The organism is Kitasatospora sp. NPDC057940 (assembly GCF_042887425.1).
GTDB lineage: Bacteria > Actinomycetota > Actinomycetes > Streptomycetales > Streptomycetaceae > Kitasatospora.
The window spans coordinates 1-56,257 of record NZ_JBHVPH010000013.1 but is presented as its reverse complement, the minus strand read 5'-3'; the positions used below and the strand labels follow the sequence as shown (position 1 = coordinate 56,257).

General features: G+C 75.1%; 49 protein-coding genes. 21 read left to right on the top strand and 28 right to left on the bottom strand.

Annotated elements, in window-relative coordinates:
• The first annotated feature begins 142 nt into the window (after positions 1-142).
• Positions 143-1,630, top strand: coding sequence for an MFS transporter (locus tag ACFVTF_RS20685; protein WP_387815317.1), 1,488 nt, complete (start codon positions 143-145; stop codon positions 1,628-1,630).
• Between the two features lie 163 nt (positions 1,631-1,793).
• The gene (locus ACFVTF_RS20680) at positions 1,794-2,117 is read left to right on the top strand and encodes a DUF1330 domain-containing protein (protein ID WP_387815315.1); all 324 of its coding nucleotides are present in this window, start codon (positions 1,794-1,796) and stop codon (positions 2,115-2,117) included.
• A 13-nt stretch (positions 2,118-2,130) separates the two neighbouring features.
• Here ACFVTF_RS20680 and ACFVTF_RS20675 read toward each other — a convergent pair whose 3' ends face one another.
• Positions 2,131-3,084: an NAD-dependent epimerase/dehydratase family protein gene (locus ACFVTF_RS20675; protein ID WP_387815313.1), complete on the bottom strand. Its 954-nt coding sequence runs from the start codon at positions 3,082-3,084 to the stop codon at positions 2,131-2,133.
• 160 nt (positions 3,085-3,244) lie between these two features.
• Here ACFVTF_RS20675 and ACFVTF_RS20670 point away from each other — a divergent pair, with 160 nt between their 5' ends.
• Positions 3,245-4,879 (top strand): ALF repeat-containing protein, encoded by a 1,635-nt coding sequence (locus ACFVTF_RS20670; RefSeq protein ID WP_387815311.1) that lies wholly within the window; start codon positions 3,245-3,247, stop codon positions 4,877-4,879.
• Positions 4,880-4,951: 72 nt separating this feature from the next.
• Here the strand turns inward: ACFVTF_RS20670 and ACFVTF_RS20665 are convergent, their stop codons facing one another.
• Both ACFVTF_RS20665 and ACFVTF_RS20660 read right to left on the bottom strand, forming a co-directional pair.
• On the bottom strand, positions 4,952-5,236 hold the full coding sequence (locus tag ACFVTF_RS20665) for a hypothetical protein (protein WP_387815309.1): 285 nt from the start codon (positions 5,234-5,236) through the stop codon (positions 4,952-4,954).
• On the bottom strand, positions 5,229-5,459 hold the full coding sequence (locus ACFVTF_RS20660) for a hypothetical protein (RefSeq protein ID WP_387815308.1): 231 nt from the start codon (positions 5,457-5,459) through the stop codon (positions 5,229-5,231). Before ACFVTF_RS20660 ends, ACFVTF_RS20665 begins: the two co-directional genes overlap by 8 nt.
• Positions 5,460-5,730: 271 nt before the next feature.
• Here ACFVTF_RS20660 and ACFVTF_RS20655 point away from each other — a divergent pair, with 271 nt between their 5' ends.
• Both ACFVTF_RS20655 and ACFVTF_RS20650 read left to right on the top strand, forming a co-directional pair.
• A complete protein-coding gene (locus tag ACFVTF_RS20655) occupies positions 5,731-6,555 on the top strand; it encodes a hypothetical protein (RefSeq protein WP_387815306.1) in 825 nt (274 codons plus the stop codon).
• 23 nt (positions 6,556-6,578) lie between these two features.
• The gene (locus tag ACFVTF_RS20650; protein ID WP_371515225.1) at positions 6,579-7,100 is read left to right on the top strand and encodes a peptidylprolyl isomerase; all 522 of its coding nucleotides are present in this window, start codon (positions 6,579-6,581) and stop codon (positions 7,098-7,100) included.
• Positions 7,101-7,149: 49 nt separating this feature from the next.
• Here the strand turns inward: ACFVTF_RS20650 and ACFVTF_RS20645 are convergent, their stop codons facing one another.
• The 5 genes from ACFVTF_RS20645 to ACFVTF_RS20625 all read right to left on the bottom strand — a co-directional run bounded on the left by ACFVTF_RS20645 (position 7,150) and on the right by ACFVTF_RS20625 (position 11,909).
• Positions 7,150-7,758, bottom strand: a complete 609-nt coding sequence (locus ACFVTF_RS20645; protein WP_371515224.1) for a response regulator — start codon at positions 7,756-7,758, stop codon at positions 7,150-7,152.
• Positions 7,755-8,993: a sensor histidine kinase gene (locus ACFVTF_RS20640; protein WP_387815303.1), complete on the bottom strand. Its 1,239-nt coding sequence runs from the start codon at positions 8,991-8,993 to the stop codon at positions 7,755-7,757. Before ACFVTF_RS20640 ends, ACFVTF_RS20645 begins: the two co-directional genes overlap by 4 nt.
• 11 nt (positions 8,994-9,004) lie before the next feature.
• Complete coding sequence (locus ACFVTF_RS20635; RefSeq protein ID WP_387815301.1) at positions 9,005-9,427, bottom strand: hypothetical protein; 423 nt, start codon at positions 9,425-9,427, stop codon at positions 9,005-9,007.
• A 186-nt stretch (positions 9,428-9,613) separates the two neighbouring features.
• The gene (locus ACFVTF_RS20630) at positions 9,614-10,717 is read right to left on the bottom strand and encodes an RICIN domain-containing protein (protein WP_387815299.1); all 1,104 of its coding nucleotides are present in this window, start codon (positions 10,715-10,717) and stop codon (positions 9,614-9,616) included.
• Positions 10,718-10,793: 76 nt separating this feature from the next.
• Positions 10,794-11,909 (bottom strand): alpha/beta hydrolase, encoded by a 1,116-nt coding sequence (locus tag ACFVTF_RS20625; RefSeq protein WP_387815297.1) that lies wholly within the window; start codon positions 11,907-11,909, stop codon positions 10,794-10,796.
• 316 nt (positions 11,910-12,225) lie between these two features.
• Between ACFVTF_RS20625 and ACFVTF_RS20620 the strand changes: the two genes are divergently transcribed.
• Complete coding sequence (locus ACFVTF_RS20620; protein WP_387815295.1) at positions 12,226-13,275, top strand: LuxR C-terminal-related transcriptional regulator; 1,050 nt, start codon at positions 12,226-12,228, stop codon at positions 13,273-13,275.
• A 51-nt stretch (positions 13,276-13,326) separates the two neighbouring features.
• On the opposite strand, the gene ACFVTF_RS20615 is transcribed toward ACFVTF_RS20620, so the two are convergent.
• Positions 13,327-16,074 (bottom strand): M4 family metallopeptidase, encoded by a 2,748-nt coding sequence (locus tag ACFVTF_RS20615; RefSeq protein WP_387815293.1) that lies wholly within the window; start codon positions 16,072-16,074, stop codon positions 13,327-13,329.
• Between the two features lie 225 nt (positions 16,075-16,299).
• Here ACFVTF_RS20615 and ACFVTF_RS20610 point away from each other — a divergent pair, with 225 nt between their 5' ends.
• Positions 16,300-16,953, top strand: a complete 654-nt coding sequence (locus ACFVTF_RS20610; RefSeq protein WP_371515217.1) for a class I SAM-dependent methyltransferase — start codon at positions 16,300-16,302, stop codon at positions 16,951-16,953.
• Here ACFVTF_RS20610 and ACFVTF_RS20605 read toward each other — a convergent pair.
• Together ACFVTF_RS20605 and ACFVTF_RS20600 are read right to left on the bottom strand one after the other, a co-directional pair.
• Entirely contained in the window at positions 16,932-17,723 is a 792-nt protein-coding gene (locus ACFVTF_RS20605) for a helix-turn-helix domain-containing protein (RefSeq protein ID WP_387815290.1), read from the bottom strand. The two genes, ACFVTF_RS20610 and ACFVTF_RS20605, sit on opposite strands and share 22 nt — an antisense overlap.
• A 52-nt stretch (positions 17,724-17,775) precedes the next feature.
• Positions 17,776-18,363: a hypothetical protein gene (locus ACFVTF_RS20600; protein ID WP_387815288.1), complete on the bottom strand. Its 588-nt coding sequence runs from the start codon at positions 18,361-18,363 to the stop codon at positions 17,776-17,778.
• A gap of 272 nt (positions 18,364-18,635) precedes the next feature.
• On the opposite strand from ACFVTF_RS20600, the gene ACFVTF_RS20595 reads away from it, so the two are divergent.
• A complete protein-coding gene (locus ACFVTF_RS20595; protein WP_387815286.1) occupies positions 18,636-19,634 on the top strand; it encodes an NAD(P)H-dependent glycerol-3-phosphate dehydrogenase in 999 nt (332 codons plus the stop codon).
• Between the two features lie 127 nt (positions 19,635-19,761).
• Positions 19,762-20,223 carry an SRPBCC family protein gene (locus ACFVTF_RS20590; RefSeq protein ID WP_387815284.1) on the top strand — a complete coding sequence of 154 codons (462 nt, stop codon included), beginning with the start codon at positions 19,762-19,764 and terminating at the stop codon, positions 20,221-20,223.
• Positions 20,224-20,271: 48 nt separating this feature from the next.
• Here ACFVTF_RS20590 and ACFVTF_RS20585 read toward each other — a convergent pair whose 3' ends face one another.
• The 4 genes from ACFVTF_RS20585 to ACFVTF_RS20570 all read right to left on the bottom strand — a co-directional run bounded on the left by ACFVTF_RS20585 (position 20,272) and on the right by ACFVTF_RS20570 (position 24,297).
• On the bottom strand, positions 20,272-20,949 hold the full coding sequence (locus tag ACFVTF_RS20585) for a response regulator (RefSeq protein WP_387815282.1): 678 nt from the start codon (positions 20,947-20,949) through the stop codon (positions 20,272-20,274).
• Positions 20,946-22,322, bottom strand: a complete 1,377-nt coding sequence (locus tag ACFVTF_RS20580) for a sensor histidine kinase (RefSeq protein WP_387815280.1) — start codon at positions 22,320-22,322, stop codon at positions 20,946-20,948. Before ACFVTF_RS20580 ends, ACFVTF_RS20585 begins: the two co-directional genes overlap by 4 nt.
• Before the next feature lie 158 nt (positions 22,323-22,480).
• Positions 22,481-23,332, bottom strand: a complete 852-nt coding sequence (locus ACFVTF_RS20575; RefSeq protein ID WP_371515206.1) for an ABC transporter permease — start codon at positions 23,330-23,332, stop codon at positions 22,481-22,483.
• Positions 23,329-24,297 carry an ATP-binding cassette domain-containing protein gene (locus ACFVTF_RS20570; RefSeq protein ID WP_387815278.1) on the bottom strand — a complete coding sequence of 323 codons (969 nt, stop codon included), beginning with the start codon at positions 24,295-24,297 and terminating at the stop codon, positions 23,329-23,331. Before ACFVTF_RS20570 ends, ACFVTF_RS20575 begins: the two co-directional genes overlap by 4 nt.
• A 335-nt stretch (positions 24,298-24,632) precedes the next feature.
• Here ACFVTF_RS20570 and ACFVTF_RS20565 point away from each other — a divergent pair, with 335 nt between their 5' ends.
• From ACFVTF_RS20565 to ACFVTF_RS20550, 4 genes are all read left to right on the top strand, one after another.
• Positions 24,633-25,559 (top strand): hypothetical protein, encoded by a 927-nt coding sequence (locus tag ACFVTF_RS20565; RefSeq protein ID WP_387815276.1) that lies wholly within the window; start codon positions 24,633-24,635, stop codon positions 25,557-25,559.
• A gap of 77 nt (positions 25,560-25,636) precedes the next feature.
• Positions 25,637-26,551, top strand: coding sequence for a hypothetical protein (locus ACFVTF_RS20560; RefSeq protein ID WP_387815274.1), 915 nt, complete (start codon positions 25,637-25,639; stop codon positions 26,549-26,551).
• Positions 26,548-27,438, top strand: coding sequence for a hypothetical protein (locus tag ACFVTF_RS20555; protein WP_387815272.1), 891 nt, complete (start codon positions 26,548-26,550; stop codon positions 27,436-27,438). The genes ACFVTF_RS20560 and ACFVTF_RS20555 overlap by 4 nt, the downstream gene beginning before the upstream one ends.
• Complete coding sequence (locus ACFVTF_RS20550; protein WP_387815270.1) at positions 27,435-28,451, top strand: hypothetical protein; 1,017 nt, start codon at positions 27,435-27,437, stop codon at positions 28,449-28,451. The genes ACFVTF_RS20555 and ACFVTF_RS20550 overlap by 4 nt, the downstream gene beginning before the upstream one ends.
• Before the next feature lie 51 nt (positions 28,452-28,502).
• Here the strand turns inward: ACFVTF_RS20550 and ACFVTF_RS20545 are convergent, their stop codons facing one another.
• Positions 28,503-29,426, bottom strand: a complete 924-nt coding sequence (locus tag ACFVTF_RS20545) for an endonuclease/exonuclease/phosphatase family protein (protein ID WP_387815268.1) — start codon at positions 29,424-29,426, stop codon at positions 28,503-28,505.
• 211 nt (positions 29,427-29,637) lie between these two features.
• Positions 29,638-30,288 (bottom strand): M15 family metallopeptidase, encoded by a 651-nt coding sequence (locus tag ACFVTF_RS20540; RefSeq protein WP_387815266.1) that lies wholly within the window; start codon positions 30,286-30,288, stop codon positions 29,638-29,640.
• A 188-nt stretch (positions 30,289-30,476) separates the two neighbouring features.
• On the opposite strand from ACFVTF_RS20540, the gene ACFVTF_RS20535 reads away from it, so the two are divergent.
• Positions 30,477-31,148: a response regulator transcription factor gene (locus ACFVTF_RS20535; protein ID WP_063353004.1), complete on the top strand. Its 672-nt coding sequence runs from the start codon at positions 30,477-30,479 to the stop codon at positions 31,146-31,148.
• Positions 31,145-32,278, top strand: a complete 1,134-nt coding sequence (locus tag ACFVTF_RS20530; protein WP_387815264.1) for a sensor histidine kinase — start codon at positions 31,145-31,147, stop codon at positions 32,276-32,278. The genes ACFVTF_RS20535 and ACFVTF_RS20530 overlap by 4 nt, the downstream gene beginning before the upstream one ends.
• Positions 32,279-32,323: 45 nt before the next feature.
• Here the strand turns inward: ACFVTF_RS20530 and ACFVTF_RS20525 are convergent, their stop codons facing one another.
• The 3 genes from ACFVTF_RS20525 to ACFVTF_RS20515 all read right to left on the bottom strand — a co-directional run bounded on the left by ACFVTF_RS20525 (position 32,324) and on the right by ACFVTF_RS20515 (position 35,009).
• A complete protein-coding gene (locus ACFVTF_RS20525) occupies positions 32,324-32,998 on the bottom strand; it encodes a hypothetical protein (RefSeq protein ID WP_387815262.1) in 675 nt (224 codons plus the stop codon).
• A gap of 165 nt (positions 32,999-33,163) precedes the next feature.
• Entirely contained in the window at positions 33,164-33,769 is a 606-nt protein-coding gene (locus tag ACFVTF_RS20520; RefSeq protein WP_387815260.1) for an SGNH/GDSL hydrolase family protein, read from the bottom strand.
• A gap of 136 nt (positions 33,770-33,905) precedes the next feature.
• Positions 33,906-35,009, bottom strand: coding sequence for an NADH:flavin oxidoreductase/NADH oxidase (locus tag ACFVTF_RS20515; RefSeq protein ID WP_387815258.1), 1,104 nt, complete (start codon positions 35,007-35,009; stop codon positions 33,906-33,908).
• A 335-nt stretch (positions 35,010-35,344) separates the two neighbouring features.
• On the opposite strand from ACFVTF_RS20515, the gene ACFVTF_RS20510 reads away from it, so the two are divergent.
• The gene (locus ACFVTF_RS20510) at positions 35,345-36,670 is read left to right on the top strand and encodes a cytochrome P450 (protein WP_387815256.1); all 1,326 of its coding nucleotides are present in this window, start codon (positions 35,345-35,347) and stop codon (positions 36,668-36,670) included.
• Positions 36,671-36,772: 102 nt separating this feature from the next.
• Here ACFVTF_RS20510 and ACFVTF_RS20505 read toward each other — a convergent pair whose 3' ends face one another.
• Entirely contained in the window at positions 36,773-37,048 is a 276-nt protein-coding gene (locus tag ACFVTF_RS20505) for a hypothetical protein (protein WP_387815254.1), read from the bottom strand.
• Between the two features lie 257 nt (positions 37,049-37,305).
• On the opposite strand from ACFVTF_RS20505, the gene ACFVTF_RS20500 reads away from it, so the two are divergent.
• Complete coding sequence (locus ACFVTF_RS20500) at positions 37,306-40,674, top strand: BTAD domain-containing putative transcriptional regulator (RefSeq protein ID WP_387815252.1); 3,369 nt, start codon at positions 37,306-37,308, stop codon at positions 40,672-40,674.
• Here the strand turns inward: ACFVTF_RS20500 and ACFVTF_RS20495 are convergent.
• From ACFVTF_RS20495 to ACFVTF_RS20470, 6 genes are all read right to left on the bottom strand, one after another.
• Complete coding sequence (locus ACFVTF_RS20495) at positions 40,661-41,923, bottom strand: serine hydrolase domain-containing protein (protein ID WP_387815250.1); 1,263 nt, start codon at positions 41,921-41,923, stop codon at positions 40,661-40,663. The two genes, ACFVTF_RS20500 and ACFVTF_RS20495, sit on opposite strands and share 14 nt — an antisense overlap.
• Before the next feature lie 312 nt (positions 41,924-42,235).
• Positions 42,236-44,992, bottom strand: a complete 2,757-nt coding sequence (locus tag ACFVTF_RS20490) for a M4 family metallopeptidase (RefSeq protein ID WP_387815248.1) — start codon at positions 44,990-44,992, stop codon at positions 42,236-42,238.
• Positions 44,993-45,308: 316 nt separating this feature from the next.
• Positions 45,309-46,031: a MarR family transcriptional regulator gene (locus tag ACFVTF_RS20485; protein ID WP_371515188.1), complete on the bottom strand. Its 723-nt coding sequence runs from the start codon at positions 46,029-46,031 to the stop codon at positions 45,309-45,311.
• A 272-nt stretch (positions 46,032-46,303) separates the two neighbouring features.
• Positions 46,304-47,608 (bottom strand): RNA polymerase sigma factor, encoded by a 1,305-nt coding sequence (locus ACFVTF_RS20480; RefSeq protein WP_387815246.1) that lies wholly within the window; start codon positions 47,606-47,608, stop codon positions 46,304-46,306.
• Positions 47,608-48,027 carry a YciI family protein gene (locus tag ACFVTF_RS20475; protein ID WP_387815244.1) on the bottom strand — a complete coding sequence of 140 codons (420 nt, stop codon included), beginning with the start codon at positions 48,025-48,027 and terminating at the stop codon, positions 47,608-47,610. The genes ACFVTF_RS20480 and ACFVTF_RS20475 overlap by 1 nt, the downstream gene beginning before the upstream one ends.
• A 199-nt stretch (positions 48,028-48,226) precedes the next feature.
• Positions 48,227-49,081, bottom strand: a complete 855-nt coding sequence (locus ACFVTF_RS20470) for a LysR family transcriptional regulator (protein ID WP_387815242.1) — start codon at positions 49,079-49,081, stop codon at positions 48,227-48,229.
• A gap of 80 nt (positions 49,082-49,161) precedes the next feature.
• Between ACFVTF_RS20470 and ACFVTF_RS20465 the strand changes: the two genes are divergently transcribed.
• The 4 genes from ACFVTF_RS20465 (at position 49,162) to ACFVTF_RS20450 (ending at position 51,568) form a co-directional block, all read left to right on the top strand.
• Positions 49,162-49,671: a cupin domain-containing protein gene (locus ACFVTF_RS20465; RefSeq protein ID WP_387815240.1), complete on the top strand. Its 510-nt coding sequence runs from the start codon at positions 49,162-49,164 to the stop codon at positions 49,669-49,671.
• The gene (locus ACFVTF_RS20460) at positions 49,668-50,030 is read left to right on the top strand and encodes a DoxX family protein (protein ID WP_387815238.1); all 363 of its coding nucleotides are present in this window, start codon (positions 49,668-49,670) and stop codon (positions 50,028-50,030) included. The genes ACFVTF_RS20465 and ACFVTF_RS20460 overlap by 4 nt, the downstream gene beginning before the upstream one ends.
• 226 nt (positions 50,031-50,256) lie before the next feature.
• Positions 50,257-50,559 carry a hypothetical protein gene (locus ACFVTF_RS20455; RefSeq protein ID WP_387815236.1) on the top strand — a complete coding sequence of 101 codons (303 nt, stop codon included), beginning with the start codon at positions 50,257-50,259 and terminating at the stop codon, positions 50,557-50,559.
• Between the two features lie 103 nt (positions 50,560-50,662).
• The gene (locus tag ACFVTF_RS20450; RefSeq protein ID WP_387815234.1) at positions 50,663-51,568 is read left to right on the top strand and encodes an aegerolysin family protein; all 906 of its coding nucleotides are present in this window, start codon (positions 50,663-50,665) and stop codon (positions 51,566-51,568) included.
• 184 nt (positions 51,569-51,752) lie between these two features.
• Here ACFVTF_RS20450 and ACFVTF_RS20445 read toward each other — a convergent pair whose 3' ends face one another.
• Positions 51,753-54,443: a LuxR C-terminal-related transcriptional regulator gene (locus ACFVTF_RS20445; RefSeq protein ID WP_387815232.1), complete on the bottom strand. Its 2,691-nt coding sequence runs from the start codon at positions 54,441-54,443 to the stop codon at positions 51,753-51,755.
• Between the last annotated feature and the right edge of the window lie 1,814 nt (positions 54,444-56,257).

Below are 56,257 nucleotides of genomic sequence, written 5' to 3'. Positions count from 1 at the left end.
CCCTCATCGCCGCACCGCTGACCTGCGGGTTTCGCGGGCCTTGTCCAGTATGGCAAAGGGGTGTGACGGCGGGACCCGGCCATGTAGTGTGCTCGATGCACATAATATGCACGATACACATTCCGTTTCCGAGGAGCCCGCCATGGACGGCCCCCAGCCCGGCGGCACGACCGCCCCCACCGCCCCGGTCGCCGGTACCACCCCCACCACCGGCATCGTCGCCACCCTCGCCTTCACCGGCACCGTGGCCGCGATCATGCAGACCCTGGTCACCCCGCTGATCGGCGAACTGCCCCGACTGCTGCACACCACGCCGTCCAACGCCTCCTGGGCGATCACCGCGACCCTGCTCGCCGGCGCCGTCTTCGTCCCGATCAGCGGACGCCTGGGCGACCTGCTGGGCAAACGCCGCATGCTCCTGGCCTGCTGCGTGCCGCTGTTCATCGGATCGGTCCTGTGCGCCCTCGCCTCCGCGGCCGTTCCGATGATCATCGGCCGCGGCCTCCAGGGCATGGGCATGGGCGTCGTCCCGCTCGGCATCAGCCTGCTGCGCGAAGTCCTGCCGCCCGAACGGCTCGGCTCCGCCATCGCCCTGGTCAGCGCCTCGATGGGGATCGGCGGTGGCCTCGGCCTGCCGATCGCCGCCGCCGTCGCCCAGTACGCCAGCTGGCGGGCCCTGTTCTGGGGCGCCGCCGCCCTCACCCTCGTCGTCGCCGCGATGATCCGCTTCCTCGTCCCCGCCCCCGCGCGGCGCCCAGCCGGCGGCCGCTTCGACCCCGTCGGCGCGGCCGGCCTGGGCGCCGGACTGGTCTGCCTCCTGCTGCCCGTCTCCAAGGGCGCCGACTGGGGCTGGACCGACCCCCTCACCCTCGGCCTGTTCGCCGCCGCCGTCGTCCTGCTCCTCGCCTGGGGCCGGTGGGAACTGCGCTGCCCCGAACCGCTGGTGGACCTGCGGGTCACGGCCCGCCCCCGGGTCCTGCTGACCAACGCCGCATCCGTCCTGGTCGGCTTCGGCATGTACGCGCAGGCGCTGATCATCCCGCAGCTGCTCCAGCTCCCCGAGGCCACCGGCTACGGCCTGGGCCGCTCGATGCTGGCGATGGGCCTGTGGATGGCGCCCTCCGGCCTGATGATGATGGCCGTCTCACCCCTGGGCGCACGCCTGTCGGCCGCGCGCGGCCCCAAGTTCACCCTGGTCGCCGGCTCCCTCGCGATCGCCGCCGGATACGGACTCTCGATGGTGCTCATCGGCTCCACCTGGGGCGTCCTGGTCGTCACACTGGTGTGCAACAGCGGCGTCGGCCTGGCCTACGGCGCGATGCCCGCACTGATCATGAGCGCCGTGCCGCTGTCCGAGACGGCGTCCGCGAACAGCTTCAACACCCTGATGCGCTCGCTCGGCACCTCCGTCTCCGCCGCCGTGGTCGGCGTGGTCCTCGCCCAGCTGACCACCAACCTCGGCGGCCACACCCTGCCCTCGGAGAGCGGCTTCAGGGTCGGCCTGCTGATCGGCTGCGGCGTGGCCCTGGCCGCCGCCGCGGTCGCCGCCACCATCCCCGCCCCGCCCACCGGGACGGCACCCGCCACCGCCCGCCCGGCACCCGCCGCCAAGGACACCGCCACGACCTGACCACTGCCACGACCTGATGACCCGCCAGACCCGCCCCCGGCACCCGCCGGGGGCGGCCGCGCTACGTACCCCCTACCGATCCGCGACGGATTCGCCCCCGCCGCCCCCACCCGTACCGTCGGAGACCACGCACACCGGACCAACCCCCCCCAGGAGCACAGCGATGACCGCCTACGCGATAGCCCAGGTCCACTCGGTCGAGTTCGGCCCCGACATCGTCGAGTACCTCCAGCGCATCGACGCCACCCTGGACCCCTTCGACGGCCGCTTCCTCATCCACGGCGACCGGATCGAGACCGTCGAAGGCACCTGGGGACAGGACCTCATCCTCATCGAGTTCCCCGACCACCAGCGCCTGCGCGCCTGGTACGACTCGCCCGCCTACCAGGAGATCCTCCCGCTGCGCACCCGCCACATGACCGCCGACGTGGTCTTCGCCCGGGGCGTGCCCGCCGGCTACCGCGGCGCCGACGCGCTCAAGCACTGACCGGCCCGGAGGCTCAACGCCCCTGCGCCCGCTCGCGCCACCACCGCACCGTCGCCTCCACCTGATCCTCCAGCGCGGTCGCGCGCACCGCGAACGCGGCCTCGTAGGCGGAGGAGTCCACCACGAACGGGCGGTCGAACTGGTAGCGGACCTCCCGCAGTTCACGCAGCAGCGGGGAGAACAGCCCCGCCGCGCCCAGCAGCGCCTGCGGGAGCCGGCGCACCGCGACCGGTCCGACGCCCGCCTGCGCCGCCAGCCGCTCCACCATCGCGCGCACCGGCAGCGCGGGGGCCGTCGGCACGTGCCAGGCCCGGCCCCAGGCCCGCTCCTCGCCCGCGACCTCGGCCAACGCCCGCGCCACGTCCGGCAGGTACGTCCAGCTGTGCGGCGCGTCCGGGTCGCCGAGCGCCGCGATGTTCCGGCCCTTCAGCAGGCCCGGCATCACCCGCGAGGCCAGGTGCCCGCCGTCCGTCACCCCGGGGCCGAAGAAGTCCGAGGCCCGCACTTCGACCGCCCGGATCCGCCCGGCCCCGTGCAGAGCCCGCGCCTGCTCCCACGCCGCCGCCCGCACCCGTCCCTTGGGGCCGGCCGCGGCCAGCGGCAGGTCCTCGGTCATCGGAGCCCGCACCGGCCCGTAGCCGTAGAGGTTGCCGAGCATGACCAGCACCGCCCCGGTGGCCTCGGCCGCCGCGCACAGCGAGGAGGCCAGCGCCGGCCACCGCGCCGCCCACTGCGGCAGCGGCGGCGCCGCGCAGCCGTAGATCGCCGCCGCGCCGCGTGCGGCCTCCGCCAGCCGCGCGCGATCGCCCGCGTCCAGCGCCACGTGCTCGATGCCGGGCACCGGGGCCCCGCCCCGCGCGGGGCTCCCCGACCTGGTGACGACCCGTACGGTGTGCCCCTGCCCGGCCAGCAGGCGGGCGGTGGCGGCCCCGGCGGGCCCGTATCCGACAACCACGTGGAAGCTCATCCGCCCCACCCTAGGGTCTGGGGCCGCGCGGGCGCTGCGGGGTGCTGTGAGTGCTGCTGGGGTGCGGTGCGGGCGTTAGCAAATACTTGGTATGGCAACCGTAAAAGACGATCTATGCTGGCGGACGTTCACAATCTCTCCGCACAACGCAAGGTACTGAATGAAGCTGCCCCGGGTGTCCGCCGTCGTCGCGGCCGCCGTCCTGGCCCCCACCGTCCTCTTCCCGTCGATGGCCTCCGCCGCCGACAACCCCCAGCCGGCCGGCGTCTCCGGCCCTGACACCGCGTCCAAGGGCGCCGAGGACCAGGCAACGGGCCAGGAGGAGCACGACCGCGCCGAGGTGCGGCGCGTCCTCGCCGACAAGGAGAGCGGCCCGGGCGTGCGCGAGGCGGCCCAGAAGGCGCTGAACGGCACCGCCGCCGACCTGCGGCACTTCCTGGACGTCGAGCTCCACGACCAGCGCGTGATCGACAACCGGGTGAGGGCCTACCAGGTCCTCGCCGTCGGCGGGCCGGCCGTCAAGAAGGCCGCCACGGCCGCCCTGCGGGGCGGCACCGCCGAGGACGTCGCGAAGTTCCTCAAGGAGGGCCAGTTCATCGCCCGCGCCGAGGACGAGGCCCGCGCCAAGGTCCAGAGCATCCTCGACGACAAGGAGACCGGCCCGGGCGTGCGCGCGGCGGGGGAGAAGGCCCTCGCGGGCACCGTCGCCGACGTGCGGCACTTCCTGGACGTCGAGCTCGGCGAGTGGCGTCAGACCGACAACCGGCTGAAGGTCGTCCGGATCTCCGACGGCGCCGGTCCGGCACTGAGCAAGGCGGCCGACAAGGCGCTGCGGGGCAGCTACCAGGACATCCTGGACTTCCTGAAGGAAGGCCAGTTCACGGCCCGTGCCGAGGACGAGGACCGTGCCAAGGTGCAGAGCATCCTCGACGACAAGGAGACCGGCCCGGCTGTGCACGAGGCCGCCCAGAAGGCCCTCGCGGGCACGGCCGCCGACGTGCGGCACTTCCTGGACGTCGAACTCGACGAGCGGCGTCAGACCGACAACCGGGTGATGGTCGCCCGGATCTTCGACGGCGCCGGGCCGGCGGTGAAGGCGGCCGCGCGGAAGGCGATATCCGGCAGCAACCAGGAAGTCCTGGCCTTTCTGAAGGAGGGCCAGTTCATCGCCCGCGCCGAGGACGAGGCCCGCGCCAAGGTGCAGGGCATCCTCGACGACAAGGAGACCGGTCCGGGCGTGCGCGAGGCGGGGGAGAAGGCCCTCGCGGGCACCGTCGCCGACGTGCGGCACTTCCTGGACGTCGAGCTCCCCAAGCAGCGGGCCGACGACAACCGGGTGAAGCTCGCCCAGATCATGTCGGCCGGCGGGCGGGCCGTGCGCGAGGCCGCCAGCCGGGCGCTGGACGGCACCGACGAGGACGTCGTGAAGTTCCTGAAGGAGGGCCAGTTCACGGCCCGCGCCGAGGACGAGGCCGCGAACAAGCCGGCCCCGCAGCCGGCCCGGCCCGCCGAGCAGCCGCAGACCGCCACCGGCGCCCAGCCGGCCGTCCAGCCCGCCGCCCTGACCACCACGACGGGCACCACCGCGGGCACGACCACGGGCACGACCACGACGGGCACCACCGCCGGGACGGCCACGGCCACCACGGGCGCCACCACGGTCACCACCCGCCCCGGCCAGCTCGCCGCCACCGGCACCGAGGGCCTCGGCTGGGAGGCCGGCGGCGCCGCCGCGGCCCTGGCCGCGGGTGCGGCGCTCGTCGTCGCCTCCCGCCGCCGCTCCACCGAGAGCTGACGTCCCCCGAACGTCCCCGGCCGCCCACGCGGCCGGGGACGTTCGGACGCCCGGACGTCCGGGGCCGCACGCTCAGCCGCGGGTGCGGCGCTCGGCGATCGCCCGGGCGAGGTCCGCGTGCCAGCGGGCCGCGTTGTTGCCGTCCAGCCGGCCCGCGAAGGCGCGCCGCGCGGCCTGCACCAGCTCGGTCGAAGCGTGCGGGTACGCCTCCCAGACCGCCCAGAGCGCGTTCTCGGTGTCCTCGTCCAGGCCCGTGCAGGTGAGCGGTCCGGTCCCGGACAGGGTCGCGGCCAGCACGGCCTCGAAGACCCGCCGCAACCGCTCGTCGTCGCGCCCGCGGGCGGGACGCTCAGCCACCGTCGCCGCTGCCGCCACCGTCGTCGCCGCCACTGTCGCCGCTGTTGCCGCCGCTCAGGCTCCGGCGCCGCCTGCGCGAGGAGCGCCGCAGCAGGGACCCCGAGGCGAGCGTCACGGACGCCACGGCGCGCACCCAGCGGGGGCCGCCGCGTTCGGCCCACACCACGCACACGCACCCGCCGACCACGATCACCAGGACACCGACCAGCACGGCACCGACCACGTCTCACCCCTCTCCCGTCCATCCCGTTTCCGGGCCGATCCTCTCAAGCCGAGCCCCCCGCCCGCGCCCCCGACCCCCCTAAACCGGGCCGATCCGCCACACAAGTGGACACCAGGCCCGTCCCGCAGGGAAGTTGGCGCCACGCGGGCTCCACCCGACCCGCGCCCCGTCTCACCCCCCTGACCCACCCTCCTGACCTGCGCCCCAGTGCGGCCGAGTACCCGCCGTGTGCCAGGATGCCGACACCGATCCTTTCGACCGGAGACCTTTCTTGACGATTCGCCGCACCACCGCCCTGGCCGCCGCCGCGACCGTGCTCTCCCTCACCGCGCTGACGGGCTGCAACGACGACGCCGCCCCCTCGGCGGCCCAGGCCCCCGCCGCCCCGTCGGCCACCACCCCGGCCGCGGCCCCGACGGCCCCCGACGCGGCCCCGACGTCCGCCCCGGCATCGGCATCGGCCCCGGCGTCCGCACCCGCGTCGGCCCCGGCCGAGGCGCCCGCCGGCGGGGTGATCGACCCCGAGCAGGCCCTCGCCCAGGCCGCCCGCACGCCCTACGCGGCCACCCAGGACTTCCGCACCGAGGGCGGCCCGCTGGTCGCGACCACCACCGGCCGGGTCAACCTCAACGGCAAGGTGCGCACCGGCCGCCTCACCGAGTCCCTGGGCACCGGCGGCGGTTCGGCGGGCGACCCGGTCGTCGTCACCGAGGACGCGGCGTACATCAAGTCCGGCAGCGGCTGGCGCAAGTCCCCCCTCGCCAATCGGATAGCCGACTACCACGGCTACGCGAAGGCCCTGCTGGCGCTCGGCCCCGCCGCCCGCAAGGGCATGGAGGAGCAGAACGGCGCGCCCGCCTTCCACCTCTCCGGCACGCTCGGCGTGGAGCAGCTGCGCGCCGTGGACGCCGAGCGCTACCTCAACCTCAAGCGCATGGGCGTGGGCGTGGCGTCCTTCCAGCTCGACCAGTGGATCGACGCCCAGGGCCGTACCGTGCGTTTCGACCAGCACGTCGACATCAGGGGCACCGCGACGCGCACCTACGGCACCTTCCGCGACTTCGGCCCCGTCGAGCTGGTCCCCGCCCCCAACTGACCACCCGAGCAAAGGATTCCGCCATGGCCAAGGGCCTGTTCGCGACCCTGCACACCACCCTGGGCCCGATCCGGCTGGAGCTGTTCCAGTTCCACGCGCCGAAGACGGTCCGCAACTTCGTCGAACTCGCCGAGGGCGCCCGGGAGTACACCGACCCGCGCACCGGCGAGCCGGGCAGCGGCCCGTACTACGACGGCACGCTCTTCCACCGCGTGGTGGCCGGCTTCATGGTCCAGGGCGGCGACCCGACCGGCACCGGCACCGGCGGCCCGGGCTACGCCTTCGCCGACGAGTTCCACCCCGAACTGCACTTCACCAGGCCCTACCTGCTCGCCATGGCCAATTCCGGCCCGGGCACCAACGGCTCGCAGTTCTTCATCACCGTCGGCACGCCCGCCCACCTGAACCGCCGGCACACCATCTTCGGCCAGGTCGCCGACGCCGACTCCCGGGCCGTCGTCGACGCCCTCGCGGCCGTCCCCACGGACGGCGAACGCCCCGTGGAGGACGTCGTGATCACCGAGGTCACCGTCGAGCGGCTCTGACGTCCGCCTCCCGGCATCCCGGCAGCCCTGCGCCCGTCGTGCGGCGGTGTCACAGCCAGCCGCGGTCGTCGGCGGTGCGCAGGGCCTCGGTGCGGTTGCGGCTGGAGGTCTTGGCGATGGCGGAGGAGAAGTAGTTGCGCACCGTGCCCTCCGAGAGGTAGAGCTTGCCGGCGATCTCGGCGACGCCGGCCCCGGAGCGGGAGGCGTTCAGCACGTCGCGTTCCCGGGCGGTGAGCGGGGAGGCGCCGGCCGCGAGGGTGGCCGCGGCCAGTTCCGGGTCCACCACGCGTTCGCCTGCCGCGACCCGGCGGATGGCGTCGGCGAGCACTTCGGCCGGGGCGTCCTTGACGACGAAGCCGACCGCGCCCGCCTCCATCGCCCGGCGCAGGTAGCCGGCGCGTCCGAAGGTGGTGAGGATGACGACCCGGCAGTCGGGCACCTGCTGGGCGAGGACGGCGGCGGCGGCCAGGCCGTCGAGTCCGGGCATCTCGATGTCCAGGAGGGCCACGTGGGGCCGGTGTTCGCGGGCCGCGTCGACGACCTGGTCGCCGCGTCCGACGGCGGCGACCACCTCGAAGTCGTCCTCCAGGTCGAGCAGGGCGCACAGCGCGGTGCGGACCAGTTCCTGGTCCTCGGCGAGCAGCAGGCGGATCGTCATGTCGTCCCTTTCCGGGCGGGGGCGCGCCCGTGGCGGGCGCCCGGCGGGACGGTGACCAGCAGCCGCCACCCGCGCGGGCTCAGCGGGCCGGCCTCGACGGTACCGCCGGCCGCCGCGACCCGTTCCCGCAGTCCCCTCAGGCCCTTCCCGACGCCGCCGCCGACGACCCCGCCGCCCTCGCCGCTCCCGCCGGTCCCGCCGGTCCCGCCGGTCCCGCCGTCCGCGCCCGTCCCGTCGTCGCGGATCTCGACGGAGGAGCCGGTGACGGTGACGGTGCAGCGGTCGGCCCGGGCGTGCCGGACCACGTTGGTCAGGCCCTCGCGCACCACCCAGCCGAACAGTTCCCCGTCCTGCGTGGCGACGGGGTCGGTGGACGTCGGCAGGTCGGCGACCACCCCGGCGGCGCGCAGCAGTTCGCGTCCGCGCGCGAGTTCGCCGGCCAGCGTGACGTCGCGGTAACCGGTGACCGCGGCCCGGACGTCGGCCAGCGCCTGCCGGGACAGCGACTCCACCGCGGCCATCTCCGCCAGCGACTGGTCGAGGTCCTTGGCGGCGAGGCGCTGGGCCAGGCGGGACTTGACGGTGATCGCGGTGAGCGAGTGCCCGAGCAGGTCGTGCAGGTCGCGTGCGATCCGGTTGCGTTCGGCCTCCGAGGCCAGCCGTGCCACCTCGGCGCGGGCGGCCACCAGGGCCTGGTTGGTGGTGGCGATCTCCGCGAACGCCCCCGTGGTGAGCACGGTGAACAGCAGTGCCAGCGCCTGGAAGGCGCCGGGCCCGGCGTGCCAGGCGGGCACCGCCCACGGCACCAGCAGGGCGGCCAGGGTGGCGGTGACGGTCACCAGGGTGGCGTGGCGGCGCCGCAGCACGGCGACGAAGGAGACGACGACGGTGGCGAGGTAGAACGCGTTCTCGTGGGCGAACGGCAGCGCGGCCAGGAACAGCGCGCTCATCACCGCCAGCAGCAGGAGCACCTGCCGCCGTCGGCCGTGGATCATCGCGGTGGCGGTGAGGACGAAGCAGAGGCAGAACGCGCCGACGACCGCGTACCCGGCGACCAGGGCCGCCCCGGACACGTTGCCGCCCACGGCGACGGCGGTCAGGCACGGGTAGACCAGCATCCCGGCGCCCAGCATGGTCCGCCGCCAGCCCTGCACCCACCGCTGCGGGGCGCGCTCCCCTGTGGCGCGCTCCGCGGCGGCGGGCCCGGGGAGGGCCGCCTGCGTGTCCTCGTCCACCCTCGCCTGCCTCACGTCGCGTCGGATCGCGCGAACAGGGTACGCAGGTGGCGTCCGTTGATCACGGCGGCCACCCCCGCCAGCACCAGCCCGCACAGGGCCTGCTCGGCCTTCATCCAGAACGGGAAGGTCCCCGGCACGCAGATGATCACGACGATCGCGGCGATCATGACGGCCGAGATGATCCGCAGCCGCCGGTAGGCCGCGTGCGAGCCGCGGGCGGCCCGGGTGGTGAACAGGTACGTGGCCACGGCGCTGGCCACGACGAGGGTGCCGCGGATCCACACGGCCTGGTTCACCAGGTCGGGGTGGTCGCGCAGGGCGTAGGCGGCCGCCAGGGTGACGACGCTCAGGCCCAGGTAGGCGGACACCAGTCGCCTGATGGTGCGGAAGGCCCGAACGGTGTCGGGGTGGTTCACGTCGGTGGAGGTCATGCCCCCATGCTGTCCGCGCCGCGCCTCCGCCCGGCAGTGTGCTGCCACACCGGCCGGCCGTGACAATTGTCAGCAGGTCAGGGCGGGTCAGGTCAGGGCGGGGAAGGCCGGGGAAGGGTCGGGGGAAAGCGGGGCCGCCGCCCGGCGGGGCCGGGCGGCGGCTGGCTGTCGGTCGTGCGGTGGGGCTCAGGAGCAGCTGGTGAAGGTGGGGCTGGTGTTGGCGATGTAGAGGGTGGCGCCGCCGCTGGGGTCGGAGGTGAGCGGGACGGTGACGGTGTCGTCGGCGGTCCACGGGAAGCCGCGGGCGTCGAACGTCCAGCTGCCGGTGACCTTGCGGGCGAGCTCGGCCAGCGTCACCCAGCCGTACTGCTGGGGCGGGACGTTGACGGTGACGGCGTTGTTGACGGTGGTCGAGCCCTGCCAGACGTTGCTGTAGTTGACGGCGGTCTTGACCGCGGTGGTGAAGACGCCGCCGGGGGCGCCGCCGGAGATCTCCGCCCCGATCTCGCCGCCGAGGGTGCTGGACCAGCCGGTCATGTTGGTGACCGCGAAGTTCTGCTGGGCGGCGCTGCTGGTGTTGTTGAACCAGATCGAGGAGACGCAGATCTTGGGCAGCGGCGCCGCGGGGGCCTCGCTCTTGACGGCCCAGGAGCAGGAGGAGACGTCCTTCTGGCACTGCTTGGCGGCGTGGTCGACGGCGAGGCTGCGGGCGGCCTGCGGGAAGCCGGTGGACCACTGCTGGTTGGCGGTGCCGTTGCAGGTGTACTGGTCGGTCCAGGCGTCGTCGTACTGGGCGCCGAGCAGCAGGTCCAGGCAGGTGTTGTCGCCCAGGTGGCGGATCATGAACGCGTCGGCGGCCCCGGCGACCGGCTGCAGGAACCACCGCTGGCTGGCCTGCCCGGCGCAGGTCTGCTGGCGCAGGGCCGGGGTGAGGAAGGCCAGGTCGATGCACTTGCCGGTGTCGTTGTTGACGATGGTGAAGGAGAAGTCGGAGGGGTCGACGCTCAGCCGCCAGGACTGGTGGTAGCCGGGCGCCGAGTTGGTGACGATGTAGGCGCCGTCGCCCATGGTGCCGTTCTGGACGTCGAGTTGGCGCCCGTTGCTGAGGGACTTGATGGTCAGGCACTGCTGCGGGGAGGCGCAGGCGGCGGCCGGCGCCGTGGCGGCGTGGGCCCGCGAGGTCGCGAACGGGGCGGCGGTGAAGCCCAGGGCGGCGCAACAGGCCACCAGGACGGCCGCGATCAGGCGCAGCCAGGGAGCCGGTCGGCTCGGGGTCGTGGCGGAGAGCACGGGGTCGGGTCCTTTCGTCGGGAACGGGGAGAGGGAGAGGGGGAGAGGAGTCGGAAAGAAGGGGAGGGCGGGCCGGTCAGGCGGCGGCGAAGGCCGCTTCCAGGCGCGGGACGTAGTCCACGAGGTCCTGCGCCCAGCAGCCCGCGCTGTGGCCGCCGTTGCAGGCGGTGCCCCAGCCGGCGCCGTTGCCGTAGTCGACGTAGTGGTAGCGGTAACCGAGGGCGTCCAGGCGGTCCTTGAGGCGCTTGGCGGTGCCCTCGGCCCAGAACTCCATGTCGGAGGCGCTGCCGTTGCCGTTGCCGGTGTAGACCGCGATGCCGGTGTCGGCGAGCGCGCCCGCCCGGGAGACCGGGTCCGCGGCGTTCCAGCGCCAGTCGGCGTTGAACACCGGGTACGGCGAGCCGAAGATCGCGTCGCTGGAGACGGTGGGGCCGAAGTCGAGGCCGCAGGGCTTGCCGTCGCTGGGCCCGCACAGCACGGTGCCGACGTTGGTCAGGGTGGCGACCACGGCGCCGCGGATGATCATCTCGTTCACGGAGAGGTCGTTCGCGCCGGACATGGTGAGGACCTGGCCGAACAGCTGGGGCCGGTCCTGCGCGTAGTGCAGCGCGCCGAAGCCGCCCATCGACAGGCCGCCGACGGCCCGGCTCCTGCGGCCCGTCAGGGTGCGCAGGTTGGCGTCGATGAACGGGACGACCTGGTCGAGGTGGAAGGTCTCCCAGTTCTGCGCCCCGGCGGCGGTGTTCTGGTCGAGCCAGTCGGTGTACCAGCCGCGCAGGCCGCCGTCCGGGATGACGGTGATCATCGACTGCGCGGCGGTGAGGGCGGGGTAGGCCAGGGCCGGGTCGCTCGGGTTGTCCGAGGCGCCGTGCAGGAAGTACAGGACCGGGTAGCGCTTGGCCGGGTTGGCCGCGTAGTCGGCGGGCAGCAGGATCCGGATGGTGTGCTCCCCGGCGACCTGGGGTGTGGTGACGGTGAGCACGAAGTTGGTGGCGCTGCCGGTGGCGGCGCCGACCTGGGTGAGCCCGAAGCCGTCCTTCATCGGCGGCGGGGCGGGGGCCTCGGCGTGCGCGGCGGGCACGCCCAGCAGCAGGAGGCAGGCGGTCAGGGCGGCGACGGCCGTCCTGGCGTGCCGGAGCCGGGCGCGCAGGGGCCGCGCGGGCGGGCGCCGGGCGGGCTGGGCTGGTGTCATGGGTCGTCCTTGGCCGTGAGGGTGCCGCCGTTCCCGGGGGGAACCGCCGGAGCTGTCTGAGCACCGACAACTCTTGCGAGATCACCTCGCGGTCCGCCAGAGCGCCCTGCGGCGCACCTGGGCCACTGGCGCATGTGCGCCACCGGCGTGGGTAGCCTCCGACGGCCCGTCCGGGCGACACCGGTACAACGACAAGCCGACAAACCGACGAGCGGACGGGTCGACACAACGACACAACGGCACAGCGACACAACGGCACAACGGCACAGCGCCGAGCTGACACACCGATACGCCGACACACCGATACACCGACACGATGACGGGGGACGTCGTGCACGACGTGCTGGATCCAGACTCCGAACGCGGCCGGATCTACCGCTGCCTGGTCGGCCGTCCGCAGGCGCGGGCGGCGGAGCTGGCGGCCGGGGTCGGCCTCGGCGAGGGCGCCGTCCTGGCCGTGCTCAGGGAACTCGCCGACGAGGGAGTCGTCGTGGCCTGCAACGGCGAGGGCCCGCGCGACGACGGCCGCCGCGACGACGGCCACCGCGGCGACCGTCACCGCGACGACCGCCACCGCGACCGCGCCTGGGAGGCGCTGCCGCCCGGCCGGGTGGTCGAGGCGGTGCTGCAGAGCGACGCCGTCCGGCAGGCCGCGGCGCGCCGGGCCGGGGCGGAACTGGAACGCCTCTACCGCTTCGCCCGGCGCGACGCCGGCACCTACGGCGCCCTGGAGGTGGTCGAGGACGCCGCCCAGGTACTGGCGGCCAGCCGGCGCCTCCAGCTCGCCGCCCGCCACCAGGTGCGGGTCATCGACGTGCCGCCCTACTCCGGCAGTTCGACCTACTACCTCGACCAGGAGGTGCTGCAGCGCCAGCGGATGGCCGCCGGGGTCGTCTACCGCTCGATCTACCACGGCTGCGCCTTCGACGACCCGGTCGCGGGCCCCAACATGGCGCGCATGGTGGAGGCGGGGGAGCAGGCCCGCACGCTGGACGAGCCGCCGCTCAAGCTGGCCCTGGGCGACGACGACCTGGCGATCGTCACGCTGGCGGCCGACGGGCGCCCGGGCGTCGTCTCGCTGCTGATCCGGCCCTCGGGCCTGCTGCGGGCGCTGGCCGCGGTGTTCGAGACGCTCTGGCGGCTGGCCGTCCCGGCGTCGGTGTCCGCCGTCGACCTGCAGATCGGTGAGCGGGACCGCCGCATCCTGACCCTGATGGCCAGTGGTGCCACGGACGACGCCATCGCCCGGCGGCTGGGGCTGGGGCGGCGCACGGTGGTGCGCCGGGTCTCGGCGCTGCTGGCCCAGCTGGGGGCCACCACGCGTTTCCAGGCGGGCGTGCAGGCGGCCCGGCGCGGCTGGCTGTGAGCCGTCCGCGCCGGGCCGGACCCCTGGGGGGCGGGGGTCAGGGAGAGGTGGTCAGCAGGTGCCCGCCGCGCGGTCGCGCACGACCAGGTCGGTGCGGCCGGGGGTGGAGTCCAGCCAGACCACCCGGGTGCCCTGGTCGGCGGCGGGCTGGTCCTGGCCGCCACGGTCGCAGGAGAGGCGCTGCGGGGTGCCGCCGCCGACCGGGAGCTGCCAGAGCTTGGGCAGTGCGGCGTTGGTCCAGCCGCCGGCGGGCTTGGTGCTCTCGACCTTGTAGGTGAGGGCCTGGTCGGAGGCGGTGAGGTTGCCGCCGCGCGTCGGGGCGTTCGGCGCGTCGGCGGCCAGCACCTCGGTCACGCCGGAGCCGTCCAGGGCGCCGGAGCGGACGGAGGCGCGGGCGGTCGCGCCGGCGGGGGTGTCCAGCCACAGCAGCCGTCCGCCGGCGAGCCGGGCGGAGGAGGCGCTGGTCGCGGCGGCGCCGGGGGCGGCGTGCGCGGTGTACTGGGCGGTGACCTTGCCGGCGGCGATCGAGTAGACGGTCGGCGCGGTGACGTACTGCTGTCCGTCCTGCCAGGACTCGGTCCAGGCGAGGTAGCCGTCCTTGAGGGTGAGGTCGTCCGGGTGGTGCCCGTCGGCCAGCGGCAGTTCGACCGCGGGGGCGCCGTCGTGGGACAGCCGGATGCTGGTGCGGCCGGTGGCGAAGTTGTTCACGGTGAAGGCGATGTCGCCGCCGGAGACCTGGGGGCTGCCGGGCTCCGTCCCGTCGGCGAGGAACAGGCTGCGGACCGGGCCGGCGCCGGACAGCGGTGCGGCCAGCAGTTCGCGGCTGTGGTTCTGGGCGGTGGTGCCGATGGCCTTCCACACGGCGGTGGTGCCGTCGGTGGCGGGCCAGCTGTGGTAGCGGCCGTCGTCGGGGCTGAGCCGGACGGGGGCGCCGCGTCCGGTGGTGGAGCCGGTGTACAGCGCGGTGGTGTCGGGGCGGGTGCCGCCCGTGCCCTTGACCGGGTCGGGGGCGGGGGCCATCGCCACCCAGTGCCCGCCGCCGGCGGCCGGGGGCGCCATCGAGTAGGAGAGGTTGCGGGCCAGCGTGCGGCTGTCCATGCCGATCCGGCTCTCCCAGCCGGGCTTGATCCCGTGGGCGTCGAACGCGGCTGCCACGGTGCGCAGTTGGGCGTGGCTGAGGCCGAGGTCGCGGCCGGCCGCCAGGGTCGCGTTGCGCCCGGCGACGAAGTCGTCGAGCGGGGTGAGGTAGGCGGTGAGCGCCCGGTAGACCACCCGGTCGGCGGTGAGCGGGTCGAGGGTGCGCCGGATGTCCCACAGGGCGCCGCTGAAGATGGTGGCGTTGAGGTGCTGTCCGCCGTTGTCGATCGTGCCGCCGAGGTAGTCGTTCACGGTGGTGCGGTGGTCGTCCATCCGGCGGTCCGCGCAGGCCTGCGGGGTGCCGGTGCGGCACTTGCTCTCGCCGAGCAGCGCGGCCGCCGGGTCGTTCATGGACATGCCGCGGGCGGTGACCTCGATGGCGTTGCCGAAGTAGTCGGCGAGCCCCTCGTTCATCGCGCCGGCCTGGCCCATGCCGGCCAGGTCGGCGGTGTTCGATATGACGCCGTGGGTCATCTCGTGCCCGGCGATGTCGAGGGCGGCGGAGAACGGGTAGTAGTTGGGGCCCCCGCTGCCGTAGACCATCTTCTTCCCGTCCCAGTACGCGTTGGCGTAGGGGGCGCCGTCCTGGGTCACGTTGACGACGGAGGTGATCGCGCCGCCCTTGCCGTCCAGGCCGTTGCGGCCGAACCGGTCGTGGTAGAAGTCGTACACGATACCGGCGTTGACGCTGGCGTCGGTGGCGCCGCTGGTGCCGGCGGAGGCCGGGAAGTCCGGGCCGGGGGAGTGGGCCGGGGGGAGGTCGGCGGGGATGCCGCCGCCGAAGTCCATCTCGTCCCGGCCGCCGGCGTCGTAGGTGGTGATGGTGGCGGGCCGGGTGAGGTCGGTGAGCTGGTAACTGCCGTCCGGCAGGCGGGCGATGTTCACGTTGGTGGAGTTGCCGCGGGCGTCCGGCGCGGTCCCGGTGGCGGGTTCGAGGCCGGCCGCGGCGCTCCCGGCGGGCGGCGCCGCCGCCGGGAGCGGGGCGCGGGTGTCGTAGGCGAGGGCGACCACGCCGACGGTGGCGTCCACGAAGACCTCGCGGGCCGCGGGCGCCCCGGTCGCCGGGTCGGCGGCGTGCACGGTGAAGCGCTGGGCGAGCCGGCCGGCGCCGTCCGGCAGGACGACCAGGCCGTGGTCCTCGGCGGTGGCCGCGGCCCGGGCCTTCGGGTCCTGGACGGAGCCGAGCGCCAGGTCGCGCAGGGCGGCGGCCGGGACGGTGGCGGTGGTCGGCACGGTCAGGCCGGTGAAGTACTTGCCGCCGACCGACTCGACGCGCTGCCCGGCGCCCTCGCCCGTCAGGTGCACCAGGTACTGCGCGCCGAACACGGGCACGCCGTCGTGGCGCTGTTCGAACCTGACGGTGCGCCGGCCGTCGGGGGTGCTCTCGGAGCCGACCTCGGCCAGCTCGCCCGGGTCGACGTGGTAGCGGTCGCCGTGGGCCGCGAGGTGGGCGCGGGCGGCGTCGGCGGGGCTGCCGACGGCCGGCTCGGCCAGGCCGGTGACCAGCTGCGGGGCGGCGGTGTCCTGACCGGCCACCAGGGAGGGCACCGGGTCGGGGGCGGCCGCGGGCCCGGCCAGGGCGGGCGGCGCGGCCAGGGCCAGCGCCACCACGGCGGTGGCGCTGATGCCGAGTGCTGTGGACGTGCGGGAACGACGGGGCACGGAGGTCCTCTCGCAGGGCCGAACGGTGGTCGCGGCGGGCCGGCCGCGCCGGACCACCGCGACGATCACGATAAGTCATCCACCGTCATATGTCGATAGACTTTCTATGTGCCCGGGGAGGGCCGGAACCCGACCCCGCGACAGGCCCGGAAACCCCCAACCCGCCCCGCCCGGCGAGCGATTCGTTCAAGACGCCACCACACCCCCCGGCCGACACTGACCCCCATGACCGATCGCGCCTTCACCCCCGCCGCCGGCCGCCTCGGCCCCGTACGCTTCTACGACCCCATCGTCTCCCTCACCCGCGAACGCCTGTGGCGCAGCCTGCTCGCCATGCACGTGGCCCCCCGCCCCGACGACGTGATCCTCGACGTCGGCTGCGGCACCGGCTCCCTGGCCGTCCTCCTCGGCCGCGTCGAACCCCGCGCCCGCGTCATCGGCGTCGACCCCGACCCCACCACCCTCGAAGTGGCCCGCCGCAAGGCCGCCGCCGCCGGCGTGACCCCCGAATGGCACCTCGGCATGGGCGACGCCGTCGCCGACCTCGTGGGCGCCGAAACAGCCGACACCGTCGTCTCCAGCCTCGTCCTCCACCAGTGCCCCATCCCCATGAAAGAGGCCGTCCTCGCCTCCATGCACGCGGCGCTGCGCCCCGGCGGCAAGCTCGTCATCGCCGACTTCGGGCGCCAGCGCACGGCCGCCATGCGCCTGGCGTTCCGCATCGTGCAACTGGCGGACGGCAAGGAGGACACCCAGCCCAACGCCGACGGCATCCTGCCCCGGCTGATCAGCGAGGCCGGCTTCCACGGCGTGCGCGAGACCGAGACCGTCGCCACGCTCACCGGCTCGCTGTCGTTCTACGTCGCCCGCCGCGCGTAGGCCGCGCCCGCGTCGCCCGCCGGGTCCTGGCTGCCCGCCGGGTCCTGGCCGTCAATCGCGCTGTCCGCCAGGCCGCCCGCCCGGCCCGAGGCGCGCAGCACCGGGAGCACCGCCGACGGCGTCAGCCCCGTCATCTCCCGCATCTGGCGGCTGAAGTGCGCCTGGTCCGCGAAGCCGCCCGCCAGCGCCGCCTCGGCGAGCGTGCGCTCCTCGCCCAGGGCGTCGGCGGCGCGGGCCAGCCGCCGCCAGATCCGCCAGCGCGCCAGCGGCACCCCCAACTGCCGCCGCGCCAGGGCCCGCAGGCGCTGCGGCGACAGCCCCACCCGCGCCGCCAGCCCCGGCAGCGCGACCCGGTGGTCCGTCAGCGCCTCCATCGCCGCCCACAGTCGCACGTCCACCTCGGCCGACGGCAGCACCCCGGACGGACGCAGGTCCTCCTCCGCCAGGCCCCGCCACTGGGGCGCGACGGTGACACCGTCACCGCACCCCGCCCGCAGCCGGTCCGCGAACGCGCAGTGCGGATCGACGAAGAACGCCGACACCTCCCGCACCGGCGCCATCCGGTGCCACACCATCGGCGCCACCACCACCGCCGCGCCCCGGTGCCGGACCCCGTCCCCGTCCACGATCGTCACCTCGGCGCCCGCCGACGCGACGGCGACCTGGAACGCGGCGTGCCGGTGTGACGTACTGTCCGCCAGCGGCCCCCGGTACAGCGCGTACCCCGCGCCCACGACGAAGCGCCGCCCGATCCCCTCCCACTGCCCCATCCGCCCGATGCTGCCAGAGCACCGCACCCACCACCCCGGATTCCGGCCACCCCTAGCCCCTCAGGCCCACATCGCGGGCCTTCCAGGCCAGGAACGCCGAGAACCGGACCGTGCCCGCCAGCCCGGCCAGGGCGAGCGCGATCCACAGCGGGATCCCGAGCAGGCTCGGCCGGCTCGTGATCATCCGCTCGCCGGCGAGCCACACCCTGGTCTCGTGCCCGTCCGGATACAGCTTCCCGGTGGGCCGCTCCTCGCTGAACTCCCGGTCGCCGGCGCTCCAGTGGTACGTGCAGCCGTAGACGTCGTGGCCCTGGTTCTGGTCGTCCAGCTCCCGGCCCGTCGTCCGGCAGCCCGTCACGGTGGCCGTGACGTGGGGCGGTTCGTGCAGCCTGGTCCGGACGGCGTAGGCGGCCTGCGCCGCCGCGAACACCGTGCCCAGGGCCAGTACGAGCAGCAGCACCAGCGCCACACAGGAGACGACGTAGTCGCCGACGGAAACCTGACGCAGCAGCGGCACCGAGGCACCGACGGCCGCCACCAGCGCGACCCCGCACACCACCAGCCACCACCGCCGATCGCCCGGCAGGTCCTGCGACCCCGCCCACACCACCGGCCCGGCCGCGCCCCCCAGCACCGCCACCCCCGCCACCACACCCACCGCACACCGCCGGTGCAGCGCCCCCCACTCCACAGCAGCCCCGCGCCCCACCCCGCCCCCTCTCCCCGTTCACTCTCGCCACCCCCGAGGACGCCCCCACCCGACACCACGGTTTCGGCCCGCGCCCGCATGCTGCCCACTCTGGACGGGCGCCGCGCCGTCGCGCTCACCCTGCGCCGCCGCTGACCGGCGTCTCCGCCCCAAAGCGCCAGTACGCTGCCCCTCAGCTCCCCACCAGCACGCGGAGGTAGAGGATGACCCGGGTCGCCGTACTGTCGGCAGGATCGTGGGGGACCGCCTTCGCGCTGGTTCTCGCCGACGCCGGATGCGACGTCGTCCTGCACGCGCGCCGCCCCGAGGTCGCCGACGGCATCAACACCCGGGGAGTCAACCCCGGCTACCTGCCCGGCGTCACGCTGCCCGGCACGGTGAAGGCCACCACCGGAGCCGACGTCGCCCTGGCCGGAGCCGACGTCGCCGTCCTGTCCATCCCCTCCCAGACCCTGCGGGCCAACCTGGCCGCGTGGGCGCCCCTGATCGAGCCGGACACCCTGGTCGTCAGCCTCATGAAGGGCATCGAGCTCGGCACCGGCCGGCGCATGAGCGAGGTCATCGCCCAGGGCGCGGCCCTCGACCCCGCCCGTGTCGCCGTCCTGTCCGGCCCGAACCTGGCCCGCGAGATCGCCGCCCGCCAGCCCGCCGCCAGCGTCATCGCCTGCACCGACCACGACGCCGCCCGCCGACTCCAAGTGGCCTGCCGCACGCCGTACTTCCGCCCCTACACCCACACCGACGTCATCGGCTGCGAACTCGGCGGCGCGGTCAAGAACGTCATCGCGCTCGCCGTCGGCCTGGCCGCCGGACTCGGCCTCGGCGACAACGCCGAGGCCACCCTCCTGACCCGCGGGCTCGCCGAAACCGCCCGCCTGGGAACCGCGCTCGGCGCCGACCCCGCGACCTTCGCCGGACTGGCCGGCCTCGGCGACCTCACCGCGACCTGCCTCTCCCCGCTCTCCCGCAACCGCACCTTCGGCGAACACCTCGCCCGCGGCCTGACCATCGACCAGGCCGCCACCGCCACCGGCCAGACCGCCGAAGGAGCCAAGTCCGCCTACGCGGTCCTCGACCTCGCCCGACGGCACCAGGTCGAGATGCCCATCACCGCACTCGTCGTCGCCATCCTCGACGGCACCGTCACCACCGACCGCGCCGTCGACCTGCTCATGGCCCGCACGCCCAGAGCCGAACGGTAGGCAGGCGGCGTCGCCACCCCCGAGGACGCCCCCGCCCGATGTCACGGTTTCGGGCGGCGTCCGGTCCTCATCGGTGAACAGGGCGCGGTCGACACCCGCGCCCCCCGCTGCAGGAGAGGGCCGAGCCATGGAAACCGTGACCGTGCGACGGGTCATCGCGGCGCCGATCGCCGAGGTGTTCGACTGGTGCGCCACGAGTACCAACTACACCCGCTCCCCGTTCGTGCTCAGGGCGCGCCTGGCCAGGCCCGGCGAGGGCGCGCCCTACGGGGTGGGCGCCGTGCGGCTGCACACTTGGCTGATCGGCTGGTTCAACGAGCGGATCACCGCCTACAACGCCCCGCACGGCTTCGACTACACCGTCGACCGCAGCTTCCCGCCGGCCCGGCACGAGTTCGGCCGGATGACCTTCGAGGAGGTCCCCGAGGGCACCCTGGTCGTCTGGACGACCGGCTTCGCGCTCCCCGTCCCCCTCGTCGGCGCGGCCTTCGCCCGCCGGATCGGCAAGCCCCTCATCGCCCACGTCTTCGGCGCCATCCTGGCCGCCGCCGCCACCGACCTCGACGCCGCCCCGAAGAAGCGCCCCTGACACCGCGGCGGCAGGGGCGCGGCAGGAGCGCGGCAGGAGGGGGACGGCTCAGGCCGGCGGGTTCGGCCGGTTCAGGCCGCGGTCGTAGGCGAAGATCACGGCCTGCACCCGGTCCCGGGCGCCGATCTTCGACAGCACCCGGCTGACGTGCGTCTTGACGGTCGACTCCGCGAGCACCAGGCGCTGCGCGATCTCGCCGTTGGTCCAGCCCCGGCCGACCGCGACCAGGATCTCGCGCTCGCGCTCGGTCAGGGCGTTCAGCCGCGGGTCGTCCTCGGGGGCCGCGCCGGGCGGGCGCACGGGCAGGTGGTGGGCGTAGGCGTCCAGGAGGCGCCGGGTGATGGCGGGGGCGACGACGGCGTCGCCCTCGGAGACGGCGCGGATCCCGGCCAGGAGGTCCTCCGGGTGGGCGTCCTTGAGGAGGAAGCCGCTGGCGCCGGCGCGCAGCGCGGCGTGGGCGTACTCGTCGAGGTCGAAGGTGGTCAGGACGAGGATGCGTGAGCGCCCGCCGGTGGCGACGATGCGCCGGGTGGCCTCGATGCCGTCCATGCCGGGCATCCGGATGTCCATCAGGACGACGTCGGGCCGCAGGTCGGCCGTCAGGCGTACGGCCTCGGCGCCGTGCGCGGCCTCGCCGACGACCTCCGTGCCGGGCTGGCTCTCCAGCAGCATCCGGAAGCCGTACCGCTGGAGCGGCTGGTCGTCGACGATGAGGACCGTGGTCACGTCAGGCCGCCTGTCGGGTCGGGGTCGGGATCGGGGGTGAAGGCGCCGGGGCCGCCGGGGCGACCGGGGCCGTCGGGGCCGTCGGGCCCGTCGGGGGTGAGGTCGAGGACGGCCTCCACGGTCCATCCTGCCCCGGGCCCGGGCCCGGCGGTGACGGTGCCCCCGTACAGGGCCGCACGTTCGCGCATGCCCGTCAGGCCGTGCCCCTCCTCGCCCGCCGCACCGCCGCGCACCGCCCCGCCGGGCGGACCGCCGTCCCGCACCCGCACCCGCAGCCGGCCGCCCTCGGCGGCCAGCGTCACGTGCACCCGGGTCTCGGGCCCGGCGTGCTTGAGGGTGTTGGTGAGCGCCTCCTGGACGATGCGGTACGCCATCAGCTGCACCCCGCGGTCCAGCCGCCCCACCTCGCCGCGCGCGGTGTACACGACCTGCGGCCCGGCGGCCCGGATGCGCGCGCACAGCCCGTCGAGGTCGGCGATGCCCGGCTGCGGCGTGAACTCGGGGCCCTCGCCCTGGTCGCGCAGGACACCGAGCATGCGCCGCAGCTCGCCCAGCGCCTGGCGGCTGGTCTCCCCGATCAGCAGCAGCGCCTCCCGGCCCCGCTCGGGGGAGGCCTCGGTCGCGTACGCGCCGCCGTCCGCCAGGGTGATGATCACGGACAGGTTGTGGCCGATGATGTCGTGCATCTCCCGGGCCACCCGGGTGCGCTCGGTGGCGGTGGCCAGCCGGCTGCGCTGGTCGCGCTCGACCTCCAGCCGCGCCGCCCGTTCGCGCAGCCCGGCGAGCTGGGCCCGGCGGATGCGCACCGCGATGCCGACGGCCACCGCCGCCGTCGCCGCGCTGAACAGGAAGAACAGCGCGTCCCCGACCGGCAGCCCGCCGGACAGCTCCACCGCGACCAGCGCCGACGCGCCGGTCATCGCCGCGCACGCCCACGCCAGGTGCCGCAGGCTCCCGTGCAGGGCCAGGCTGTAGAGGGCGACGAGCAGCGCGACGTCCGCGCGCAGCGCCACCCCCAGCGACCACTGCAGGACGAACACGGCCGCGACCGCCGCGAACGCCGCCGCCGGCCGCCGCCGGCGCCACAGCAGCGGCAGCAGCAGCCCCGCCTGCAAGGCCAGCATCGCCGCCAGCGGCGGGCGGGCGAAGACGATCCGGTGCTCGCGCGCCCGCTCCCCGCCGTCGTGGAAGGGCAGCAGGTCCGGCAGGCAGAACAGCAGGAAGACCGCGGCCACCACCGCGGTGTCCAGCACCCACGGGTGGTCGCGGTCCGCCTGCCGCGCCCGCTGCCCCAGCCGGGCCAGGCGCGCGAACACCGGGTGCCCCGACAGCGGGTCGCCCCCCGCCCCCGCGGCGGTGTCGTGCTCGCTCACGGCGTCACCTTCGTCCAGCTCGTCCGCAACGGGTGTCACCTTCGTCCTACTCACCCGCACCTTCGTCCCACTCACCCGCAACGGATACGAAACGGGCCCGGTGCGGCACCCGACTCGAACGGGCACCGCACCGGGACGTCCACGCAGTCTCCCAGCCCTCAGGCGTCGCTGCGCACCAGGCGCACGGCCGCGCCCGCCAGGGCGAGCACCGTCCACAGCAGGAAGACCGCCAGCCCCGCGGCGGGCGACAGCGTGGTCGCGTCGTGGTGCAGGGCGAACAACGCCTGGCCCGCGTTGCTGGGCAGGTACGGGCTGATGTGGTCCTGCCAGGACGAGGGCAGCAGCGAGATCAGGCCGGGGACCAGCATCAGCGAGGCCACCAGCACCGAGATGCCGCCCGCCACCGACCGCAGCAGCGCGCCCAGCGCGACACCGATCACGCCCACCAGGGCGAGGTAGAGCCCGGCCCCCAGCAGGCCGCGCAGGACGCCGGCGTCGGAGAACGTCATCGCCGCGCGGGTACCGGAGAGGATGCCGCTGTCGGCCGCGAAGGCGACGAACACCCCGACGGTGCCCAGCAGCAGCACCACCACCCCGTACACCGCCGCCTTGGACCACAGCACCGGCAGCCGGCGCGGCACCGCGGCCAGGGTGGAGCGGATCATGCCGGTGGAGTACTCGCCCGCGGCGACCAGCACGCCGAGGACGCCGAACGCCAGCTGCGCGAAGTTGGTGCCGAACAGCGACAGGCTCAGGGCACTGGCGTCGGCGAAGTCCCCCCGGTCCATCGGGCGCCCCGAGGTGATCCTCGACTTGAACTGGAACGCGGCGATCAGCCCGAACGCGACCAGGAACAGCAGGCCCAGGCCCAGCGTGATCCAGGTCGAGCGCAGCGACCACAGCTTGGCCCACTCCGAGCGCAGCACGCGCACGGGCGTCACCCGGTAGGCGGGGCGCGCGGGCCGCAGGCCTGCGGCCTCGGACGTCTGGCTCGGTGCGATGGTGCTCATGCCGCGCTCCTCGGGGACTCGGCGCCGGCACCCGCACTGGCGGCGGGCCCGGTCGCGGTGGTGGCGCCGTGGTACTCCACGGCGTCCCTGGTCAGCTCCATGAACGCCTCCTCCAGGGAGACCGTGCGGGTGGTGAGCTCGAACAGCGCGATGCCCTGCTCGGCGGCCCGCAGGCCGATCTCCCGCGCCGCCAGGCCGGTGACGAGGAGCTCCTCCGAACCGGAACGGCCGGTGACCTCCACACCCGGCCCGGCCAGCGCCGCGCGCAGCCGGGCCGGATCGGCGCTGGCCACCTTCACCACGTCGCCGCCGGCCTGGCGGACCAGGTCCTGCACGGTGGTGTCGGCCAGCAGCCGGCCCCGCCCGACGATGATCAGGTGGTCGGCGACCAGCGCGACCTCGCTCATCAGGTGCGAGGACACGAAGACGGTGCGGCCCTCGGCGGCCAGCGAGGTGAGGAGGTTGCGGATCCACAGCACGCCCTCCGGGTCGAGACCGTTGACCGGCTCGTCCAGCATCACCGTCGCCGGGTCGCCCAGCAGCGCCGCCGCGATCCCCAGCCGCTGGCCCATGCCCAGCGAGAACGCCCCGGCACGCTTCCTGGCCACCGACTGCAGCCCCGTCAGCTCGACGACCTCCTCCACCCGCGAGCGCGGGATGCCGTGGGTGTGAGCCTGGGCCATGAGGTGGTTGAACGCGGAGCGCCCCGGGTGGATCGACTTGGCCTCCAGCAGCGCCCCGACCTCCTGCAACGGCGCCGCGTGCGCGGCGTAACGGCGCCCGTTGACGCGCACCGAGCCGCTGGTGGGAGCGTCCAGCCCGACGATCATCCGCATGGTGGTGGACTTCCCGGCGCCGTTGGGCCCGAGGAAGCCGGTGACCGTGCCGGGCCTGACCGTGAAGTCGAGCCGGTCGACGGCGGTCTTCTCCCCGTACCGCTTCGTCAGCTGGTGCGCCTCGATCATCGCTCACCCCTACGCTCCGGGGCCGGACCGTCCCGGCCTCCCTCACACTCCACGCTAGGTGCGGCGCCGGCGCGATCCGTGGTACCCCGGACCGATCATCGGAGTGGGCACGGTACCGCGGTACCACGCCAGGACCGCCTGTTGCGGTTACATCACGACGTGTCCGATTCATCGAGTATTGGACCGGAGTGCGGCGATTAACTTTGTTGGCAGTGATGCGAACGGTCTCTCATAATTCCTGCTGAGACGCGTGATGGACGGTCCGGAGAACCGCCGGGGAAGCGGTTTGCGAGGAAGTCCGCGCGCGAGATCCCACATTTTCCCGGGGGAGTTCCTTGTCCGCGCCCGAAAACGAGACAGCCGCCGTTCCGGAGCAGCCCGACGCTGCACCGGAACCGGCCGCCGCACCGCAGCACCCCGCCGCGCCGCAGCACCCCGCCGTACCGGAGCACGCCTCCGTACCGCAGCCCGACGCCGCGCCGCAGCACGCCGTCGCACCCGAACCGGCCGCGCGCCGGCTGCCGCGCGCCGTCGGCGTCGTCCTGGCCACCGCCGGCCTGCTCGCCGTCACGGCGACCAGCGCCGCGGTGACCGTCGCCGTCGGCAAGCCGGACGCCCGCCCGGTGGCCGCCGCCGCACCCGCGCCGGCCGCCACCACCGCCTCCAGCCCGAGCCCGACGCCCTCCGCCACCCCGGTACCGGTGCCGACGCCCACCGCCGCCCCGACCACCCCCAAACCGGCCAGCACCGTCAAGGGGAGCGTCAACGGCGGCAAGCACGAGGGCGACCTGCGCTACTTCCTGCTCCCGATCCCGGACGGCGGCGAGTCGTACGGGCCCGCGGACGGGATGACCATGACCAACGACGACGTCACCGAGCTGTTCGGCAAGCAGGACGGCATCATGGACATCCTCGGCTCGTACGGCTACCAGTCGGGCGCCACCCGGATGTACCGGACGGCCGACGGCAAGGCCGAGGTCACCGTCACCCTGCTGCGCTTCGGGTCCACCTCGATGGCGCGCGAGTTCGTCCAGGGATACACCCTCAAGTCGCAGGACCCGATCGACATCGACGGAGACCCGAACGCCCACGGCTACCTGCACAAGCCCAAGCAGCAGGCGTACACCGGCTCGATGACCGGCATCTCCAGCCAGGGCGACGTCCAGTACACGATCGACGTCGAGGTGAAGGGGACACCGGACAAGGCGCTGCTGAGCGGGCTGATGAAGCGCCAGCGCGAGTGGCTCGCCTCCGGCGGCTGAACGCAGCTGAACGCGGCTGAACCCGCGCCGCCGCCCGCCCCGACGCCGTCCTCCCCATCCTCCTCTGGAGCCACCCCGTGACCACCGAACCCGCGCTGCCCCCGCCCGGCACCGCACCGGCGCCCGCCGAACCGCCGCGGCCCCACGCCGCACCCGCCGAACCGCCTGCCGCCGAGACCCCGGCCGCCGAATCACCTTTCGCCGCACCGCAGTTCACCACTGAACCGCCGTCCGACGCGCCGACCCCCGAGCTCCTGCCGCCCGCCCCCGAGCGGGCGCCCCGCGCCCCGCGCCGCCCGCGCCCGGTGCTGCTGGCGGTGTCCGGCCTGGTGCTCGGCACCCTGGTCGGCGGCGGCGTCGGCTACGCCGTCCAGGCCCAGCGCCCGCCGACGCCGCTGCCGCCGATCCAGGTCGCGCGCCCGTCCTACCCGGCCGTGGCGGTCGACCCGACCGCCTACGCCGCCCAGCAGCCCAAGCCGCTGGCCATCGACGGCGACCTGCGCAAGCTGCTGATCGGCGCCCCGGACGGCAGCACCGCCTGGGGAGAATTCCCGGACAAGCCGAGCTGGGTGTCGGTCGGCGAGCTCGCCGAGTACAGCGACAGCGCGGTCCGCGACTTCAAGGACCTGAACTCCCGGGGCTTCCGCCGCGCGGCCGAGGTGGACTGGAAGAAGGGCGACGCCAGGTACCGCGTGTCGCTGGTCCAGTACGCGCCGGACCACGCCGACGAAGCCGCCACGCACGCCGTCGGCACCACCCGCAACCTGAAGCCGTTCGCCGACGGCGCCAACGGCGCCAACGGCGCCAACGGCGGCTACCGGGTGGACGAGGAACCCAGGTACTGGGCCGACAGCGCCGATCGGTACTACTACGGCCAGGCCGTAGCCCAGCGCGGCACGGTGGCGATGGTGGTGGAGGTCTTCGACTCCAAGCCGGTGAACCCCGACGTCGTGAAGGACCTCGCCAAGCAGCAGTGGGAGCGGCTGGTATGACCGACAACAGCATGACCGGGACCCCGGCCGCCACGCCGGCGCCGACCGCCCCCGACGCGGCCCCGGCCGCCACCGAACAGCCCGTCGCCGAGCAGCAGTTCGCCGCCGATCCGGCCGCGCCGACCGCCGCCGCGCCCGCCGCCCCGCGCCCCGCCTCCCGCCGCCTGCTGCGTGCGGGCGCCGCGACGGCCGCGGCGGCGCTGGCCGGGGTGGCCATCGGCGTCGGCATCATCAAGACCCAGTACGACGACCCCGCCCCGGCCGTCGCCGCCGGGCCGTCCGCCGCGCCCGTCCCGACCGCGACCGCCACGCCGTTCGGCGCCAAGTCCAACGGCAACCACTTCGGTTCGCTGCGCGACCTGCTGCTGCCCGTCCCGGCCGGCTACGAACCCGGCCCGGACGAGGGCGGCTACGGCAACGACACCGAACTCGGCGCCGAGTTCCTGTCCGCCGAACTGGACGACGAACTCCAGCAGATCCCCAAGGACAAGCGCGACAAGCTGCGCTCCTACTGGGAGGGCCTGCACGTCAAGGCCACCGGCGTGCGCACGTACCGGACCACCGAGGACGACCTGGTGGTCGGCCTGAAGCTGCGCCAGTTCAACCAGCAGGAAGTGCAGAAGCTCAACGAGTACACCGCGGTCTTCACCGGCGACACCGGCCTGTTCCGGATCGGCCCGGAGATCCCGGGCCACCCCGAGGCGCACTGCTACCTGATGCCGGCGCCGCCGTCCGCGCCGATCGACTACCTGGAGTGCTCGGCCGCCGAGGGCGACCTCCTGGTGGTCATGAACGTCGAGGGCGTGGCACCGCTGCCCAAGGACCGGATCGTCGCCCTCTTCACCCTGCAGCTCGACCGCCTCGCCCGCCCGGGAGCGTCCGCATGACCGACCACGCCACCCCGCACGAGCCCGCCGCGGGCACCCCCGCCGAGATCCCCGCCGAGAGCCCCGCCGCTCCCGCCGCCGCTCCCGCCACGGAGACCCCTGCGGAGACCCCCGAGGAGCACGAGGCCCGCCTCGCCCGGCGCAGCGCCCGCCGCAGGGCGGCCGCGCGCTGGGCCACCGCCACCCTGGTGTTCGCCCTCGCGGGCACCGGCGCCGCGCTGGCGGTCACCGCCCCCGAACGCACCGACCTGCCCGGCCTGGCCACCCCGGGCGACGGCCGCTACACCTTCCCGCCGCTGACGCTGCCGCCGCTGCCCTCCGGCAGCAGCGCGCCGGAGCGTACGGGCGGCAAGAGCGCCCTGCACGCCGCGGACCTGCGCTACCTGCTGCTGCCCGCCCCCAAGGAGGCCGGCGGCAGCCTCACCCCGGCGCTCTACCCGGTCCCCACCGCCTCGGCCACCGGCACCCCGTCGGCGAGCGCGACCCCGAGCCCGACCGCCTCCGCCTCCGCCTCGGCGTCGGCCTCGGCGGGCGCGGGCCCGTCCACGGCCCCCGCCGGCCAGGCCCCGGCCGACTGGGTCACCTGCGACGCGATGCTCGCCGACCAGCGGGACCCGGCCGCGCTCCGCGAGCTGCTCCTGCGGGACGCCTGCCGGGCGGCCACCGTCCGGGAGTGGACGGCCTCCGACGGCACCCGCACCCAGATCCGGCTGCTGCGCTTCGGCGGCTCCTTCGAGTCCTGGAACGTCTTCTCCTCCCTGCGCGCCGACGCCAGGCCCAATGCCCTGCCCGGCGCGAAGGGCACCTCCCACAGCGCCTGGGACACCGTCGAGGGCGTCCACCTGGACGCCCAGGAGAGCACGGCGAAGGGCGCCAAGGGCACCCCGAACGCCCGCGTCGCCTACCTCTGCGCCTCCGACCTCGTCGCCGTCGTCACCATGACCAACCCCGACGGCGTCCCGGACGCGGCCTTCCGCCAGGTGGTCACCCTCCAGTCCGACCTCCTCGCCTGACGCCGGCCCCCGCGCCCGCCGCCACCCCCGCGCCTGCCGCCCGCACGCCCCTCACGGCGTCAGCCGGGCGGCGGCGGGCAGGTGGTCGCTGGAGGTGGCGGGCAGGGTCCAGGCGGCGGTCGCGGACAGGCCCCGGGTCATGACGTGATCGATCCGGGCCAGCGGGAAGACCGCCGGCCAGGTGAACCCGAAGCCGCTGCCCGCGCTGTCCTGCGCGGAGCTCAGCCGGCTGGTGACCGGGGCGAGCGCGTGGTCCCCGGCGGCGGTGTTGAGGTCGCCCAGCAGCAGCACCCGGCGCAGGGGCTCCTCGTCCAGCGCGGCGCCGAGCGCGGCGAGGTTGCGGTCGCGGTGAGCGGTGGCGAAGCCGGTGACGTTGAGCCGGACGGAGGCGAGATGGACCACGAACACGGCCAACGGCCCACCGGGGGCCTGGACTTCGGCCCGCAGTGAACGGCTCCAGCCCGGGTCGATGGTCAGCCGCCGTGCGTCGGTCACCGGGTAGCGGCTCCACAGCGCGACGGTGCCGATCCGCGTGCGGTGCGGCAGTTCGGCGTCCAGCACGTGTTCGTAGACGGGCAGCGCGGCGTCGGTGACCTCCTCCAGGGCGACCAGGTCGGGGCGGGCGGCGAGCAGCGCCCGGGCCGTGCCGGCGGGGTCCGGGTTCTGCGCGCTCACGTTGTGGGTGACCACGGTCAGGCCCGCACCGCCGGCCTGGCCCGCGCCGCCCCCCGGCGGCGGGCCGCCGCCGGCGAGCACCGGCCCGAGCACGACGGTCCACACCGCGGCCAGCACCACCGCGGCGCACGCCGGCACCGGCGCGCGGCGCAGCGCGGCGGCGATCAGGACGGCGGGCACCACGAGGCCGGCCCAGGGCAGGGCGCTCTCCCACAGGCTCCCCAACTGGACGCCCAGGCTCGGCACCCGCCGGTGACCGGCCAGGGCGAGAGCGGTCAGCAGGGCCACGGCGGCGGCCACGGGGCCGCGCCGCCAGCGCCCGACCGGCGGACGCCGCTGCCGCCGCTCCCGACGGCGTCGACGGCCGCCCGGGCGGGAGGCACCCGCCGAGGCGCCCCCCGCCTCCGGGCCCGCCCCCGCCACCGCCCCCGGCCTTGAGACCGCCCCCGCCCCCGCCCCGGCCCCCGCCCCCGGCGCGAGCCCCTCCTGCGATCGGATCATGAACGGCCCCCTACCCGGCCGCGTCGGGCAACAGGGCCGGGCAGGTCCCGCCAGGGCTGGTCAGCAGCTCGAAGTGCCAGATCTCGTTGCCGTACACCTGGCAGAGCCCGTACCGCGCGCCGTGCTGGATCAGCCAGTAGTCGGCATTGGTCGGGCCGATGTCGATCGCCTTGCCCGAGACGTGCGCCGACTTCTCCGGCGTGTTCACGAACTGCCTGGCCCGCTCCAGACTCCCGTACTTGGCCACCCCCTTGTCGAGCAGCCGCTGCTGGTACTCCTTGCTGCGCCAGCCCGAGGTGACGGTCATCTCGATGCCCTGGGCGCGCGCGTCCCGGGCGGCCTGCTGGACGGCTTCCAGCAGCGGCCCGTCCAGGTTGCCCACCGCGGGCGCCCCGGTGTCGAACGGGGTCAGCGTCGTGCCGTCGGGTATGTCGCCGTCCGCCCCCGCCGAGGAGCCGGGCCCCGGAGCGGGGGAGGAGGAGAACGGCGCGACGGTGGCCGCCAGGGTCCGCAGCGCCGCCTCGGTCGCCGGCGGATCGGCGGCCGCGCAGGCGCCGGCCAGCGCCAGCACCACCACCGCCCCGGTGCCCACGGCCATCGCCCGCCGTCCGCCCCCCGCCGTCCGCTCCCGCGTCGCCTCCTGGCGCGTCGTCCCGTCCATCGCTGCCTCCCGGCGCTCGTCGTCTCGCCGCGACGGGGAAACCCGGCGGCCACACCATGGGAGGACATGCGGTGTTACCAGGACGTCTGCACTAACCGATACGTTTTCGATAGGCCCGTTCGTGTCCAATGGACACCGACGGCAACGGCAACGGCATCGACAGCAAGAGCGGGACGGGAGAACAGCGCGTGCGGGTCCTGGTGGTGGAGGACGAGATCTACCTCGCCGAGGCGGTCCAGGCGGGCCTGCGCCTGGAGGCGATCGCCTGCGACATCGTCACGGACGGCGACGCCGCCCTCGAACGCCTGGCCGTCCACACCTACGATGTCGTCGTCCTGGACCGCGACATCCCCGGCACCCACGGCGACGACGTCTGCCGCACCATCGTCGAGCACCGCCTGGGCTGCCGCGTCCTCATGCTCACCGCCGCCGCCCGCCTCAACGAGAAGGTCGCCGGCTTCGAACTCGGCGCCGACGACTACCTGACCAAGCCCTTCGACCTCGCCGAACTCGTCGTGCGGCTGCGCTCCCTGGCCCGCCGCCCCGCCCAGGCCGCGCCCCCCGTCCTCGAATACGCCGGACTGCGCCTGGACCCCTTCCGCCGCGAGGTCTACCGCGACGGCCGCTACGTCGCGCTGTCCCGCAAGCAGTTCGCCGTCCTGGAGGTCCTGATGACCGCCCGCGGCGGCGTCATCAGCGCCGAGAACCTCCTCGAACGCGCCTGGGACGAGAACGCCGACCCGTTCACCAACGCCGTCCGCATCACCATCTCCGGCCTGCGCAAACGACTCGGCGAACCCTGGGTGATCCAGACCGTGCCCGGCGTCGGCTACCGCCTCACCGACGGCACCCCCACGTGAGCGCCCCGCCCCGCACCCGCCCCGCGCCGCGGCCGCGCCGCCTGACCGCCCGCCTGCGGCTCACCCTCAGCTACACCCTCTTCGCCGTCATCACCGGCACCCTCTGCCTGGCCGTCGTCTACGTCGGCATGCGCTACATCCCCAACTACCCGCTCACCTCCTCCAACCCCCGCGACCGCCTCTCCGCCCCCTCCCGCCAGGAGATCCTCCGCTCCCTGCTCACCATCTCCGGCTACGCCCTGGCCCTGCTCACCGCCGTCGGCACGATCGGCGGCTGGTTCATCGCCGGCCGCGTCCTGCGGCCCCTCCAGGACATCACCGGCGCCGCCCACCGCGCCGCGAGCGGAGCACTCGAACACCGCATCGCCCTCGCCGGCCCCCGCGACGAGTTCACCGACCTCTCCGACGCCTTCGACGAGATGCTCGAACGCCTCCAGCGCTCCTTCGACGCCCAGCAGCGCTTCGCCGCCAACGCCTCCCACGAACTGCGCACCCCCCTGGCCATCACCCGCACCATGCTCCAGGTCGCCGCCGCCGACCCGGCCCGCCAGGACTGGACCACCCTCGTCGCCCGCCTCCAGGACACCAACCAGCGCGGCATCGAGATCAGCGAAGCCCTCCTCCAACTCGCCGACCTCGGCCACACCGCCCCCGAACTCGAACCCCTCGACCTGGCCCGCACCACCCGCGACGCCCTCGCCGCCGTCCAGGAGGAGGCCGCCGCCCTGGGCGTCACCGTCACCACCGACTGCCGGCCCGCCCCCGCCACCGGCAACCCGGTCCTGCTGCGCCAGGCCGCCGTCAACCTGCTGCAGAACGCGCTGCGCCACAACCTGCCGACCGGGGGATCCGTCACCGTCACCACCGGGGCCGATCCGGACCGCCCCGGCCGGGTCCGGCTCGCCGTCACCAACACGGGCCCCCGCCTGGCCCCCGAGACGGTCCCCACCCTCACCGAGCCCTTCCTGCGGGGCCGCGGGCGCACCGCCCAGTCCGACCCCGCCCGCCGCGGTCACGGCCTCGGCCTGGCCATCGTCGTGGCGATCGCCGACGCCCACCACGGCGACCTCGGCCTCACCCCCGGCCCCGGCGGCGGGCTGCACGCCACCCTCAGCCTCCCGGCCCGCTGAGCCCGGCCCGCCGAGCCCCGTCCGCCGTCCGGCCGCGCCCCGGGCTCACCCCGTCGGCTGCCCGGGCCGGCCCGGCACCCACAGCGGCGCCGGGCCGCCGAGCGCCATGTACCGGGCCGCGTCCTCCTCCAGCCACCCGTCCACCCGGCCCGGGTCGCCGCCGCACGACTCCACCAGTGCGGCGGCCGCGATCCGGGCGCAGGCCAGCATCAGTGCCAGGGTGTCCTGTCGGTGGTGCCGCTCCCGGACGTACGCCTCGCCCCGCTCGTCGATGCGCCGGCCGTGCGCCTCCCCGCCCCCGTCCTCGCCCCCGTCGTCGGCGGTGACCGCCTGGACGCCGTGCCACACCAGGGCGAGCGCGGCCGGTTCGGCCGGGTGCGCCACCTCCGCCCGGCCCGCCTGCTCACGGGCCTCCGCCGACCGCCGGCCCAGCCACTCCAGCACCGCCGGCACGTCCCCCTCGCGGGCCTGGAGCACCAGCTCCGCCGCCCGGTACGCGAGCGCCCGCAGGACCTCCCCGGCCGGCACCCGCAGCCCCGGCACCGGCGGCTCGCCGAACGCCAGCCAGGCGTCCGCGAACGACGCCGCCCGCACCGGCCCCAGCCACGCCGGAACCCCGGCCGCGTCGCCCACCCACTCCTGCGCACCCAGCCGGACCAGGCCCGCCGCGGCAAGCCGCGCCGCGTCCCCGTCCAGCCCGCACAGCCGTCCACCCCTCACCGCGCACCCCCGTCAGCGCCTTCAATCCCGTGACGGGCACATCCCACCACACCAGGACGCAAGCGAACTAGACAGGGACCCGACAAAAATTTCCGGCGCCGCCCAGCCGCCGATCAGCCCAGGACCAGCGGCAACCGCCCCGCCGGCGCGCCCAGCGCGCCCCGCTCACAGGGCGGTGAGCTCGCCCAGCCCCAGTGTGCGCAGCGTGTGGTCGGCCAGGTGCAGGTGGCCGACACCGTTGGGGTGCGTGGGGTCGTCCAGCCACGGGATCGCCTCGCCGTCGGGGAACTCGGCGAGCCAGTACGCCTCGTGGTCGACGAGCAACGCGCCCGTCTCCGCGGCGAGTTCGCGCACGGCCTGGCAGTACGCGGGCAGCTCGGGGCGGGCGGCGCGCCCGGCGTGGCTGGCCACCAGCGGCGTGTGCAGCACGATCTGCGCGCCGGCGGACCGGGCGACGATCTCGCGCATGGCGTCGCGGAACTCCCCGAGCCCGTCCAGCCCGGCGGGGGCGTCGTTGGTCCCCAGCGAGAGCGACAGCACGTCCGGCGCGAACCGCCCGATGACGAAGTCGTACGCCCCGAGGACGTCGGTGGCCCGCCAGCCGGACACGCCGGTGTTGACCACCACGTCCGTCAGCCGGCCGAGTTGCCAGCTGAGGCGTTCCTGCACGTGCTCCACCCAGCCGCGCGCGCCGTGGGTGTGCAGGGCGGCCCGGGTGATGCTGTCCCCGGCCGCCACCCAGGTCATCGCACCGTCCGACAGTTCGACCATGTGACCGTCCCCCTTTGATGGTTCGTCGCGTGCCGCGGTCCCCGCCGCGGTACCCGAAGAGTTGATCACAGGTGTCCGGAACCGGCGGGCGGCGGGCGGGCCTTCACGGGGCCCCGCCGCCCGGACCGGGGCGCCGCTACGCGCGGTGGTACTGCACGGGGACGGGGACCCGGGCCCCGAGTTCGGCGGCGGCGCGGCGCGCCCAGTACGGGTCGCGCAGCAGCTCGCGGCCGAGCAGGACGGCGTCGGCCCTGCCGGCGGCGAGGATGTCCTGGGCCTGGACGGGGTCGGTGATCAGGCCCACGGCCGCCACGGGCATGCCGGCCCCGCTGCGCACGGCCTCGGCGAAGGGCACCTGGTAGTCGGGTCCGGCCTCGATCGTGGCGTCGGGGACGAGGCCTCCGGTGGAGACGTCCATCAGGTCCACGCCGTGGGCCAGGAGTTCCTTGGCGAGGCGGACGGTGTCCTCCGAGGTCCACCCGGTGCGGCCGTCCTGGGGGTTCTCGGTGAGCCAGTCGGTCGCGGAGACGCGGAAGAGGACGGGCAGGTCCTCGGGCCACGCCGAGCGGACGGCGTCGACGACCTCCAGGGCGAAGCGGATGCGGCCCTCGAAGGAGCCGCCGTAGGCGTCGGTGCGGTGGTTGCTGTGGGGGGAGAGGAACTGGTGGATCAGGTAGCCGTGGGCGCCGTGGATCTCGACGGCCCGGAAGCCGGCGTCCAGCGCGCGCCGGGCGGCGTCGGCGAACTGCCGGACGATCCCGCGGATCTGCTCCTCGGTGAGTTCGTCGGGCCTGGTGTGGGTGGGGGCGAAGGGGAGGGCGCTGGGGGCGAGCGGCGTCCATCCGTGGGCTTCGTCCGGAGCGAGGGCGCGGCCGCGGTCGATCCAGGTGCGCTCGGTGGACGCCTTGCGGCCGGCGTGGGCGAGCTGGAGCGCCGGCACGGTGCCCTGTGCCGTCAGGAAGGAGGTGATCCGCCGGAAGGCCGCGACCTGGGTGTCGTTCCAGATCCCGAGGTCGTAGGGGGTGATGCGGCCTTCGGGGCTGACGGCGGTGGCCTCCATGACGATCATCCCCGTGCCGCCGGTGGCGCGTGCCGCGACGTGGGCGAAGTGCCAGTCCGTCGGGGCGCCGGCCGCGTCGCCGTCCGGAGCGGCGCTGTACTGGCACATCGCCGCCATCCAGACGCGGTTGGGGATGGTCAGGGTCCTCAGGGTGTAGGGGGTGAAGAGGGTGGTGCTCATGGGCGGACTCCTGTCGCGGGGCGAGGCGGGCGAGGCGGGTGGGGCCGGTGGCGCGAGAGGCGAGGGGACGCCTCCCAGGGTGATTGCAGGTGCACTTTGTCTGACACAACAATAGTTGCGCACGCCGATTGGTGACAAGCGCTGGCCACTTTGTCCGGACCTCGGCCCGCCGCCCGCCGCCGCCGCCCGCCGCCGCCGCCCGCCGCCGGACCCGGCGCCGCCACCTGCCGGCGGACGCGCTCCCACGCGATCCTGGTCCCCACAGCCGTCGGCGCTGCGCCGCCCGCGTCCACCGCCCGGGCGGCGGCTCCGGCCATGCGACACCAGGAGGTCCGATGAAGATCCCCGGTCCCGACCCCCGGCCGGACGGCGGGGTCGGCGCCATCGCGCAGGCCGGCGGGCTGCACACCTACCAGCTGTGGCTGCACGCCGAGTACGGCCCCGTGGCGCGGTTCCAGCTGCCCGGCGCCGAGACGGCCGTCTCGGTCGCCGACCCGGTGCTGCTGGAGGCCACCGCGCACCTGGACCGCCGCCCCGAGCGCCTGTTCTCCTTCCTGGACCCGCTGTTCGAGGCCGGCAACCTCCAGGTGCTCCCGGCGGACGAACACGCCCCGTGGCGCCGCACCCTGCTCTCGGTCCTGGCCGGCCGCCCCTCCCACGAGCAGGCCTTCGACCGCTTCACCGCCCTCGCGACCGGCCTCGCGGACCGCTGGGCCGCGCGGGGCGCGCGGGGCGAGGCCGTCGCGCTGCAACAGGACCTGACCGCCCTGTCCCTGCGGATGATCTGCGGGTACGCCCTGGGCGGCGAGGTGGAGGGCCCGGACGCCGTCGCCGCCGCCTTCGAGGAGGTGCTCGCCGACTACCTGGAACGGCTCTACCAGGTGCCCTGCGCCGTCGATCCGCGGGAGCGCGCCGAGCGGACCGCGCGGGCGCTCGCCCTCCTGCGCGCGACGGTCGACCGGGTGATCGCGGCCCGCCGCGACGGCGCCCGCGCCGACCGCAGCGACCTGGTCGGCGCACTGGTCGAGGCCGGCCAGCGCCCCGCCCGGATCCGCGACACCGTCCTCGCGGCGATGCTCGCCGCCCACCACACCACCGGCGTGGCCGTCTCCTGGACCCTGCACCTGCTGGGCCGCCACCCCGAGGCGGCCGCACGCGTCACCGGGGAACTGGACCGCGTGCTCGGCGACCGCCCGGCCCCCGGGTACGCCGACCTGCGGCGCCTGCCGTACCTGCGGACGGTCCTCCAGGAGTCGATGCGCCTCTACCCGCCCGGCCCCTACGGCGCGCGCCAGACCACCGAGGCGCTCACCCTCGGCGCGTACGAGGTCCCCGCCGGGGCGGTGGTCTTCTACCCGTTCTGGGCCGTCCACCTGAACCCCGACCACTGGCCCGAGCCCGAACGGTTCCGCCCCGAGCGCTTCACCCCGGAGCAGGCGGCCGGACGCGCGCGGCTGGCCTGGGTCCCCTTCGGGTTCGGCCCGCGCAGCTGCGAGGGCGCCGCCCTGGCCATGGTCGAGTGCGAACTGCTGCTGGCCGTCCTCCTCAAGCGCCTGCGCTTCCGGCCCGTGCCGGGCCACCGGGTGGTCCCGGCCGAACGGTTCGTCCTCTGGGCGGCCGACGACATCCGCATGCTCGTCAGCCCGCGCCGGGCCGCCTGAACACCGCGCGTCCGATGGCGCGCCCGGCGCGGCCCGGCCCCGGGCGTGCGGGTGCCCCGGGACGAACCGTCCCGGGGCACCCGCATGGGCGAGTGGCGGGGATCAGCCCGCGAGGCCGATGCCGGTCTCGGTGGCGTAGCCGGCGACACCGTTGGGGCCCACCGCGACGGCGGCGTCGAGGAACGAGGCACCGTCAGGACCGAACTGGACGTCGGTGATGTGCAGGGCACTGCCGTTCGGGCCGACGGAGAACGCCCCGTGGTCGTAGTTCAGGGAGGGGATGTTGTTGGGCGTGTCGGCGGAGGCGATGGTCGCCCCGCCGAGAACGATCGGGAGGCAGAGGGCGGAGACGGTCAGGACGCGGCGCGCAGTACGCATGGGGGAAGAGCCCTTCCAGATAAGGGTGGTGATGGTCGATCGGCCCGCCACGAAATGGCGGCCTGTCACCATCCACACACATTCGTATGCGGAGCGCGACCGGGGATGGCTGTCCGGGGCTACCGGTTCACCCGGGCCCCCCATCGCCGCCCCGAGGACGCGACGGGCCGCCGCCCCGGGCGCCGCCCACGGCCCGGCCGGGCGAGCGCCGACCGGCGACTTGACGATCGAACCGGTGCTGCTGCGATAGTGACCCGGTGCGCGTCGGCCTGCTCGGACCCCTGGTACTGGACGCCGGAGCGGGCCCGCTGCCGATCGGCGGCGCGCGGCTGCGGGCGCTGCTGGCCTGCCTCGCGCTGGACGCCGGCCGCGCCGTCCGGCCGCAGGCCCTGGCGGACGCGCTGTGGGCCGAGGCACCACCGGCCGACCAGGCGAACGCCCTGCAGTCACTGGTGTCCCGCCTGCGGGGCGTCCTGGGCGACCCCGCGCTGCTCACCTTCGGACCGGCCGGGTACCGGCTGGCCGTCGAGGCCGCCGCGGTGGACACCGCCCGGTTCGAGCAACTGGCCCGCTCCGGAAGGCACTTGCACGCGCAGGGCCGGCCGGCCGAGGCCGCCGCCGCCCTGCGGGAGGCCCTGGCCCTGTGGCGCGGCCCCGCGCTGGCGGACGTGCGCGAGGCGCCGTTCGCCGACGCCGAGGCCCGGCGGCTGGAACGGGCGCGGCTGGCCGCCCTGGAGGACCGGATCGAGGCCGACCTCGCGCTGGGCGCCGGACCGGAGCTGACCGCCGAACTCGAATCGCTGACCGCGCGGCACCCGCTGCACGAACGGCTGCACGCCCAGCTGATCCGGGCCCTGGCCGCCGCCGGCCGGGGCGCCGAGGCCCTGGCCGCCTACCAGCGGCTGCGCGCCCGGCTGGCCGACACCTTCGGCAGCGACCCCGGCCCGCAGCTGCAGGCGGCCCATCTCGCGGTCCTGCGCGGCGAGCTCCCGGCACCCCCCGACCACCGGCCGCCCCCCGACCACCGCGCGCCCGCCGACCGGCCGCCACCCCAACAGCCGCCACCCCAACGGCCCGAACCCCGCCGAGCACGGCCGCCCGGCAACCTGGACGCCCCGCTGACCAGCTTCGTGGGCCGCGAGGACGACATCCGCCGGGTGGCCGAGCTGCTCGGCCGAGCCCGCCTGGTCACCCTGGTCGGACCCGGCGGGTCCGGCAAGACCCGGCTGGCCACCACCGCCGGCCGCCGCCTCACCCCGACCGGCGGGGTGTGGTTCGTCGCCCTGGCCCCGGCCGGCCCGGCGGACGTGCCCCGCGCGGTGCTCGACGCCCTGCGCACCCGCGAGGCCGACCTGCCCGAGAACGCCGCCGCCCCGGCCCGCCGCCCCGGCACCCCCGAGGAGATCCTGGACCGCCTGACCGAGGTGCTCACACACGACGACCCGGTCCTGGTACTGGACAACTGCGAACACGTGATCGACGCGGCGGCCGCGCTGGCCGAGACCCTGCTCGGCCGCTGCCCCGGGCTGCGGGTCCTGGCCACCAGCCGGGAACCGCTGCGCATCGACGGCGAGAACCTGCACCCGGTGCTCCCCCTGGAACTGCCCGCACCCGGCTCGACACCCGAACAGGCCCGCGCCTGCGCGGCGGTCCGGCTCTTCCACGACCGGGCCGCCGCCGTGTGCCCCGGCTTCGCCGAGGAGGACGGCGCGCCGGCGGCGGCGGTCGAGATCTGCCGCCGCCTGGACGGCCTGCCCCTGGCGATCGAACTGGCCGCCGCCCAGCTGCGCACCCTGCCCGCCGAGGTGGTCGCCGCCCGGCTGGACGACCGCTTCCGGCTGCTCACCCGGGGCAGCCGCACCGCCCTGCCCCGCCACCGGACGCTGCGCGCCGTGGTGGCCTGGAGCTGGAAGCTGCTGGCCCCCGACGAACGGGCGCTGCTGGAACGGCTGTCGGTGGCGCCCGCCGGCTTCACCGAGGACGCGGCGCAGGCGATCGGCGGGCTCGCCGCCCCGCACCCCGACCACGACGCCCCGGCCCGCGACGTCCGGGAACTGCTGGCGGCGCTGGTCGACAAGTCGCTGCTGCACCCGCTCGGAGCCGCCGCCACGGGCGAGCCCCGCTACCGGATGCTGGAGACCATCCGGGAGTACGGCCTGGAGCAGCTCACCCGCCGCGGGGAGGACGGCGCCGCCCGCGAACGCCACTGCGGGTTCTTCCTCGCCCTGGCCGAGACCGCGGAGCCGCGGCTGCGCACCCGCGACCAGCTGCGCTGGCTGGCCCGGCTGTCGGCCGAGCGGGACGACCTGCTGGCGGCGATCCGCTGGGCGGTGGAGTGCGGGGACGCCGCGACGGCGGTGCGCTTCGGCGCCGCGCTGTGCTGGTTCTGGTCCATGCGGGGCTATCCGCCGGAGTCGCTGGACCTGCTGGAACGGGTGCTGGAGGTCCCCGGGCCGGCCGATCCGGCGGCCCGCGCGCTGGTGGTCGCGACGTACGAGGTCGGCACCGAGTCCATCGGCCGGCCGGAGGACAGGGCGGCCGCCTTCGGCCGGATCGAGGCGGCGATGGCGGGCGTCGACCCCGGTGCCCACCCCCTGCTGGAGCTGGCCCGGATGGCCGCGACCATCGCCGACCCGCAGCCGCCCCCGCACACGCCCGACCCCCCTGACCCTCCAGCCCCCGCGGATTCCCCGGGCCCCCCATGCCCCCCGGACCTCCCGGACGGCGGGCGCAAGGACCCCTCCAGCGGCCCGTTCACCCTGCTCGTGCGGGGCCTGCTGACCCTGCACAGCGGCGACGTCACCGAGGCGACGGGCTTCCTCGTCCGCGCGCTGGCCGGTTTCGAGGCGCTCGGCGAGCGGTGGGGCATGGCGTCCGCCCTGAGCACCCTCGGTTCGCTGCGGCGGCGCTCCGGCGACCTGGCCGACGCGCTGGCGATGAACGAGCGGGCCACCCGCTACTTCCAGGAGCTCGGGATGCAGGAGGACACGGTCGACAGCGATGTCCAGGCCGCCCTGACGCGCGCCCAGGCCGGGGACGCGGACGGCGCGCGGCGGCAGCTGGCGGGCCTGCTCGACCAGGTGGCGCAGGCCGGATGGGCCGAGCCCCGGGCCCTGGTGTGCCTGGGCCTGGCCCAGCTGGAGTGGCGGGCCGGGCGGCGGGAGCCGGCCCGCGCGCACGCCCTGGCCGCCCTGGCCCAGGCCCCCGGAGGCCAGCCGGTGCCCTCGCACCTCACCGCCCTGCTGCTGGGCGTGCTCGCGCAGCTGGACGCGGCGGACGGCCTGCCCGGCGCGGCGGTGCGCCGGCTCGACGACCCGGCGGTGCACGCGGTGCTGACCTGGAACTCGGCGGTCGCGGCCCGGATCGCCGTGGCGGCCGCCGACATCGAGCTGTGCCGCGGCCGGCCGGGGGAGGCGGCGCACCTGCTCGGCGCCGCCGACCTGCTGCGGGGCTCGGACGACCTCGGTGACACCGACGTGCGCAGGATCGCCGGGCGGGCCACGGCCGACCTGGGAGCCGCCGGGTTCGCGTCCGCGCACGCCGCGGGTGCGGCGATGACGCGGACCGAGGCCAGGGACCTGCTCTCCGCGATCATCACCGCACCCGCCCCCGTCAGCGAGCCGTAGCCGTAGCCGTAGCCAGAGCCGGAGCCGGAGCCGGGGCCGGCTTGCCGAACATGGCGCAGGTCACCGCACTCTGCAGGGCCTGGCCGGCCGCGGCGAGCTTCGCGTCGGCCCCGAACTCGAACAGGAACTCGGTCGAGATCAGGACGGTGGCCGTACGGCCGCCGGTGCCGTCGGTGAGGTTGGTGCTGGAGTACCCGGTGATCCCACCGTCGTGGGCCCAGACGGTGCCGCAGGGGGTGCGGACCGTCCCGATGCCCAGGCCGGAGCCGGGCCCGTCCACCGGGTTCTGCGGGTCCACCGGCACGGTGGTGCGCAGCTGCGCCAGCTGGGCCGCGGGCAGCAGCCCGCCGGACATCAGCGCGTTGTAGAAGCGCGACCAGTCCTGGGCGGTGGACACCACGGCCCCGGCCGCCCCGCCCCAGCCCGGGTCGTTGCCGGAGACGTCCACCCGGCCGTCGCGGTGCACCCCGGCCACGTCCTGGAACGCGGCGGGCACCTGCGCCGGCATGTGGGCGGCGTCCGGCTCGTAGCCGCGCACGTAGCGCCCGCGCCAGCTGCCGTCCGTGGCGAGGTAGGTGTGCTTCAGGTCCAGCGGCCGGGCGATCCGGTCCCGGACCAGGTCGGCGAGGCTCGCCCCGGTGACCCGCTCCAGGACGGCGCCGACCGCCGCGTAGTCGGTGTTGCTGTAGGACCACCGGGTGCCCGGCGGGAACAGCGCCGGGCGCTTGACGCCCACGGCGAGCAGTTCGGTGGAGGTCCACCGGTGCGGGTCCCTGCCGAGGATCGACGGCAGGACGGCGGGGTCCTCGGTGTAGTCGGGCAGGCCGCTGGTGTGGTTCAGCAGCATCCGCAGCGTGATCGCCCGGCCGCCGGGCACCTGGCCCGGCAGCCACGCCTCCACCGGGTCGGTCAGCGCGAGCCGCCCCTCGGCGGCCAGCTGCAGGGCGATCACGGCCATCATGGTCTTGGTGTTGGAGCCCATCCGGAACTCGTCCCCCACCGCGAGCCGCTGGTCCGCCGCGGCCCAGGGGGCCTGCTCGGCGATCTCGACGGGCCGGCCCCGGCCGTCGTCCACCCGCACCACCACCCCCGGCGCCCCGGCGGCCACCAACTGCCGTGCCAGCTTCTCCAGTTGGACCCGCTGCGCCTCGGCCCCGCCCCGGGTCGCGGCGGGCGCGGCGGCGGGCAGGGGGGCCGGGAGCGCCGGTCCGGCGGCCAGCCCCACGGCCAGGGCCGACGCCGTCAGCACGAGCGGCGCCAGCCGCAGGCGGCGCGACCACCCCGTGCGGGACGGCGAAGAGGCTGCCGAAGAAGGAGTGGAAGAAGGCGGGGGAGTGGCTGACGACATGGATGCGGTTCCCTCTGCTTGCCGGGTGATCTGGACGGCCCCAGCCTGTGGCCCGCCGCTGGCAAACCGCGCACAGCGCGCTGGCAGGCGCCCGCCGTCCACCCCGGATCCGCCGTCCACCCCGCCGTCCACCCCGCCGTCCACCCCGCCGGCACCCCGCCGTCCACCCCGGTGCCCGCCGGCACCGGGGCGAACCACGCAGCCGCGCTCGGATCAGCAGGTGCCGGCCGGGCGGTCGCGGACCACGAGGTCGTTGCGCCCGGCGGTGGCGTCCAGCCAGACCACCCGGGTGCCCTGGTCGGCGGCGGCGTGGAACTGGCTGCCCCGGTTGCAGGAGACCCGCACGGGGGTGCCGCCGCCGACCGGCAGCTGGTACAGCTTGGGCAGGGCGGCGTTCGACCAGCCGCCGCTCGGCTGGGCGCTGCGGTGCATGAAGGTGACGGCCCGGTCGGTGGCGGTGAGCTCCATGTCCGCCGGGGTGTACGGCGAGTCGGCGGAGAGCAGGTCGCGCACGCCGGAGCCGTCCAGGGCGCCGGAGCGCAGGGCGGTCGGGCGGGTGCGGTCGGCCGGGGCGGCCAGCCAGAGCAGCCGGTCGCCCGCGAGCAGCGGGGAGGCGAGGTACGGCGGGTCGGTGCCGTTCGGGGTGCTCACCGGGTACTGGGCGGTGACCTTGCCGGTGGCGGTCGAGTAGACCGTCGGCGCCTGGACGCCGGCCCCGTCCACCGTCCAGGACTCGATCCAGCCGAGCAGGCCGTCCTTGAACGCGAGGGACGTGAGGCTGTGGCCCTCGGGCAGCGGGAGTTCCACGGGCGGGGCGCCGTCGTGGGAGAGGCGGACCCGGGTGCGGCCGGTGTCGTTGTCGGTCACCGTGAAGGCGATGTCCCCGCCGGACACCTGGACGCTGCCGGGCGACTGGTCGGCGGAGTGGAACACGCTGCGCACCGGGCCGCCGGACAGCGGGCTGGTCAGTACCTCCGTCGCCCAGGTGCCGGTGGCGTCGGGGCCGATCGCCAGCCAGGCGGCGGACTTGCCGTCGGTGGCGGCCCAGCCGTGGATCCGCCCGTCGTCCGGGCTGAGCCGGATCGGGGTGCCGGGGGAGGTGGTGGAGCCGGTGTACAGGGCCGTCGCGCCCTTGCCGTTCGGGTCGGTGTTGCCCATCACCCAGTGGCCTCCGCCCGCGGCCGGTCCGACCGGGGCGGAGGTGCCGGGCAGCAGCGGGCGGGTGTCCGTCCCGAGCCGGCTCTGCCAGCCGGCCTTGATCCCGTGGGCGTCGAACGCGGCCGCCACCTTGCGCAGTTCGGCCTTGCCGAGCTTGAGCGACTTCCCTGCGGCGAGCACCGCGTCGCGCCCGGCCACGAAGTCGTCCAGCGGGGTGAGGTATTCGGCCATCGCCCGGTAGACGAGGCGGTCGGCGGTGAGCGGGTCGAGGGTGCGCCGGATGTCCCACAGCGCGCCGCTGAAGATGGTGGAGTTGAGGTGCGCGCCGCCGTTGTCCAGGTCGAGGCCGGCGCCGAGGTAGTCGTCCACGGTGGTGCGGTGGTCGTCCAGGCGGCGGTTCGCGCAGTCCTGGGGGGTGCCGGTGCGGCACAGGTTCTCGCCCATCAGCGCGGCCGCCGGGTCGTCCATGGACATGCCGCGGGCGGTGACCTCGATGGCGTTGCCGAAGTAGTCGGCCAGCCCCTCGTTCATCGCGCCGGACTGGCCGTCGCCGATCAGGTTGGCGGTGTGCGAGATGACGCCGTGGGTCATCTCGTGCCCGGCCACGTCGAGGGCGGCGGAGAACGGCAGGAACCGGGCGTTGCCGTTGCCGTAGATCATCTTCTGCCCGTCCCAGGCGGCGTTCGGGAAGGGCTTGCCGCGGCTGCTCACGTTCACCACGGAGACGATCGGGCCGCCCTTGCCGTCCAGGCCGTCGCGGCCGAGCCGGTCGTGGTAGAAGCCGTACACGGCGGCGGCGTTGAGGTGGGCGTCGGTGGCGCCGCTGGTGCCGGTGGAGGCGGGGAAGTCCGGGCCCGGGGAGGCGACGGGCAGGCTGCCGTCGGGCAGCCGGCCGCTGACCTCGTAGTAGTCCCGTCCGGTCGCGTCGTAGGTGGTGATGGTGGCGGGCCGGGTGAGGTCGACGAGTTGGTAACTGCCGTCCGGCTGGCGGGATATGTTCACCAGCACGGTACGGCCGCGCAGGTCGGGGGCGGTCCCGGTGGCGGGCTCGGCGGCGGCGGTGCCGCGGGCGGCGCCGGCCGCTGTGTCGTCGGCGCCGCCGACCTGGTACGGGGCCGAGGCGTCGTGGGCGAGGGCGACCACGCCGAGCGTGGCGTCCGCGTAGACCTCGCGGACCGGCGGCTCGCCGTTCCCCTGGTCGGCGGTGTGCACGGTGAAGTGCCGGGCGAGTCGGCCGGTGCCGCCCGGCAGGACGACCAGGCCGCGGTCCTCGGCGGTGGCCCCGGCCCGGGCGCGCGGGTCCTGGATCGAGCCGAGCGCCAGCTTGCGCAGCACCGCGTCCGGCACGGCGGGGGCGGTCGGCGCGGTCAGCCCGGTGAAGTACTTGCCGCCGACCGACTCGACGCGCTGGCCGGCCCCCTCGCCGGTGAGGCGGACCAGGTACTGGCCGCCGAGCACCGGTATGCCGCCGTGGTACTGCTGGAACCTGACGGTGCGCCGGTCGGCGGCCGTGCGCTCGACCGCGAGCTCGGCCAGCTGCCCCGGGTCGACCCGGTACCGGTCCGCGTGGGCCGCGAGATGGGCCCGGGCCGCCGCGACCGGAGCGCCGGGCGCCGCCTCGGACAGCCCGGTCACCAACTGCGGGGCGCCGGTGCCCTCCCCGGCCACCAGGCCGGGGACGGGATCGGACTCGGCGCTCGGGCCCGGTGGCGCGGCCAGGGCGGGGGAGGCGGTCACGGTGAGCGCCAGTGCCAGACCCAAGGCGGCGCCCGAGCCGAGCACCCTGGCCACTGAACGGGAACGGTGGTGCACTGCGGTCCTCCACGGAAATCGGCAGTGACGGCAGCACGACAGAGCTGCCTTTCACGGAGGAACGGGGCACCGGACAGGCCCGGTTCAGCCGCTTGCCGCCGCCGCCGGTCGTTTGCGCGAGCCCGCCATCGCCGTCCGTCCCGTCCCCGACGGCCCCGGCCGTCGGCACGCCCCGGGGGCCGACGGCCGGCCCGCCGCGGCCACCTCGTCGAAGGCCCGCCGCGGGTCCGCGGATACGGCACCCGATCGGGTGCGGAGCCCACCCGCCCGGACCATTGCGCATCTCACCCGACCGCCCGGCAGGGGGTGCCCGGGATCAGCCGATCCGTGATCCGGGCCGGCTCTCCTCGCGCCACTGCCGTACGGAGCGCACGATGTCCTGGCCGATCCGCTCCAGGAGGGCCGCGGCGTCGTCCATCCGGGCGCCGGCCGGGGTGCCGGGGCCGAGGGTTTCGGCGCCCTGGCGGGCGATGCCGGCGAGCGTCGTGTTCCGCTCGGCGCTGGCCAGCAGTGCCCGGTACCAGACGTCGTCGTCGATGACGTACTGCTCCCGGCGCTGCTGTTCGCCGCGTTCGCGGCGGATCAGTGCCTGGCCTTCCAGGTAGCCGACGGCCTTGGAGACGGCGGCCGGGCTGACCTGCAGCCGTTGCACCAGTTCGCCCGCGGTGAGGCTGCCGTCGTCGGTGACGTACAGGCAGGCGAGGACCCGGGCGGCCATCCTGGGCAGGCCGCTGTGCACCAGCAGCTCGGCCAGCTCGTCGGCGAATTCGCGGACGGCCTGCGGGTCGCGGCCCTCGGCCGGCGGTGTGGCGGCGGCGGTCCGTCGGGCGGTCGTGCCGCTGCGGCGGGAGCGCTGCGCGGTGGCGCGCTGGGCGTGTTCGGCCCGGTAGTCGGAGGGCCCGCCGTTGCGGGCGATCTCGCGGGTGACGGTCGAGGTCGGCCGTTCGAGCTGCCGGGCGATCTCGCCGTAGCCCAGCCCTTCGGCCAGTCCGGCGGCGATCCGGTGGCGGTCCTGCGGGGTCAGCCTGGCTCCGGGCATCCGTCCTCGTCTCCTTCCGTCGCCTGAACAGTACCCGTCCGCCCGGTCCCCCGTTGCAATGGACCCGCACGGTTCCGCCGCACCCGCCGGGCGAGTCATGACAAGGAGAAACCCGCGCTGACCTGCAAATCTACCCATCACCAGCAGAGCCGTCATTGACCACTGCGTGAACTCGTCCGGGGCTCCCTCCCGCCCCGCGGGCACCACACCGAGGGGGCGCCGCCGGCGGAACCACCACCCGTGCAGCCGTCACCCCCGCCCCTACCCCGGTGTCACGGCAGCGCGGCCGCCTTGCGCAGCAGCACCGCCCGCTCGCGGGTGTTGCGGCACAGCCGGGCGGCGAGCTCCAACTCGGCGCGGGCCTCGGCGGTGCGGCCGAGCCGGGTCAGCAGTTCGCCGCGCACGCCCGGGAGCAGGTGCGAGCCCGAGAGCCGGCCGGAGGCGGCGAGCTCGTCGACCATGTGCAGCGCCTGCTGGGGTCCGTCGGCCATGGCGACGGCCACGGCCCGGTTGAGTTCGACGACGGGGGAGGGGGCCACGCGGCCGAGTGCCTCGTAGAGGAGCACGACGCGTTCCCAGTCGGTCTCCGGCACCGAGGGCGCCACCGCGTGGCAGGCGGCGATCGCGGCCTGGAGGCCGTAGGGGCCCAGGCCCCGGCCGGTGGCGGTGGCCCGGCCGAGCGCGGCCAGGCCGCGGTGGATCGCGGAGCGGTCCCACCGGCGCCGGTCCTGGTCCTCCAGGAGCACCGCCTCCCCGTCGGGTCCGGTGCGGGCCGGGAAACGCGCGGCGGTGAGTTCGAACAGCGCGAGCAGTGCGCACGCCTCCGGTTCGGCGGGCAGCAGGGCGGCCAGCGTCCGGGCCAGCCGGAGTGCCTCGTAGGCGAGGTCGGGGCGCAGCAGGTGGTCGCCGGCGGTCGCGGTCGAGCCCTCAGTGAAGATCACGTACAGGACGCTCAGAACCGCGCCGAGCCGTTCGCGCCGCTCCTGGGCCGGCGGCAGTTCGAACGGCACGCGCGCGGCGGCGATCGTCTTCTTCGCCCGGGTGATCCGGGCCTGGACGGTCGCGGTGGGCACGAGGAACGCCCGGGCGATCTCCTCGCTGGACAGGCCGCCCACCACGCGCAGGGTGAGCGCGACCCGGGCCTCGGGGGAGAGCACCGGGTGGCAGGCGGTGAACATGAGCGCGAGGACATCGTCGTCGACCCGGTCGGGGTCCCAGGGGAGCTCGTGCGGCGGGTCGGACGCGGTCGCCGGGCCGGAGCTGAACTGGCCCTCGGCGAGCCGGCCCGCGAGCAGGGTGTAGCGCTCGTCGAGGGCCGAGGCGCGGCGGAAGGCGTCGACGGCCCGCCGCCGGGCGGTCGTCAGCAGCCAGCCCACCGGGCTGGCGGGCACGCCGTCGCGCGCCCAGCTGACGAGTGCCTCGGCGAGGGCCTCCTGGGCGACGTCCTCGGCGAGCGCGAAGTCCCCGGTGTAGCGGGCCAGTGCGCCGACGATCCGGGCGGACTCGATCCGCCAGAGGGCCTCGGCGGCCCGCCGGGCCGATTCGGTGCTCGGCGGGCCGCCGGGGGTGGTGGGCATCAGTGCTGGCCGGTCCGCTCGCGCCAGGCCCGCTCCTTGGCGATCCACTCGTTGTCCTGCGGGAACTCCTCGATGCCCGGCACGCGGCGGATCTCGACCTTCGAGCCGGTGACGGCCGGGAGCCGCTTGGCCCACTCGACGGCCTCCTCCTTCGACGCGACGTCGATCACGTAGAAGCCGCCGAACAGCTCCTTCGTCTCGCCGTACGGGCCGTCGGTGACCACCGGGGTCTGTCCGCCGAAGTCGACCACCACGCCCTGGGAGGGGTCGTCCAGTCCCTCGGCGGCAACGAGCACGCCCGCCCGGATCAGTTCCTCGTTGAAGCGGCCCACCGTCTCGAGCATCTCCTCGAAGGGCGTCTCCATCATCTTGGCGACGCTCTCGTCGGTGCCCCGCATGATCAGCATGTACTTCGACATCGTCACTCCTTGCTCGGGGGCCGTCTTCGGGCCCTCTCCATCCCAGGTCGAACGGCGCGGCCGCGGATCGACACGGCGGGCGGATCCGGGCCGCTTTTTTCGACGGACGCCACCTTCCCGCAGGTCGCCGCCCCCCCACACCTGGAGGTGCTCACCCCTGGCGGTGCTCCCGCCTGGCGTTGCTCACACCCGGTGGTGCTCACCCCTGTCGGTACGCGGCCGTCGCGATCTCGGCGAACGAGCGGACCAGCGGGTTGGTGTCGCCCTCGTTCCACGCCGCGACCACCGGGCTGGGCGCCATGTCGGCCAGCGGCACCACGGCCAGGTTCTCGGGCAGGTCGTGTCCGAGCGGGGCCAGTCCGACGGTGCTGTTCCAGAGCACGGCCTGGAGGCACTCCTGGACACCGCGCACCACGGGGCCCTCGCGCGGGGCGCCGCCATTCCAGTACGACTGCCACAGGGGGTCGGTTCCCGGGGGGAACTGGAACCAGCGGCGGTCGGCCAGGTCGGCCAGTTCCAGGCGGCCGCGCCGGGCCAGCGGGTCGTCGGCGCGCAGGACCGCGCCGACCGGGTCGGTGCGCAGCACGCGCACCGCCAGGGCGGTGGCGTCGAACGGCGCGCGGGTCAGCGCGACGTCGACCAGCGCGGCGCGCAGCCCGCAGGTCGGGTCGGTCAGGTCGGTGTCGCGCACGCGGATCTCGACGCCGGGGTGGCTGCGGCGGAAGGCGGCCGCCAGCCTGGTGATGCCGGGGTCGGTGCCGTCGCCCAGGATGCCGACGGTCAGGGTCGCGGCGCCGGCCGCCGCGGCCACGCGCGCCCGCAGGCGCTCGGCCCGCCCGAGCAGGTCCCGCGCCTCCTCCAGCAGCACGGCCCCCGCCGGGGTGAGGGCGACGCCGGCGGGGGAGCGGGTGAACAGCAGGGCGCCGCTCTCCTCCTCCAACCGCTTGATCGCCCGGCTCAGCGGCGGCTGGCTCATGTGCAGGCGGGTCGCGGCCCGGCCGAAGTGGAGTTCCTCGGCGACCGCCACGAAGTAGCGCAGGGTACGTAGCTCCACGCTGCGACGATACCCCCCGGGTATCGGCGTGGCGCAACAGGTCTTGGACACCGGCCCGGCCCCGGCGGTGGACTCGGACCATGACCGACACAGCGAAGACCAGCGAACCGCAGGCCGGCCCCACCGTCTCGGTACTCGCCCCCGGCGACGGCGAGACGATCGTCCTGGGCACCACGCGCATGCGCGTCCTGGAGGACGGCAGCCACACCGGGCACCGCCTGGCGATGACCGAGTCCCTCCTCGCCCCGCACACCCCCGGACCGCCGCAGCACCGCCACGCCCGCCACGACGAAGCCTTCTACGTCATCTCCGGCACGGTGCGCTTCACCGTCGGCGACCAGCACCACGACGCGGGCGCGGGCACGTTCGTGATGGTCCCGCCCGGCGCCCCGCACACCTTCGCCAACGTGAGCGACCACAGCGCCGTCATGCTCAGCGTCTTCACCCCCGACCTGTACCTGCAGTACTTCCGGGACCTGCGGGACGCAGCCGCCGCCGGCACGCCGCCGACCCCCGAGGCCGGCCTGCGCACGATGAGCCGCTACGCCACCGAGCCCGCCGCCGACGATGACCGTGAAAGGACGTCATGACCATCGCCTACTGGCTCCTCGCCACACCGCTCGCCGCCTTCTACCTCTACGCCGGCGCACTCAAGGCGACCCGCGACCGCGACCGGCTGCGCCCGATGATGGCCTGGGTGGACCGCGTGCCGCTGCCCGCGGTCAGGACGCTGGGAGCGGTCGAACTCCTGGGCGCCGCCGGCCTGCTGCTGCCGCCGGCGGCCGGCGTCGCACCGGGCCTGGCCGCGGCCGCGGCCACCGGGTTCGTACTCCTGCAGACCGGCGCGATCGCCGTACACCTGACCGGCGGAGACCGCCGTATCGCGCTCAACGCCGCACTCCTCACCGCCGCGGCGGCCACCACCTGGCCGGCCACCACCATGATGTGACCGGCCCCCACCCCCACCCCGCCCCTCCGTTCAGCCCCCGCCCCGTCCCGTCCGCAGGGCCCCGGTACGTAGACCGCGCCAAGTTCACGGTTTTCCACGATGCCCGAGCGTGCCGGTGGCGTGTCAGCCTGTGACTGCCACCGCATCCCGCAGCCGGGTCGGGGCGGGGCCGATCCGCCGCAGGTGGCCGGCCGTTCACGTGGAACGCCCAGAAGGGATATTTGTCATGCACAGGCAAATTCGTTCGGCTTCGCTCTGCGCCGCGATCGCCGCCGCGGTCCTGGTCGGCGGCACCGCCCAGGCGTCCGCCGCCGTAGCCTCCCCCGCCCGCGCACACGTCTCGGCGACGCCCGCCGTCCAGGACAGCGCGTCGGCGTCCGCGATCTGGCGCTGGGCCGGCCGGTACGACTCGTTCGTCGAGGCGCAGGCGGCGTACTACGTGCTGTACGGCCTCGGGAGCGCCGTCGCCCAGCTGATCGAAGAGGTCATCGTCGACGGCGCGAAGAGGTGGGAGCTCTACATCCAGTGAGCCCCCCCGGCGCCGGCACCGAGCCGCGGCGCCCCCGGATGAGAACACGGCGGGCGCGACCCGGCGCCCGCCCGTCCAGCCCCGAAGAGAGATTGGTGGACCCATGCGACGCACGACCCCCAGGACCGGCCTGTCCCGCACGGCCGCAGGCGCTCTGACCGCCGTGCTGATGGCGGCCGGAGCCCTCACCCTCGCCCCGGCCGCGCAGGCCGCGACCGGACACGGCGGCCCGCAGGCGACCGCGGACGGCCTGGCGGGGATCACCGCGGCCCGCTCCACGCAGGTCACCCTGTCCAACCACACCGCGTACGGCCTGACCAAGACGTGGGAGAAGCTCGACCACGGCTGCTGGACGAACAACATGCTGCCGCCCGACTACATCCCCACCGGCAAGGAGCCCAGCTTCGCGAGCGAGTCCTGCGGGGCCGGCACCGGGACGGAGGGGAACATCACCTACGGCTTCGCCGGCGGCGAGATCAAGATCTACTGGAACAACCCCTACGTCGGCAGCAACGGCTACAGCTGCTCCGTCCCGGCCGGGTACGCCTGCTACAAGAGCGGCGGCAGCGGGAACAACGCCGGCGTCAAGTTCGACGTCTGGCCGGCGTCCCGCTCGGCCGGGGCCGACACCGCCGACGCCGTGGTGCCCGGCGTCACCGCCGCCCGCAGCACGAGCATCAACCTGACCAACAACTCGGGCAAGCTGCTCGTCCGTTCCGGCTCCAGCCTGCGCTGGGGCATCTGGTCCGACAACATGCTGCCCCCCTCCATGGTCCAGCCCGGTGTCACCGCGAAGTGGGCGAGCGAGTCGGACGGCTTCATGACCGGCACGGAGGGCGAGGTCACCTTCGACGTGTCCGGGGAGAGCAACAAGGTCAGGGTGTACTGGAACAACCCCTACACCGGCAGCAACGGCTACAGCTGCTCCGCCCCGTCCGGGTACAAGTGCACCTGGCAGGGCGGCAGCGGCGACAACGCCGCGATCTCCTTCAACCTGTCGAAGTCCTGATCACGCCGGACCGAACCAACGCCCCCGCCCGGGTCACGTCCCTGCGTGACCCGGGCGGGGCGCTCAGCCCCGGCCCACCGCGGCCTGCCCTGCTCGCGGCCCTGCTGCCGCCGCCCGCCGGCCCGCGCCCCCTACCGCCCTTGCCTACCACCCCTGCTGGCCCTGCCGCCCCTGCCTGCTGTCCCTACCGTTCCAGGACCGCCACGAGCTGGGTACGCCGGGCGATCCGCAACTTCCGGTAGGCGTTGGTGAGATGGGTCTCCACGGTGCGGCGGGTGAGACACAGCGCGGAGGAGATCTGGGCGTTGGTGTGCCCCGCCGCCGCCAGCTTGGCCACGCGCCGTTCGGCAGGCGTCAGCGCGTGCCCGCCGTTCCTGTTGCGCACCCCGCCCTCGCGCAGCGCCCCCGCCGTCAGGTCGAGGAGGCGACCGGCGGCGGGCGCCTGCCCGGCCTGCGCAGCGGGTACGGCCAGCCGCAGGGCCACCGCGTGCGCCTCGCGCAGCGTGTCCCGGCCCTTGCGGCCGTTGCCCGCCCCGATGTGGGCCCGGCCGAGATCGACCAGGGTCTCCGCGAGTTCCACCGGCGCGCAACCCGCCCTGAGCAGTTCGGCGCCCTCGGCCAGCGAACACAGGGCCAGCCTGCCGCCCACGGCCGCGGCGTACGCCCGCAGCGCCCGGCCCACGGTACGCGCGGTGCCCCACGTCCGGGCGTGGCGCAGTTCCTCCTCGGCGAGCTCGCGGGCCTCCTCCCGCCGCCCGAGCCGTACCAGGGCCAGTGCCGCCCCGGAACGCCACGGGGTGGCGACCGGGCTGACGAAGCCGTGGGCGCTCTGGCCGGCTCCGCAGAGCAGGTAGTCGTCGAGGGCCGCCTGCCAGCGGCCGTCCGCAGCGTGCAGCAGGGCCCGTGCGTAGCCGAGCTCGTTCCACTCCCAGGAACTGTCGCCGCCGCACGCTCCGGCCAGCGCCACGGCCTCCCACGCCCCGGCGCGCCGACCGCTCTCGTGCCGCGCGGTCGCCACCATGGCCGCCAGGTGCGGCAGCCGCACGCCCTGCCCGGCGGTCGCCTCCACCAAGGGGGCGTTCTCGGCGACGACGCGCTCGAACTCTCCCGCCCACAGCGCCGCCTCGGCCCGGACGCTGAGCAGGCACTGCAGGCCCACGTCCGTCAGATCCGGGGGAACGGGCGGGACGGGCAGGCACAGGCCGGCCAGCTCGCGCGCCTCCTCCAGGCAGTCCGCCCACTGCAGCAGGGTGGCCGCGCTGCCGAGCCAGGCGGTCCGCAGGCGCGGGTCCACCGGCCGGGCCAGCCGCGGGCGCACCCGGGCGAGCGCCTCGGCGGCCGAGCAGAGGCCGGCCCCGGCCTCGTACTCGGTGATCAGACCGCACACCAGCGGCTCGATGGCGGGCGGCGCGGTCGGGGCGAGCGCGCGCAGGCCGGCGACGGCGCCGCGCCAGGCGTCGTTGTCGTGCGAGGAGACGAGCGCGGCCAGGGCCTGCAGCACCTGGACGAGTTCGCCGTCATCGGCGCCGCGACCGGCCTGGTGGAGGACCCGCAGCGCGGTGTCGGGATCGCGGCCCGCCACGAGGGCCGCGCTCAGGGCGGTCGCCGCCCTCGCCCGCTCCCGCAGATCACTGTGCAGCTCCACCCCGGTGTGGAGCCTGCGGATACCGGCGGTCGCGTTGTCCGCGAGCTCCAGCGCGCCCAGGCGCATGCTGAGGGCCGCACGCCGGTCCGGATCGAGCGGCCCGCTCAGGGCGTGACGCAGATACGCGGCGGACTCCGCGACCCGCCCGGCACGCACCGCCTCCTCGGCGGCCTCGGCCAGCGAGCGGACCATCCACACCTCGCCGGGCCGCTCCACGCGCAGCAGCCGGGAGGCCACGGCGGTCGCCGGCGCACCGCTCTCGTCCAGCAACTCCGCGACGCGCGTGTGCAGCGCCGCGATCTCCCGCGGCTCGGCGGCGGCGAGCACGGCCTCCCGCGCCAGGGGGTGGCTCAGCAGCCGGTCCAGACGGCGCACCGACCGCTCGTCCGGCGACCGCCTGGACGAGCAGAGACCGGCGAGCTGACGGCGAAGCCCGGGGTCGCCGGCCACCCCTTCCTCCGCCGCGACGGCGAGAGCCAGACAGGCCTGACGCAGACACGGATCGACCCCCCGCCCCAGCCAGCCGGCGATCGCGTCGCGATAACGACTGCGCGAGCGCGCGGACGGCGGGCGGGGCAGCGGCCCGTCACCGAGATCGGCGACCAGCGCCCGCACCAGCGCCGGGTTCCCGGCCCCCGCCCCGACACACGTCACGACGTCCTCCCGGCCCAGGCCGGCACCCCGGGCGATACGCACGACTGCGGACACACTCAGAGCACGCAGAACGACCGACACACCCGCAGGAGAAGGAAAGGGCCCCGGACCGGACGGGTCGCCGCACTCGGTGACCACCAACAGGACGGGAATCCCGGCGATGCGCCGGGCCAGGTAGCCGATCCAACGCCGGGACGGCTCGTCGGCGTGATGGAGGTCGTCCACCGCGAGCAGCACCGGCCGCTCGGCCGCCCAGCGGGCCAGCCGCATCACCCACCGGTGGAACAACCGCTGCTCGCGCGCCCCGGCCGGCACCGAGAACGGAACGGCCCCGTCGTCCGCGAAGAGCTGCCGCACGAGCCCGAACGCGAACCCCGCCTCCTCCGGCACACCCCGCACCCGCCCCACCCGCATGGCACCGCCGTCCGCCTCCTGTCGCACCACCGCCTCCAACGCGGCGCTGCGCCCCATGCCGGCCACCGGCGCCGAGAGCAGGACCGCGCGCCCGCTGCCCGCCCGCGCGGCCGCCCCGGCCACCGCGGCCGCGTCCAACACCTCGTCGCGCTCCAAGAGCATTCGCGCCCCTTCCCCTTCGTCCTGTTCATCCCGCGACGCCGCCCCGGGCCGTGCGTCACCCGTCCGGGCACCGGCTTCCGCGGCCGTCGCGGCCGTATCTCCACGGCAATGCCGCGGCCCCCGGTTTGATCTTCACCCCCATACGGCGCACGTCAGCCCGCCGCACGGAAAACGGCGTGATCGCGTTCATGACAGAGCTTGATCCCGCCGCTTTTATCACGTTTCACCTACGAACTTTCCACCCACGACACAGGCACAGCAGCAGAAACCAACCCGAGACCACCGACCACCACCCACACCCCAGTTCGTGCCGATACAGGCTGCCCCTCCCACCGACGCGGACAATTCCGAGACCCACGCCAGCACGCCCCACCCCCGACGTCTCCCCGCCGCCACACCCCAACGATTCCGGCAGACCCGAACCGACGCCCCCACCCAACCCACGATGACGAATCCCGCCAACCCCCGGCTAATGCCCACGCAACACACCGGACGAGAACGACGAGCAGGAGCGCGGGCCGCTCGGCGACGTCCGCAGCCAGGTCCGCCGCCGGGCGGCCGGGACGACCCTGGAGACCATCCAGCAGGCCCTGCACCGGGCCCGGGAGAACGAGCGCGTCGCCAACTCCCGGCCCCGGTCCCAGCCTCCGAGGGAACTGCTGGTCTCCGGCCATGAAAATATCCTCAGCGGCCGCACGTCCCGCCTCCTGTAACCATCGCGTGGGTGCACTCGTTGGCCCGAGATGAAAGAAGATGATCCCGCCGAAGGGAAACCCGCCATGGCATGCGACGCCCCATGGATTGAGAAGCGGCGTTACGAGTACGCCGGCGGCCGCTACGTAGGCTGCGGAAACTGCGGCGGGGACTTGTGCACTGCCTGCAGGTCTAACCATCTACAGCCGAGCGACGTGCACTTTGAGTTCAACGACGACAACACCTGCCCGGACTGCAGTCCACGACGCTGACCAAAGCCACGGAACCGTCCGGTCGGTGGCAGGGCGCAGTGCGTGATCCGTGCACCTCGAAGAGGTCAAGGAAGACATCTCTCCCGAAGAGGGGCGTCATGGCGCCCGTCCAGTTCGTTCTGCAACTCCCTGCCGGGGCCGTCGCCGACCCGCCCGGCCCGCAGACCGACCAGCCCGCCCATACCGTCCGCCCTGCCCGTCCCGGGCCGCTGCGGGGCGCGCCCGGCCCACCGCCCGGGGGCGCCGAGCAGGGCCGTGAAGGAGCCTGGTCCGGTCATCGTGGTGACCGGGCCAGGTCGTATGGCGTGCATGATCCCGACGGTGCGGTCCTGCGAGCCGGTCCGGCTCGCAGGCCTGGACCTGACGTTCGGTGAGGGTCGACTGTCGGCCTCCTGCGACGACCCGCGGGCCGAGGGCGTTCGAGTATCTCGACGGTGGCCGGGCTCTCCTCTCGGCGGCCAATCGTAGGTCCACTACCGAGCGGACCCCGGTACCGAGCGGACCCCGGCGGCCGCCGCGTCGACCAGCGCTCGCAGGTCGGACCCGGGCCCCAGAGCGAGGGCGCTCCGCGGTACCGTCAGGGTGAACCCGTCCCGGCCGCCTCCGCCGCGCCGGGCCCGGACGTCAACACGCTGCTCACCCCGTCACTCAAAGCAGCGATTCCACCCATGCTTGATGTGAATTTCCCATCAGTAGTGGATAGGGTGCCTGTATGGCGCTCAGTACGTTGGAAACGTTGCGGCTGACCATCGCGGCGATCAGGCAGCGCACGGGGGAGAGTCAGCGGGAACTCGCGACCGCGCTCGATCTGACCCAGGACAAGGTCTCCCGCCGCCAGTCCGGGGCGCA

What these genes read in the sequence shown, in the direction of transcription:
- ACFVTF_RS20485 (WP_371515188.1), bottom strand. Translation starts at nt 46,031, where the DNA reads ATGCCCGGAGCCAGGCTGACCCCGCAGGACCGCCACCGGATCGCCGCC.
- ACFVTF_RS20590 (WP_387815284.1), top strand. Translation starts at nt 19,762, where the DNA reads ATGGAAACCGTGACCGTGCGACGGGTCATCGCGGCGCCGATCGCCGAG.
- ACFVTF_RS20605 (WP_387815290.1), bottom strand. Translation starts at nt 17,723, where the DNA reads ATGGGGCAGTGGGAGGGGATCGGGCGGCGCTTCGTCGTGGGCGCGGGG.
- ACFVTF_RS20505 (WP_387815254.1), bottom strand. Translation starts at nt 37,048, where the DNA reads ATGCGTACTGCGCGCCGCGTCCTGACCGTCTCCGCCCTCTGCCTCCCG.
- ACFVTF_RS20685 (WP_387815317.1), top strand. Translation starts at nt 143, where the DNA reads ATGGACGGCCCCCAGCCCGGCGGCACGACCGCCCCCACCGCCCCGGTC.
- ACFVTF_RS20635 (WP_387815301.1), bottom strand. Translation starts at nt 9,427, where the DNA reads ATGACCTCCACCGACGTGAACCACCCCGACACCGTTCGGGCCTTCCGC.
- ACFVTF_RS20680 (WP_387815315.1), top strand. Translation starts at nt 1,794, where the DNA reads ATGACCGCCTACGCGATAGCCCAGGTCCACTCGGTCGAGTTCGGCCCC.
- ACFVTF_RS20575 (WP_371515206.1), bottom strand. Translation starts at nt 23,332, where the DNA reads ATGAGCACCATCGCACCGAGCCAGACGTCCGAGGCCGCAGGCCTGCGG.
- ACFVTF_RS20510 (WP_387815256.1), top strand. Translation starts at nt 35,345, where the DNA reads ATGAAGATCCCCGGTCCCGACCCCCGGCCGGACGGCGGGGTCGGCGCC.
- ACFVTF_RS20520 (WP_387815260.1), bottom strand. Translation starts at nt 33,769, where the DNA reads ATGGTCGAACTGTCGGACGGTGCGATGACCTGGGTGGCGGCCGGGGAC.
- ACFVTF_RS20465 (WP_387815240.1), top strand. Translation starts at nt 49,162, where the DNA reads ATGACCGACACAGCGAAGACCAGCGAACCGCAGGCCGGCCCCACCGTC.
- ACFVTF_RS20480 (WP_387815246.1), bottom strand. Translation starts at nt 47,608, where the DNA reads ATGCCCACCACCCCCGGCGGCCCGCCGAGCACCGAATCGGCCCGGCGG.
- ACFVTF_RS20450 (WP_387815234.1), top strand. Translation starts at nt 50,663, where the DNA reads ATGCGACGCACGACCCCCAGGACCGGCCTGTCCCGCACGGCCGCAGGC.
- ACFVTF_RS20650 (WP_371515225.1), top strand. Translation starts at nt 6,579, where the DNA reads ATGGCCAAGGGCCTGTTCGCGACCCTGCACACCACCCTGGGCCCGATC.
- ACFVTF_RS20675 (WP_387815313.1), bottom strand. Translation starts at nt 3,084, where the DNA reads ATGAGCTTCCACGTGGTTGTCGGATACGGGCCCGCCGGGGCCGCCACC.
- ACFVTF_RS20455 (WP_387815236.1), top strand. Translation starts at nt 50,257, where the DNA reads ATGCACAGGCAAATTCGTTCGGCTTCGCTCTGCGCCGCGATCGCCGCC.
- ACFVTF_RS20445 (WP_387815232.1), bottom strand. Translation starts at nt 54,443, where the DNA reads ATGCTCTTGGAGCGCGACGAGGTGTTGGACGCGGCCGCGGTGGCCGGG.
- ACFVTF_RS20610 (WP_371515217.1), top strand. Translation starts at nt 16,300, where the DNA reads ATGACCGATCGCGCCTTCACCCCCGCCGCCGGCCGCCTCGGCCCCGTA.
- ACFVTF_RS20625 (WP_387815297.1), bottom strand. Translation starts at nt 11,909, where the DNA reads ATGACACCAGCCCAGCCCGCCCGGCGCCCGCCCGCGCGGCCCCTGCGC.
- ACFVTF_RS20475 (WP_387815244.1), bottom strand. Translation starts at nt 48,027, where the DNA reads ATGTCGAAGTACATGCTGATCATGCGGGGCACCGACGAGAGCGTCGCC.
- ACFVTF_RS20620 (WP_387815295.1), top strand. Translation starts at nt 12,226, where the DNA reads ATGACGGGGGACGTCGTGCACGACGTGCTGGATCCAGACTCCGAACGC.
- ACFVTF_RS20460 (WP_387815238.1), top strand. Translation starts at nt 49,668, where the DNA reads ATGACCATCGCCTACTGGCTCCTCGCCACACCGCTCGCCGCCTTCTAC.
- ACFVTF_RS20570 (WP_387815278.1), bottom strand. Translation starts at nt 24,297, where the DNA reads ATGATCGAGGCGCACCAGCTGACGAAGCGGTACGGGGAGAAGACCGCC.
- ACFVTF_RS20645 (WP_371515224.1), bottom strand. Translation starts at nt 7,758, where the DNA reads ATGACGATCCGCCTGCTGCTCGCCGAGGACCAGGAACTGGTCCGCACC.
- ACFVTF_RS20540 (WP_387815266.1), bottom strand. Translation starts at nt 30,288, where the DNA reads ATGGACGGGACGACGCGCCAGGAGGCGACGCGGGAGCGGACGGCGGGG.
- ACFVTF_RS20555 (WP_387815272.1), top strand. Translation starts at nt 26,548, where the DNA reads ATGACCGACAACAGCATGACCGGGACCCCGGCCGCCACGCCGGCGCCG.
- ACFVTF_RS20670 (WP_387815311.1), top strand. Translation starts at nt 3,245, where the DNA reads ATGAAGCTGCCCCGGGTGTCCGCCGTCGTCGCGGCCGCCGTCCTGGCC.
- ACFVTF_RS20550 (WP_387815270.1), top strand. Translation starts at nt 27,435, where the DNA reads ATGACCGACCACGCCACCCCGCACGAGCCCGCCGCGGGCACCCCCGCC.
- ACFVTF_RS20515 (WP_387815258.1), bottom strand. Translation starts at nt 35,009, where the DNA reads ATGAGCACCACCCTCTTCACCCCCTACACCCTGAGGACCCTGACCATC.
- ACFVTF_RS20595 (WP_387815286.1), top strand. Translation starts at nt 18,636, where the DNA reads ATGACCCGGGTCGCCGTACTGTCGGCAGGATCGTGGGGGACCGCCTTC.